Genomic DNA, 54,239 nt, shown 5'->3' with positions numbered 1-54,239 from the left:
GGGCTATCGCCCTCCAGCTCCTGAATCCATCATTCCACTGGAGCTGAAACCGGCGATGAACTAACATTCAAACCGGACCACTTGCTGGGGGCAGGTCAGTTTTCTGTTTATCGTTGTGATGTCGTATTCCGAAATTGTTTGCAATATTGAATAAGTCCTTTTCATCCTTATTGGTTAGAAGTTCTTGTACTTGTGGTTTTAGATACTCCAAGACATCTGCCAGGTCTCTAACAGCTTGGCGTCGGTCATCAATGCTAGAATCATGCCTGCGAAAATTTGTGGTCGCAGCGTTAATCCTACCTATGACATTAGTATCTTTTGATGGTACATCTGCGGTGAAAATCTGCTCAAATCCCTGCTCTGGCTGATGAAGAACCTCACCTTTTGATGAAAGTTCAAATTTATTCTTGTAGTGCGCAAGAACCGAATTAATTTTTTCTCGATAGAATTTTTTCCCTTCCTCTTTGTTGAAGGTTTCCCAGTGCATGCCACACCCACCATAGGAGTGCATTGTCCCGTCGATGGGCTTAGAGACGTAATGATATAGAAATTCGATCACATCAAGAAAGTCATCTTCGGAATAACTTGAAGCGTACTCGGATATCGGCCATAAATTCTTCTTCCGGATTCCTAGAAGCATTTCAAGCTCTATATCTTTTACATTACCTTCGATATGGTCTGCGTCTATGCACCAATAACCGAAAGCCTCATCAAAATATCCATCTGATCTAAGCTGATCGAATATTCGTGAGAACAAGTCAATGGTATCTTCTAAAGGAAGACCTTCTAAATTTGGATTAGAGCCTGTTCTTTGTGAGTAATATTTATGTGTCATACTACTTCCTCACGCCTAACTTTGACAGAGAAGGCCTATTGGTTCATGCAAAATGAACAAAGATGTCCGAAAATAACTAAAGGCAATATTTTTTGTCTAAATTAATGTCCGAGAATGATTTTTTTCGTTATTTTCATATTGATGTTTCAAACTGGATATAGGCATCCTACCCCATCACATTCTGATTTTCTTTTGGATTTTGGTGAAGTTTGAATGCCAATTACTAGCCATAAGCGGAAATTTATTGGGTATATTTCTAGGTACATTCCCTAGCTTACTACATTGCCACACAACTCTTTCCAAGTCTGCTAAATTATTGATTCAATGCATTTCATTGAGTTACGGGCACCTACAGCTAGACCAAGCCAGAAATCGTAATCGGATGAGCAATCAGTAGGTTATGAATTCCTCAAAGGCATTCAGATTAATATGGGTACATTTCTAGTTACATAAGCCTGCTAACAAAATGCCCGCATCTAATAATCTCTGTGGATACTGCCCATTCCACATACACCTTGTAGATACTCAGATATTATCTGTTTAATTACAGCTAGGACGACCTTCACTGTCAATAAACATCTCTATTCAGAAATGGAAGGTAGTGTAGGAAAGCGAATTGAACTGATAAAGGCTATCGGTGTGCCGAATGTATCTTCTGATGATAACGACAATGAATAAAACCGTGGAGAGAGCTAATAATATCGTGGCAGAAAAAACCATAGATAAGAAATGCAATCATTGAAAGAAAGCGGAAGAACCTGCGTGGGCTAGCAAACTATAATCAATATTTTGGTTTGTCAGCCTTTCAAGCAAAACTTGACCATCATCGACCTGTTCCTCAACTATTTGAAGAATCTGACCTCTGTCTAGCAAGAAATCATTGAGAGTGCATACATACCCTTCAAAGAAACTGGAAGTTTTTGATAAGTTAACTGCATATAAAGCACCGAATAATGCTGCCGACCAAGGATTAACTGGCCATAAATGCGAAATCACACACTGCGAAGGATTTGATAATGCTGGTGCAAAACTCAGACGAGGTAAGCCACCAAGATTCGAATATGTTGCTCCATCGCATACATTGAATAGAAGCAATCTACGATTATCGTGGTTTGGTACATCTAGTCTCAATATCTCGTCGAGTGAGATCGACACCCCTTGTTCGATTTCTATTGATGCGGCTCCTGGTTTCCAATGGTCAAATTCCCCATGAGACATTAACCAAATCAAGTCGTATTTATCTCCTTGATAAATTTCCTTGAACTGCTCGACAGTTGTTGAATCAGAGGGAAAATAATCAACGCCTATGCCATGTTTAGTGAATATGGAACTCACGGCATTTACTTCTATGTCTTCTGTGATTGAACCTGCACCGCACCACATACATATTCTTCCTACCTTTCTATCAGCGAATGGCTTTTCCAAACTTACTGCATAAGGCCAAGTAACTGAGAGATATTTATTTAACAGATACTGGATGGGTTGTTGATGAGACGGAATTGATATATAACCTCGAATGTTTTTAAGAGACTGTTTCTCACAGCATGCTTTGAGGTTACGAAGATCATAAAATTCAACTAGTTGTCTTTCAAATTCATCCGAAGCAGTGTCACTTGGCACCCCGAATCTTCCCTCTTCAGGCACATTTAATACAAAATCAGACACCATACCAACTGAGCATGAAATTCCAAGAAAATCATTTGCAGTAGCCATCATAGTCTGAAGCTCGTTACCCTGATTACGTTCAATAACCAGGCTTTTACCCTCAATTGAATAAATCAACGAAAAAGCATAGTTTGGATAAAAAACCAATAATTCTTCTGACTTAAGAGGATTATTTGGTTCAGTCAAATACCAAGAATGTAAAATCGTAATAGCCAATTCTGCTCTGCCATTTCTTATACATGTCCCTATAAAAGGACCTATAAGGCTAACTAATCTGTCCGTTAATTTGTATAGTAGTAATTGGTTTCCTTTCGCATGCTCGACATTTAATTTATTTATCTTTTCTATTTCTCGAATTGCAATATCAACATTAATATTAATACTTTCTGGATCGGCCCAATTAATTCCATCAAGCGATAGTTGAAGAGTTTGATGGCCTTTCAGTAGATGTGGATATGTTTCTAATGCTTCTTGTGCCCATTCCCAGCTATTGCGTGATGTGTATCTTCCAACCACTGTAGACATCGCAACTAGAAAGTTGCATCTTAGCTGTTCTGGTGCTAGTTCGTTTACAGCTATATCTTCCATTACCTTGACGATTTCCCAAATACGCGGGTCATCATAATTTGCTGACCAACACGCCATCTGAGAATAAGCATCAGAAAAATTGTCGACACAGTTCAAGTGCAATGCTCTGATGCTGATGTCTAAGGACCACTGCAGTATTTCTTTTCCAACGTCAGGAATTGCAGAAAGCGACCTAGCCATATAATAAAAGCCACTGATCCATCTCGATATGACACAGGGATTCAATATATCTACGAGCACAGGGTGCTTAATAAATGATACTAATCTAATTACCTCAAATTCCTTGACTTGAGCATCACTTAAATCATCACAAAGTGAATATGCTACCCAGTTATATGACTCCTGATGCCAACCCACGTTGACATAATAATCAAGAGGTAATATTGTTATATTGAACTGAATATAATTGAGTACAAAAACACCTTCCACATCCCCTATCTTTCTTTTAGAATCGACAATATCCAGCAATATTATTTTTGTACATTCGATTACATAATCTATATTTCCAGACATAACATTCACGTTCTGGAAGGAAAACACAGTATCAATTAACTCAGTGACATCATGAGGAATTGAAAATTCAAAATCTTTTTCCCAGTTTAATTTGATAGATCCAGACAAATGGTTGTGAGTATGAGGAAGTAATTCTCGTATCTTCAATCAATTCTCCTTATTTACAGTTATAACTATTCAATAATCCATTTAGAGGAACTTGTTACATAAGCTCAATTGCATCGTAAATACTTCCTCCATAACCAGAATACGAGGTGATAAGGCATCTGTAGGTTTCATATTAACTACGGACCTTCAGGTAATTAAAGGTACATTAGAAGTAACACAAATCATTCTAATCAGGTGAATTTGGTCCTTTAGCGATTCTCCTTCTCTCAAATACTCAATATTGAATTCATTTCCGCTAGTTGCTGTGTTTTTCAAAGACAAATTCAGGTAATACAATTTCCCATTCATCACAGCTCACATTATTTTGATATTGTGGATCAGTCATTTCTCTTGATCTCGTTAGTATGGCTGCGACTGTGGCACGGATTAATGATGTGTTTTCTGGGAATTGATAAGCCCTTGATAACCGGCCAACCACATGTCCATTTTCATCAGTCAGTTCCCATTTTCCATTATTATTTTTTACCTTCAAATTATCCCCGGTAGTTATATACGCAATAGACTTGTGAACTTTATTCGATTCGTTGAATCTCCCAGCAAAACCAATATCAATATCCCTCATAGTCAATGTTTGATAGTGTTTATTTAGACCTGAGTTGGATTCTCGATGGCCCATGTCCAAATGATGCAGTGTGGATTGGCGTCCGATTAGGGCATTGTTTAATTGCGATCCATTGGGCGCATGTATAAGGGTCAAAGTTTCTTTCGCTCGCGTCATCGCAACGTAATAGAGTCGTCTTGGTGAATCTTGATCTTCCTCTCTTCCAACTCTATCCCAGTTGCCACCTAAGACCGCCACATGATCAAACTCTAAGCCTTTTGCTCGGTGTGCGACGAGCAACAATAGGCCTTTTTGTTGTCTGCGCACTTCTCTACCCCATTCAGCTAGCCACTCAATAAGGTAGTGAGTGGGCAACTCTGACTCATCTACTTCAATTAAATATTCAGCGAGCGCTTCAGAGAGCAGTTCCCACCAATAACCTTTAGGACAGCTCTTTAACCAATTGTTGATTGCATCTTTGTCGATGAGACGTGAGTCCCTATTTCTTAGCCATTGAACAAATTCTTGTGTTTCGCGAAGCCTCCAAAATTGAGGCATATCATCATTAGCCATCTGAACGGGTATTGTATGTTTTTCACAATATGCCCGAACCGAATCGAGAGAGCGCCAATCGCGCGCAATCACTGCCGTAGTGGACCAGTCCCAGTTATCCTTGAGTGATGCTAGACGCTGTAACTCTTGCATCACCATGATTGCTTGATCTATAGGGTTAGAATTGGCCTGCAGAATATTTACACGTCCCTTTGTAACAGGATCAATTCCTTCCCATGTACCACCAGGTTTTTCACTCTCACGTACTGCATTGATGGTAATTGGATGATAGACTTTCATCCGTTCAAGTGCAGGCGCTATCATTGCATTTGAGGCATCGATAATGTGTCGAGTTGAACGATAATTTTCAGTCAAATAACTTGGCTTAGCTTTATAGTCATCTTCAAAACGGCGGATATATTCAACTGAAGCACCATTAAATGCATAAATATTCTGGTCATCATCACCGACAGCAAATAAAGTCAGTTGGCGATCCTCATCCAGTGTTCTTCCAGCTAGTGAAGCAATTAACTCGTACTGCTCTTCACCAATATCTTGATATTCATCTACAAGTATCCAGCGAAAACCTGAAAGCAGACGATCCCTCTGTACATCTGCATCTTCAGGAGGCAAATCCTCTCCTTTGAGTAACGCAATAGCTTGGTCAAGAACTTCCTTGAAAACATCGCCTTCCATATTTGCACGATTTTCAAATGACGCACCAACGAGCCGCATTGCTAGTGCGTGGCAGGTAAGCACAGTGACACCTTTTGCATCATCACCAATTAAATCAAATAGACGCCGACGTATCTCAATTGCTGCATGTCGATTATATGCAAGCGCTATGATCCCACGTGGATTTTCACGACGAACACGAATCAAATAAGCAATACGATGGACAAGAACTTTTGTCTTCCCAGACCCTGGACCAGCAAGTACTAGAACGTTCGTTTGTTCTCTAGTATCAGAAACAATTTTTTCTTGTGTTTTATTGTTCAGTGATTCGACAATTCGTTGCCAAGACTCTGGCGTTGTCTGAAGTTCCAGTTGTTTTTCATGCCCTGGCATCCACTTCTTGATGAAATCATCTTGCTTCAATAGAAAATAATCCATCGAAAGCCGCAATGCCTCGGCCATCGTTTCAAGACCATGTTCAGCATATGCAGCCATCACATGTATTTGAAGGACCTGCTCATCATAATGCCCCTGAAGTATTTGAAAGTCCGTTTTTAAGAAATTTTTCTTTCCCTCTTTAATATGTAGAGTCATTGCCGGTCTAAATACTGCAAGTCCTTTATTGAGGCGAATAACTTCCATTTCATGAAGCCAGAGCAATGATCGATCTAGCACTTTCTGCGTATTGAGCTGCATTGACTTCAATTCGATATCATTATCAAGAACTCGGACAAGTTCACCTATGGTTGTTTCAGCTAACAGGTCCTTGCCTTTATGCCCACTGGGAATCGTTGATACTAAATATTCCAATATCAACCTTGCAGCTTTTCTCCGAATTGATGCAGTTTGTTCCGTATATGGCCATGACCGCTGCAATGTGACCTGTATTCTTTCTCGATCAAGATTTTTAATCGCCAGGCTGCCCACACCACCAATTTCGTTCCTTCCATCCATAGAAAGACTTCGGATAATCCGACGCACAAATTCAGGAAATACACGCTCAACATTCATATCTTTGAGCCTCTGTGCAGCAACCCGCGTTTGGAGTACAGATGCATCACCCTGCCCTAACTCACCATGCTCTTCGCGCATAAGGTTAATTAAAGCTGTTTCTAACTGCTCAGCCTGATCAAGAAGCTTTTTAGAGTTATTCGCAACACCGACATGCACATAGGCAGTGAGTGCCGTATCGTTACTCGCAATACCCAGATTTTCAAGGTCAAAGAATGCTCGACGAAGCTCTTCTGTATTTAAGCCAGAAACAGCCATCAATTCATCCGTAGAAATACCTTCATCGGCATTGGCACCAATCAGATTTTGAATTAGAGAGATCAGCTGCTTACGGTATTTCGGTTCTTGAATTTTATCGAGCTTCTTGTTCGCCTCATCGATAGAAGAAACGCGTAGTGACGATGGAAAGATTTGAACGAAGTTTTCTTCTCTAGAGAGAAGCTCAGCCTCTTCTAACCATAAGAGCGCCGTGCGCACGCGCGTATCATCAGTTGCAGAATCTCTTGTAACGACGCCCTCATCTTCCTCTGCAAGAATCTCACCAGATGTTGCAATGATATTCCCCTGCTTGTGCTTATGGCTGTCTAGTCGCCGAACAGATCGAAGGAACGCTTTAATTTCACTCAACGTGAGACGTGAGCGTGCTGACATGCCAAACTGGCGCTCAATGTCATCTTGCGTGTACAGTAAAACACAGCGAGCTTCCTCGCGGTCACGCCCTGCACGTCCAGCTTCTTGTAAATAATTTTCAAGCGACCCTGGTATATCGGCATGAATCACTACTCGCACATCGGGCTTATCAATACCCATCCCAAATGCATTTGTCGCAGCAATGACCTTCAACTTTCCTTGGATAAATTGTCCCTGGACATCCTTTTTTGTTTGAGGAGGTAAATTTGCATGGAAATAATCGGCCCGAAGCCCTTTTTCTTTGAGAAATTTTGCGACCTCTTCAGTTTGCTTACGTGTTGCACAATAAATGATCGCCCCGCCTTCCTGACTCTCGGGTAGCTCCTTTTCTAGGATGCTATAAATATGAGCGTATTTCTTTCCAGAAGTTGTAGAGACAACTGAAAATGAAAGATTTGTACGATTAGCACCGCCGTCAAATACCTTGAGCGTCACACCGATCTTGTCTCGGAAATGACCAACTACATCCTCTATAACATCTGGTTTTGCTGTGGCAGTTAAACAAAGGATTGGAGGAATAGGACCATCATCTGCTTTTTCCTTGATGAATCGTCCAACGTAACGGTAATCCGGTCGAAAATCATGCCCCCACTTTGAAATACAATGAGCTTCATCAAGCACCCATGCCCCAATTTCACGTTGTGCGAGAACTTTTCTAAATGCCCGATTTCTCAGCTGCTCTGGCGAAACAATCAATATCCCGATATCGCCCAAGCGGACACGATCAAGGACATCTGATCGTTCAGGCATGGAAAGTAATCCATTGAGTGCCGCACAACTTGTTATTCCCTTGGCTTCTAAGCCAGCAACCTGATCAGCCATCAAAGCAACTAGAGGGGAAATTACTACTGTAAGCGCACCTGTTTTATCAAAACGCGACAGCGCTGGAATTTGATAGCACAACGACTTACCGGTACCCGTAGGAAGAATCCCGAGTACGTGCTCACCTCGCATTGCAGCAGTCACGATTAATTTTTGTAGAGAATTACCATTTTCATCAGAAGGCTCTGGCCTATAGTCATCAAAGCCAAACCAACGCTGTAACTCTTTTGTTGGGTTATGGCGTTCAGTACACCATGAACAACTGGGATCATCGCATGGCTCATCACGAAGTTTTTTCACAAGCCGGCCAGCATCTGGAAATTGATGACGTACCCATGGAGGCATAACCGAATTACCACCAGCCACGGACAACCAAGCTAATACATAGGCTAATGGCATCAGGTGTTTTTCTATTGTATTCAGCAGCTCTCCTACAGCTGTTTTGCATGACCTTGGAAGCAGGTAATCACTGATAATTTTTTTCGCGTGTGTGTCTTTTGGTCGTGTTTGCTTCCGAATTGCTGAAAAGAATAAGTTAACAGCAGATTGTTTATCATCTGCTGTCGTTAACCAGTGCCACGCTTCGATTAAATTCGGATCACTCTGGCTAATCTTTTGAAAGGCTTCGCGTTGATCAGCAAATACTTGCAGTGTTAGTCTCGCATCTAGTTCAGGATCATTCAGTTGCCCCCTGCTAAGCTGCCCGTCCTGGTAATGCTTTACAAGATGATGATATGGATTCTTAGGGAAGGCCAGCGGATTAAGTTGCAGCGTATCGACGGCTGGGAGATCAAGCAATTTGAGATCAGGTTTTGCAGCCTGTAGATGAGGGATATCAAATGCAATGATATTGTGGCCCAGGAGAAAGCTTACTCCCTCAGAAAAAGCATCGAGTGCCTCGAGCTCAGCATCAAGCTTATTTTTTCCTTTAACATAAGAATCACCTGTATCGCCACGGACACCGGCGAACTGATGAATGATTGAGTCTTTAAGACCAACCTCAAGATCAACAGACAAACAACGTGGGTGAAATTCAGCTGAAGTCTTCGTTCGCGCATCGTCAGCCTCAGCCATCCGCACTCTCCGTTTGACACCAGTTGTGTGCTACAGATGAGTAAACTTTTAAATGAAGACCTCTAGTTCTTACCCAGGCCAAAATATTCAGTGGCATTGTTATTCTTTCCCTGAGTTTTACTTGAATGCTTAGACTTCAAGCATGCACTAATCTCTAGAGATGAACATACCACAAAATCAATGAATTAAAGCAGTTTTTAGGGGGGATTCCCTGGCATATTACTTGTAGATATTTGTTAGAAAACCTTCTCAGACTTGATCAGAAAAGCGGCTTTTTATAATAGAGAACTAGAACATCGACTATCTTCTTAGGAGCTTGATCGACTAGGACAACTATAGTTCTCATTCATGCCGAGAGCAGGCATGCTTTGGGTACATTTCTAGGTACATCCCCTAGTTTATTTCATTGCTCCACAACTCTTTGCAAGTCTGCTAAGCTATTGATCCAAAGCGTTTCATTGAGTTACGTGCACCTATGATATGACCTCGCCTGGTTTCGTAATCAGTAGGTCGGCGGTTCAATTCCGCCCAGTGGCTCCATTTTATCAATTACTTATAATTTTACGCTTCCTAAATGGCTAGAGATTAATTACATATAGGCACTTATGTAGGCACTTTTTGTGTACGCTATACCCTGCCCTCTGTTGCAACCTGTGCCCCCCCTACTCACACCATCTTCAGAGTCATGCAAGGAATGACTGTTTTCGGCCAGAAGCGGGCATCTGACAAAATACAGACCGAGTGTCCGTTATTGATGACTAGCGGTCTGTTAGATATTGAGCGATTTCCGCTAACAGCAATTAGCAGTCATTGGCGAGAGTGATATTCAAGCTCGTTTCGTCTGATAGGTGTCGCTATTAGATATCAACAGTGGGACAAGAAGATTAATGCCATTGATAATTAATATATGAAATATGTTCATCTATTTGCCGCAGTTATTTTACCGTTAGCTTTAATGGCTTGTGTGCCTGCCGCTGAAACCTATTATCGCCCTTCTGTTAAAGGAGGAGAGATTTCTACTGGACATTGTGTGCCAACTGAAAGTCTGTCTCTATTTAAGGTTGGTGATTTATCAGTAAGAGTAAGGTCCTTCATTATCAGTCATATAAATACTGTGCAAGTCAGACTGGAATTAAAACCCTCAGCAGGACAGCGCATTTATTTTGTATCAGATGAGTTTTTAATTCGTAATTTAGATCAAGATATAGGTGCGCCTATAAGTCGTCTACTAGACGTGCATCGTGAAGATATGGTGGAATCTCCTACTGTGCCTTTTCCAGTAAAAGAAGTTTCTCTATCACCTTATTGGGAGTTGAATTTCAGTATACGTGTGCATTTTCCATTTGATGATATTGAGCATTTTGAGTTGGTTAGCCCACCAATAGTTATTGATGGAAAAAAATATGAATTTCCACCGATACAGTTTGAACAGAAAATTTGGGCGGGTATTGGTCCATTTAACTGTTAATAAATAAAGTCTACTTTTTCCAGTTAATTGCAGGATGCTGATAAAATTTGACTGTCGGAAAAGGTAACACAGCAGCCAGTCGCTCGTATCTCCTGACTTCCGCTATTACCACGAAGAAGACAATAACTGATGGGATTTCGCAACGCATTCAATGACCGCTTTGGGTCGGAACCGGTCGTTCACAGTAATGAAAAACGGGGCCCGAAGGCCCCGTTATTACTAGTCAAGTTAACGAAATGGTTCAGAATTTCATCTTCAAGCCAACTTGTACGATATGTGTAGAAAAATCCGTTGAAATATCTGTGTCTTCATTATCAGTCACATCAATGCTGTCCATGTTCATGTATTTATATACACCGACAAGGCTTGTGGTATCGGAAAGTGCATACTCGACACCTGCACCAACCTGCCAAGCAAAACCTGAATCGCTGTCATCAATACCATTGTTTCCACCTAGGTCAAAACTTGTATCAATGCTGGCTTTTGCATAACCCAAGCCTGCACCAACAAATGGTCTCAGGGGGCCTTCACCGAAAGAATACCAGCCATTTAACATCAGGGCAGTTACAGAAATATCACCGTTTGTATCTGCCTCATCAAAAGGAGCAGAAGCATCAGGAAAAGACAGCAATCCCGTATCACCATTCAAGTATGACAGCTCCACTTCAGCACTGAAATTCCCATACTGATTACCAATTGCCGCAGAAAAAGCAAGCCCATTATCAAGGTCAATTTTTCCTTTATAGTAATCATCTGCTGGATCAATATCCTGCGTAAAATCGACATCGTTATTAAATGATCCACCTATCAAAAGGTTTGCATACATGCCAGATGATGCGAACGCTGATCCGGAAGCAGACATCGTAATAGCAACTGTTGCAGCAATAATGTTCTTTTTCATTCTTTCCACCTATAGCAATATTGTAAGAAACAACCTGGAGACCAACAAAAAGCCCTCAATTCATCTTATAAATGTAGCCCAGAATAAATCAGCAACCCATGAAAATTCACAGTTTTCCTTCTCCTCATAAAATGAGTTTGGTTAACCTAGGCCGAATATTGTGACGATCCTGTATTGAAGTGGTTTTTAATGTCCGTTTTTGGCCGGAAGCAGGCATTGGCATGGATCCCCGATTCAGCATGGATGAATGACCACTATCATTCCAAAGCGATTATTAAAAACCCCGCTGTAGCAGGGTCTTGTAGTATGTCAGTTGAATAATAAACAGCTTGGCAAATAAATTAGTCCGCTGCAAAGCAATAAATCAAACCCGCACCACCGGTAGCTTGAAGATTTTTCAGGCTGCACCCCCGGGACTGGTGCGAGAAATTCCATGACTTTGACCAACTATCACTATTGAGACCAGTTACATCATGATGACCAACAACAGCTGAACCTTTGTCGTTACTGGTCCAGTCTTTACACGTGGTATCAGTGAAGGGGGCAAACGCTGTTCCGTCAGAGCGTGATCCAGTCAATATGTCATGCTCGTTTGGTTTATCACCACGATCCTTTACCAGATTCCCCTTTTCGCTCAGTGCTGTCTCTTTATTCATAGTGTTGTTGCTGTGCAATTGCTCAACATCACTGGCGATCAGCACCCCTTTTGCATTGTGCCAGGGGCCATTTCCGATACGATCACGAGCATGAACTGCGGCAACACTGTTTTCAGGATTTTTGAAGTCAATTTTTCCACTCGTGCTGAGGTAAGCACGCCAGGTTTTATTGCCGGCACCTGCAGTGGAAGCAAGTTTCTGGCAATGCGCATCCGCCCCATCCAGCCCACCAAAGTTTGCACCATCTCCTCCACCAACACTGGTAACGAAAAAGCTCATTGAGCTATCCATTGCAGTGGCTGTTACTGGCAATGCGACTGTTCCCAGACTGACTAATAACACCATTGTTGATTTTTTCATTTTTCCACCTACCTTTGTTTTCTTATCAGTTGTTATTAAATCTATTCGATAGCGAATTCAATCCTTTCGCTCAAATTTTCAAGGGCTTGCCTGGCACATGCGGCATCAAGTTCTCCACCAGGCGCACCACTGACGCCAACTGCACCTAGATTGTAGCCACCAGACGTGATTTTTACCCCTCCGACCATCACGATCAGCCCGTCAATGTGGTTAAGTTCAGGTCGTATATCTTGTCGTAACTCCCTGAACTCCCCACTATCAGACCATGACATCACGGTCATGTTCGCTTTACGTTCGGCTATTTCCAATGTGAAGCGAGCAGCCAGGTCATCGCGTAAGGCTGCGCGTAGAATGCCATACCGATCCACCACAACGGCACTTACGCTATAACCATCTTTACGGCAAGCCAATACAGATTCATAGGCAATATCCTGCGCCAGTTCCATGCCGATGTTCTGGCTGCTGACAACATCTGATGCATGAAGGGCCTGCGCAGCGCCCAAGCATAAAACAAACAACAGATTGTCAATATAGCGACATAATTTCATTATGAAATCCTCATGGCTGAATAGTGATGGTTTAGTTGATTTTTCGAGGTTAATCAAGTTCTCAACAATAGCTAAAGCCTATAAGGCATATCTGAATCTTTGAAATAATATATTACTACCGTCGCAATAGTGAATTTTGTTTATCGATAACCCAAAGAATTTTTCAGCTGTCTGATTAAGCTGGGAAATGCAGTTGTAATATCTACTTCCGGCTGAAAAGGTACCCCAGTCACCTGCAAGGCCAATGTAGGCATTACGGGCACCACTCCACGCATTACCATCAGCAAGGTTTCAATCATTGGCCTGCACCCTGTTTTTGGATTACTTGTTAACTTCCCATAAGGCTATTTTTCGCTCTTCTTGAAAATTCAAACAGTTTGATTGCATTCATACCATGGGGGGCCTTGGCGGTGCGATTTTTACAAACACCCAGGTTGCACTAATCGACCCTGCCAGCATCAAAATGACAATCCAGATTATGCTCAATGCCTCAGGAGCAAAAACCAGCAGCATACCCAGAACAAGCATCATGATTCCTGATAACAGCTTGAGTATCCGTCCTTCATGTTCCTGCAATTTTCGCTGCCCCAATGTGAAGACAAAAGCAGTCATGATGAGCATTAACGGCACGATATAGACAAAATTGTAGAGTAACAGGTAGAAATAATATTCCGCTGTACCTAGCTCATTGAGTGTCAGAAATCGGGTATACACCATGGGGAACCCAGCGGTGCACAGCAACTCATACAGATTCGCTGCCAATGCCAGCGACAGGGTAGCAGCAAGCATTGTCGGCATGGAGCCTTTCGCCAGCATGGTTCTCATACGCTTCATCAGCTTTCCGCGATTGCTCCCTGACATGGTCAGGGAGGCTCCGCGTTTGAACCAGAAATAGTCTTTGATATTGATCAACGATATTGTGATGGCGAGCAGGCCGGCGACCAGGGTCACAAGCGGCAAATGGCCGACTAAAGTAAACAGGTTAAGCCAGGCAGCCATGGCAGTGAAATAGACTATGCCTGAGATCAGGATAAAAAAACCACCAATAACAAGCATCCGTGCTCTTGATCCGGCATGTACAAGCAAACTGAGTAAAAACAGTAGAACGAAGAACGCACATGGGTTGAAGGAGTCCAACGCCGCAATTGCTATGGTGAATGCAGGCAGAGACCAGGCTTGCGGATCTATCTCGCCGATAAGTGGCAACACCAGTGGTTGAAGTGAACCCGATTCCGATTCCTGGCCATCGTCATGACATGACACAAGCCCTTCCCGCAGGCTCTGCTCAACCACACCGTTATCATCCCAACCGACCAGCATCCGGTTACAAAAAATAAATGCCGGTACACTTCTGGCCTCGTGTCCAATTTCTTGCGCCAGTCTCTGATAAACCAGGATATTTTCAGGCTGCCCGTCAATTCTCAAAGAGTGCAACTTTAGCCAGGGCATCTCGTTTGCGATCGACTCCACACGAGGATGGGCATCCTTGCAGTGCGGACACTTCGCAGACCAGAAGAACCACAAATCAACCATTTCATTACTGGCAGTGTGTTTATCCAACTGGGGCGATTCTGCTGCACCAACAGCATGAATTTGCGTACTGAATAGCAGTGTAAATAAAACCAGCAGCAGCTTGATATTCATCTCAACTCATTTCAATGTCGTGATCGGTTCAATAAACTCACTTACTAGTATATCGCTTGTTTTCCATCCGGTAATTTCATTGGAGCGGAGATTGACTGATCACGGAACAATCGACCTGATTACCAATCTAATACTAGACTGGGTATAGCAAATTATACGAGGATGTCATGAACAATAGACGCAGGGAATTCCTGAAAAACCTGGGCACTAAAAGCGCCAGTGTGGCAGTTGCAGTTGCTACACCCACAGCAGCTTATGCAAAAGATTTTTCAAGTGAAGTTAAGGTACTATCAGATAAACTTAAATCAGAAATGACTCAAAAAACTGCCATTCTTGGCGAGCAGGTCAGCAGGATTGGTCAGCGCGTGGAAACGATTGATATGCGAATGAGCTACCAGCAATTCCAACTGCACCTGATCTTTCTTCTACTGCTTATTTCATTCCTGATTGACGGTGGTTTCTCGGTAATCTGGCTGGCACACTGACACCCTCCCCCGACGTGCCTGTCACAATCCAGCTCGCCAACATTCTCGATCTGAATGTGGATGTGATCGTCAACTCTGCCCATCCGACACTGATGGCGGGCGGCGGAGTCTGCGGAGCGATTCATGCCGCTGCTGGCCCTGAACTTGAGCATGCCGCAATGTCTCTTGGCCCACTACAACCGGGACAAGCGATAGTTACACCAGGTTTCAATCTCAAGGCGCGTTATGTTATTCATGCTGTCGCTCCGGTTTACCGTAACGGTGATGCGGCCGAGGTGGCCAAATTGGCCGAAACCTATCGCTCCGCCCTTTCTCACCACGATCAACTCACTGACGTCAACAGCATCGCTTTTCCCTCAATCGGAACCGGCATCTATAACTGGCCAATTGAAATCGCCTCGGAAATCGCCATCAGGGAACTGTCCAAGAGCCAATTTGAACTGACTATCATGTGCGTCATGGACAAGAAGCTGCAACAGGCCTACCAGCAAGCACTCGACAAGGCATCGCAGTAAAACAGGTCTGGCGCCCTTCCTTTATGGATCAGTCAGAAGACTCTTCAGTAATTGAAATGTGTGCCTGTAGATTTCCGGGCACTTGCTCCCTCGCGGCCCTGCAACATTGAGGACAGCTATCCCTCTCTCTTGTAACCAGCTCAGTACGACATCCCTGTTTTCAAGAGCATCATCTTCAACCTGTATTACCAGGTACGGCTTATCAAGCGCCTCGGCGAATTCGTGTGTGGCCCGGGTTCCACCTCTCAACTCTCCCTGGTTGATGATCAGGGTACCGTCGCTATCGACAACGTTCTGCCTGGTACGCTGCCTGTAGTTGGCACTTGGCATCTCTACAAGAAGATACTTCGAATCCAGCTCCCCATCTTCTGCCAGGCGGCCTTTAGGGCACCAGCCACCATGTGGTATTCCATGCTCTATTGCATAATCGAGAGCTGCCCTGTCCGCACCGGTTTGACCACCAGAGACAATCCTTGTTATGTCTGTGCCCTGAATCAATCGTCTCTTTGCCATATGAATATCTCCTGCGGGGATAATGCCATCAATTCAGACTAAACTGCTAATAGGAGAACCAACAATCATGAGGCCAATAGGATGAATAGATATTATTTGGCTTTAGCGAGTAGTTTTCTGCTCACCCTGGCCGAATCAAATGCATTTGGTGGTGGGCTGAGCGACCTGAGACCGCATCAGGACAAAAATATCGACAAGCCAACAGTCAAACAGGAAAAAGCGGCCCAATGGAAGCATCCGGACATCCCGAGAGGTCAAGCGCTAATCTATATTGTGCGCCCTTCCAGATATAGTGGCAGTGCCAATACCTACAGAATCAGCATTAACGGCACACCGATCGCAGACCTGAAAACAGGCTTCTATTTTACCCATTTCATTCAACCTGGTGTTATCCGGATATCTGCCATGACCCGGGCAAACATCCTAATTTTTGGTCTCTCCCTGGCCATGATGGGTAAACCCGCAATGGAACTAAATACATCCAAAGGAGAAATCCACTTCATCGAGGTCGGAGTCGATTTTGCCGGTGGTCCATCACTCCAAGTGGTCGATGCCTCAACGGGTGAGTCATTCCTGTTAAAAGCCAAGAGAACCGAAACCTTTGAAGAAGCCGGAATCAAACCTGCGCCTGAGAACAGCACGAATGATGGCAAACCAAAAACGGGGCATGGAGGTGTTCCCTATCTACGCCATTGATCATCAGGCACGGGTGATCACGATCCTGCTGATCTCGCTCGGAGCCAGCACACGTAGCGGCGGTCCCCAGTAGCCCGTGCCCCGGCTGACAAATATCTGCTTGCCGGGCAGGTGTTCATATAACCCTGCCAGGTAAGGCTGATCGATCTTCACCAACCAGCCAAACGGAAAGATCTGGCCGCCATGAGTATGGCCGCTCAACATGAGATCACAACGCCTCTCTTCGACCAATGAGATTGATTTCGGCTGGTGTGACAACACGATGGTAGATATTGATTCATCGATTTGACTGTATGCCTCTTCAACATTCGGTGGCCTGATGCCAAAACGCCCACCTGTCAGGTCATTGAGACCAACCAGGTTAAAATGCTTTTCCCCGTCACCGAATTGTACAGCCTTGTTCGTCAACGCTTTAATACCGAGCGACTCTACAGTTTTCAGTACCGGTTCCACGCCATGAAAATACTCGTGATTACCGGTCACAAAATAGGTCGGTGCATCAAGTTTCGCCAGCGGCTGCAACTCGTCGATTATTTCGCCCGGTGGCAAGTCAAAGAGATCGCCGGTGATAACGACAATGTCAGGTTGCATTTCATTCGTCCGCCTGACAATCTCTTCGAGAAAATCTCGCTTGATAGTCCGTCCAATATGCACATCCGTAAGCTGCACAATACTCAGGCCGTTAAACGGAAAGTCTTTAATCCTGACGACAACGTCATTCACTACCGGCTGTTTAGTTCCCTGAATGAATCCGCGCCACAGGTATGAAGCTGCAGCAATGAGCATTGCAGTGTCAAAAATCACCTTGATCGTGCGACGCCTTTCCTGGTCAAAAGGGACACGCCGTGAAACTGACACCGCCAGGTCGTAGACAAGCGCAATCACGAACAACATGAAAGAGGCACCGATGAATGTACTCAAGAGCAAGTAGACCGCAAGTGACTCAGGAAATATTCCGACAACCATGTCGATGACGAAGACCAACTCGCCAAGCATGATGACACTCATCAAAACAGCGCCGGCCAGATGCAAGCGTGGAGAAAGCCGCAGGAAAAAGCGGCGATAAACGTAAAGATTCGTCAGCGCAAGAACACTGAGAAAAATAGTGACAAAGAGAAGCTGCCTGTTAATACTCATTTCGTTAGGGCTGACAAGCCTGTCCTATTGTTTTATTTCATAAGTTGATAGAAACATCCCTATGGCAGAATTGATTATTTCAGCCTGATCCTTCTTTGCTGGTATAGGTTTGATACCGTAGAGTTGCGGCCAGAAAGCAAACTCCTTGATCAGCGCAATAAACTGTTTGCCAGCAACCACGGGGTCAGCAACTGACAACCTGCCATCCATTACCGCATTATTGATCCATTTGACGACACCAATTTCACTATCCTGGATGTTTGAAAAGCTCTCCAGCGTCAGCTTGGGAGAAGAGAATGACTCTGCAGTAATCATTCTCACAGTATCGAGAATCTCTTCCGATGTAATCATGGCCATCTCCTGCTCACCAATATGACGCAGTTGCTCATCCAGAGGCAGATTTGAGTCATAGGGATAAACAGAGACCTCCATGACGGACTGACACAGATTCTGGGTGATTGACTGAAACAGCTCTTCCTTGCTTGTAAAATGATTATAGACAGTACGCTTGGATACCCCGGCCGTGCTCGCAATACGGTCCATACTGGTCGCTGCAAAACCGTTAGCCCTGAACTCGGTAGACGCTGCTGCGAGGACAGACTCGCGTTTTATCTCTGTCAGTTTTTTGACTGCACTCATCTTGTTTCCATCGAAATATGGCAAAAATTGAATATCTGCAATAAAAGTAAACTAATCGGTTTACTTTTTCAACAGGCAAGCCTAAACTAACCTCACAAGTATACATTTTGTGCAGCGTAACAAAGCGAAAGCCGACACACTGACGACTCAATGGACACAAAACCATGATTAAGCGCTCTTTCATTTTTGTATTCGTACTCCTGCTGATACTCGCAGGAATGGGATTTATCAAATACCAGCAAATCCAGGAAGGCATGGCGGCAATGGCTTCAAGCGCCCCGCCACCCGCCGCAGTCGAGACGACTGTCGCTCAAACACTGCAATGGCAGCCTCGTATCTCTGCAGTCGGAACCCTGACCGCAAGAGAAGGCATCGACATTCGCAACGAAGTTGAAGGCGTCGTCGAGAAAATCCACATCGAATCAGGTCAGTCAGTCAACAAGGGTGACATGCTGGCCTCACTCAATGATGACGTCGAGTTAGCGGATCTTGCCAGCTTCATGGCGCAGGAAGAGCTCGCCATATCCGTGTTTGAACGCAACCAGCGTATGTGGGCGAAAAAAACCATCTCTGAAACCGATTACGACAATGCCAGCTCCAATCTCAAAATAGCCAAGGCCAACGTCAAGCAAACCGAGGCACGCATTGCCAAGAAAGCACTACGCGCACCGTTCGACGGAGTTCTGGGCATCAAGCATGTGAACACAGGACAATATGTCGCGCCGGGCACTATGCTCGTCAGCCTGCAGGATTACTCTCTGCTTTATATTGATTTTTCGGTTCCGGAAAAATATCTTCCTGACATCAAAAGCGGTCAACAGGTAGAAGTCAGGGTAAGCGCCTATCCGGAAAGCATGTTCACAGGTTCCGTACAGGCGATTGATGTAGTCGTCGATGAAACAACTCGCAACATCAATGTCCGTGCACAGCTTCCCAATGATGAAAACCTGCTGCGCCCGGGTATGTATGCAGAAATCTCCCTGATACTGGACAAGCCGACAGACCGGATTGTTGTACCTGCCACCTCGATTGTCTTCAGCTCCTTTGGAGATGCGCTCTTTGTAGTACAAAAGAATGATGAAGGTGCTGATATTGCTCAGCGTGTCCAGGTGACTACCGGGGAACAGCGAGGTGACCTGGTAGTTATTGCAGAAGGACTAAAAGGTGGTGAACAGGTGGTACAGGCGGGCGTAAACAAGCTGCGTAACCAGATGCCTGTCACCGTATCAGAACAGCAAAGACTCATGCAGGCAGAATAATGAAATTCACAGACATTTTTATTCGTCGCCCGGTTTTTGCGATAGTCATCAGCCTGTTGCTGCTAGTTTTCGGTGTTCGGGCCCTGACTGATCTGCAAGTACGCCAGTACCCGGAAATGGAGATTGGCCAGCTCAACATCACCACTGTTTACCCCGGCGCCAACGCCGAACTCGTACAGGGTTTTGTCACCACACCGATACAGGAGAGCATCAGTAGCGTAGAAGGCATCGACTACATGAAAGCCAGTTCACGGGCTGGCGTATCAATGATCGAGGTGGTACTCAACCTGGGCTATGACGTTAATACAGCAATGGCAGAAATGCTTAGCAAGATTAACGAGGTGCAGGGTCGCTTGCCAGTAGATATCAGTGATCCAGTCATTTCGAAAGCGTCTGCCGGTAACGACGCCATCATGTATATCGCTTATCAAAGCACCAGCATGAGTGAACCGCAGATTACCGACTACCTGCGGCGCGTGGTGCAACCGAAGCTGACCGAAATCCCTGGTTTGTCGCGTGCAGCCCTTTTCGGCGGTAAAGAGTACGCCATGCGTATTCACCTCGATCCAGTCAGGATGCGTGCTTTGAACGTTACGTCAGCGCAGGTCAACAATGCCCTGGTTAGCAATAACTTCCAGTCTGCTGCCGGTGAATTGAGAAACAGCTATACGGTCACTTCGATCAGGGCCAGTACTTCTCTGCAGGATCATGAGGCATTCTCGGACATCACCGTACACAGTGACGGACAGCGTGTCGTCAAACTGGGTGACATCGCCCGTGTCGAGCTGGCAACAAACACCGAACGTGAAATTGTCAGTTATGACAGTAAGCCGGCTGTCTATATCGGTATCCAGACAACACCAAGTGCAAATCCGCTCGATGTTGCAGCTGGCGTACGCGAGATGCTGCCTGAAATAGAGACCGACCTCCCCTCCGGTCTGTTCCAGTATCTCGCCTACGACACAACCATGTTTATCGAGGAGTCGATCTCGGAAGTGCTGACAACCCTGTTGGAAGCGACTGTGATCGTGGTACTGGTGGTGTTTCTGTTCCTCGGCTCACCACGCTCTGTGCTCGTGCCCATCGTGACCATCCCCCTCTCCCTGGTTGGTGTTGCGCTCTTCATGCTGATGATGGGGTACAGCATCAACCTGCTAACCTTGCTCGCTATGGTGATGGCAATCTCCCTGGTCGTCGATGATGCTATCGTCGTCGTGGAGAATGTTTACCGTCACATCGAGGAAGGGGTTCAGCCAATGCGGGCTGCAGTCATCGGTGCGCGTGAAATTGCCATGCCGATTATTGCGATGACCATCACACTGGCAGCTGTGTATGCTCCAATCGGTTTCATGGGTGGACTCACCGGAACTCTCTTCAGTGAATTTGCCTTTACCTTGGCGGGAGCTGTCTTGATCTCCGGCATCATCGCCTTGACCCTGTCGCCGTTAATGAGCGGCAGTCTACTCAACAAAAAGTCTCTTGAAGGCCGTTTTGTACGCTTCATTAATAGTCTATTCGACAAGCTTAAAGTCGGCTATTCATCACTTCTGGACAGGGCACTGTCTGACTATCGCCCCGGCATCGTGATTAGCGCCTTCATTCTCTTGGCGGCTATTGGCGCCATGTTTACCATGACACAATCTGAATTGGCACCGGTTGAAGATCAGGGCTTCATACTCACCATGGGGATAGCACCAGACAACGCCAACGTTCAGTATGTGCAGACCTATGCTGAACAGGTTGAAGAGATTTTAGCTACCTATCCTGAATATGATCAGACCTTTGTCATATCGGGCATGCCGGTTGAAAACAATGTCATGGCAGGCATGGTTTTAACTCCATGGAGTCAACGTGAACGCAGCCAGATGGATCTGCAACCACAACTCCAGGGAGAGTTGATGAGCGTTGCCGGCATGGAAGTCTATGCGATCAACCCACCATCACTTCCAGGCACACCGATGGGTATGCCGGTTAGTTTTGTGATTACAACAACCCAGGATTACAACGCCCTCTTCGACATTGCCGATGAACTGAAAAACAAGGCGATGCAAAGTGGCCTGTTCATGATTGCGAATAACACCCTGCGCATGAACAAACCCCAGGTACATGTTCTGATTGACCGTGCGAAAGCTGGACAGCTGGGAATCAGCATGAGTGATATCGGTAGTGTCCTGGCAACCCAGCTTGGCGATTTTCGCACTAACTATTTCGACATCCAGGGACGCAGCTACGAGGTCGTCCCGCAAGCCGACACACAATTTCAGAAAACCAGTGAGGCGATCGATAATCTCTATGTCAGTACGCAAAGTGGAAAGCAGGTACCTTTATCTACGATTGTGGAAATCTCACGTGAAGTTGTACCCAACGACCTGACGCAATTTCAGCAACTCAACTCAGCTGTAATTGAAGCGATGCCGATGCCTGGTGTCGCCACTCTCGCTGATGCACATGAGTTCCTGAGCAAAACACTTGAAGAGATTGCACCACAGGGATTCATGCACGATTATGCTGGACAGAGTCGTCAGTTTGAACAGGAAGGCACTGCCTTGATGATGACTTTTGTACTCGCCCTGATCGTCATTTACCTTGTACTGTCAGCACAGTTCGAAAGCTTCCGTGACCCCTTTGTTGTCCTTATCACGGTACCGTTATCGATCTTTGGTGCCATGATCCCGCTCTTTTTCGGCATGGCCACGATGAATATCTACACCCAGGTCGGATTGATTACACTGATTGGACTGATTTCCAAGCACGGCATCCTGATCGTTGAATTTTCCAACCAGCTTCAGAAGCAGGGCAAGGACAGGATTGCTGCCGTCAAGGAGGCTGCAGCACTGCGTTTACGCCCCATCCTGATGACAACGGCGGCAATGGTGCTGGGTGTCATGCCACTGGTGATGGCATCAGGTGCAGGCGCTGTATCAAGAAACAACATAGGGCTCGTCATTACAGTTGGCCTTAGCATCGGCACCCTCTTCACCCTGTTTGTTGTACCTGTGATGTATTCACTGCTGGCAAAGCCTTTTGACCAGGAAGTCGAAATGGAGAGAATATCCCTGACTGAATAACAATTCAGGCGAGCAGGTTAAACAACCATCCGACAAGAATAAATGAAGTGGCAAGCACTCCCGCAAATTGTGCAAGTGCCTGCCACTTGATTACCTTGCGCAGGATCAGCATCTCGGGAAGGGAGAGTGCCGCGATACTCATCATCAATGCGATTGTTGTTCCGATGGCAACCCCCTTGCCAAGCATCGCTTCTGCAACAGGAATCACACCTGTAGCATTTGAATAGAGCGGGATACCCATGACGACAGCTGCCGGTACGTCATACCAGTTGCCGGCAGCAAGATAAGTTGAAACCCACTCCTCCGGAACAAACCCGTGAAACAAGGCACCAACACCAATACCTAAAACAACCCACAACCAGATTCGACCGACAATCTCTTTCACTTCGGAAACTGCATACAAGTGACGACTTCTGAAGGAGCTGTCCTGTTGCGGTAAATTCCCCTCGACCATTCTGATTTGCCAGACATACTCCTCTACCCAGCGTTCCGGCTTCAGCTTCTGCATCACGAGACCTCCAATCCACGCAACACTGAGACCGGCAATGACATAGAGCACTGCCAACTTCCATCCGAGAATACTCGCCAGGATCACAACCGCGACCTCGTTAATCATCGGGGATGCAATCAAGAAAGAAAAAGTGACACCAAGCGGAATTCCGGCTTCTACAAAACCGATAAACAGGGGTACCGAAGAGCAGGAGCAGAATGGCGTCACAGCGCCTAGGCTGACTGCCATACCACGCGCCTGCCAATCAGGCCTGTTGCGTATAAAATGGCGCACGCGCTCGGGTGAAAACAGAAGGCGAATCAGGCCCATCAAATAGATGATGACAATCAAAAGCACGAAAATCTTCGTAATATCCATTACGAAAAAATGGAGTGCAGCGCCGATACGGCTATCGGGATCGAGACCTGCTAATTGGTAAATTAGCAATGTGGCGAATGAATCAAACATCCTGAAGGTAAACTATTGTCGTCTTACCCGGTGACCCATTGCCTGACCATATCCGGGGCGGGCAGGCCTCCTGCATGAACCAGTTGCTCATCAATGACAATACCGGGCGTCGACATAACACCATAGCTCATGATGTCCGCAATATCTGTCACCTTTTCTATCTCGACTTCAACACCAGCTTCCTGTGCAGCAATTCTGAGCAGGTTCGCCGTGGTCTCGCAGTTCTTGCATCCGGAACCAAGCACCTTGATGTGCTTCATATCAACCCCCTGTTACAACTCTTACACTAAAAGCATACATGGGTAATATGAAACTGCAATGAGGAATACAGAGGAGTGATTTCGCCTGTAAAAAAATAAAGAACAGTGGGAATAGCCACAACTGTTCTTACAATACAAAAATCGACTATGACTTAACTTCTACAAACCGACCAGTTCTGCATGCAGGCCATGGTTTTTCACCGTGTTCAGCAACTCGTTCGCCCGAATATCATCCGGGTCAAACTCAACCAGCATCAGGTGTCGCGCATTCTCGTGTACGCAGGCACTGTAAACACCGTCCTTGCAGGAAATCTCCCTTTCGAGACCGTGAATATAATCATCACTGATCTCTTCATCGATATGTATCAACACATCTGAACAATTTTGATTCATGGTGGTTACCTCCTCAAATTGGCAAGGGTACTCCGCCTTTTTTTCCGGCGTTTACCTGAGGTTAGTAAAGCTCTTGGAAAATACAAGTAAGAATCACTTATCAAACTGGCGGCTAACTGAAAACAAATCATGATTGTCAATGTGATTCATCAATACTAATAAGCGTTCTAGTGCCTATAGTTATATTAGAGCATTAGAGGAAGCTAATGTTCGTATACACAGTAACAAAGGAGTTATAGCCATGAAAACCTTGAAGACAATCCTGATTGTCACTCTCACTACTCTCATCCTCAGCGCCTGCGACATGGGCTCCATGATGATTCATGAGGAAGAGAGCCATTACGACTATGGCAAGACAGTTGAAACCATCAAGGCCAACGCCAAGGCTACTGGCTGGCTGGTTCCAAAAGTGTACAACTTCCAGGCATCAATGCTGAAACACAATCAGCCAGACCCTGGAAAGATCAGTGTTCTCAAGCTGTGCAAGCCTGAAATCGCCGCACAAATGCTCGCCAGTGACAACAACAAATATGTTTCTGTCATGATGCCTTGCTCAGTTTCCGTGTATGAAAAGAGTGATGGCAAGACCTATGTCGCATCCATGAATATGGGACTGATGAGCAAAGTCATGGGCAGTGAAGTAGGACCAATCCTCAAGCGTGTTTCCGAAGAAGATGCTGAAATTCTCAGCTTTCTGAAAGAGAAATAATCAGAATATAAATGGGAGGCTGTCTGAAAAGGCAGCCTTCTTTTATATTAATTAAATACATTAGATAATATTCTTTATATATTGTTTTTATTATTTATATTTTCTATTTCATTACAGACTGCATGTCTTTGATTGCAAGAAAAGGCCCGAAAAGCATGTCTAATTTGCAAGAGGATAAAGGAGATTCCCATGCAGGGCTTATTGGTCATTCTGACTATTGTGATCGCTACCATCACTACCGTGGCGATGATCCCCGTATTGCGCATCAAGTGGTTCACAGCCCCTCTTCATGCACGCTTCAAGAGAGTTCTGCCACGACTGTCAGAGACTGAACAACAGGCATTGAATGCCGGCACAATCGGCTGGGACGGTCAACTCTTCTCCGGCAACCCTGACTGGCAACAGTTGCATTCCACACCATCATCCAGACTGAGCAGAGAGGAGCAGGCGTTCATTGATGGACCGGTTAACCATCTGTGCCATATGATTGACGACTGGCAGGTGACGCACAAGGATCATGATCTTCCGCCCGAGGCGTGGAGCTATATCAGGAAAGAGGGTTTTTTCGGCATGATCTTACCGCGCGAATGGGGAGGACTTGAGTTCTCCAACCTCGCACACTCCGAGGTCGTGATGAAACTGGCGACTCACAGTATCACTGCAGCAGTCACCGTCATGGTGCCCAATTCTCTTGGGCCTGGGAAACTCCTGCTGCATTATGGAACCGATGCGCAAAAGAAAAAATGGCTGCCGAAACTGGCCAACGGAACCGACATCCCCTGCTTTGCCCTGACAGGCCCCCAGGCCGGATCGGACGCAGGTTCGCTTCCTGACACCGGCGTGGTCTGTGTTGAAAAACACCAGGGAAAAGAAACCCTGGGGCTAAGGCTTAACTGGGAAAAACGCTATATTACGCTGGGGCCGGTTGCGACCCTCATCGGCCTCGCCTTTCGTTGCCTCGATCCGGATCACCTGCTGGGGGAGAAAGAAGATCTGGGTATCACTGTTGCCCTGATTCCCCGTAACACAAATGGTGTGGAGATCGGTGAACGCCACATACCGCTCAATATCCCGTTCATGAATGGCCCCAACCGGGGTAGAGATGTTTTCATACCCCTGGACAACATTATCGGTGGCAGAGAGGGAATCGGCATGGGCTGGACCATGCTGGTCGAAAGTCTTTCAGAAGGTCGCGGTATTTCATTACCGGCTCTCTCTACCGGTGCCGGCAAGGCTGCATGTTGTTTCACAGGTGCCTATGCGGCAATCCGCAGGCAGTTTAACCAGCCAATCGGGCGCTTTGAGGGAATTGAAGAGCCGCTTGCACGTATTGCCGGACTAACTTACCAGATGGATGCAGCACGTCGCCTGACTCTTGATTACCTTGACCAGGGCGAAAAACCCTCAGTCGTATCGGCCATCATCAAGTATCACCTGACAGAGAAGTACCGCACAGTTATCAATGACGCCATGGATATACAGGGTGGCAGTGGCATCTGTCTCGGCCCTTCGAACCTGATCGGCAGGGTTTACCAGGCGATACCAATTGCCATCACTGTAGAGGGCGCCAACATATTAACGCGTTCAATGATCATTTTTGGCCAAGGTGCGATTCGCTGCCATCCGTGGGTACTGAAGGAATTCAGTGCAGTTCACAATAGCAATCAAAACCAGGGCATTATCGATTTTGACAAGGCGCTGCTCGGTCATGCGTCATTCCTGCTTGGCAATAGCGCCAGGGTATTTGTGCGTGGTATGACTAGTGGCCGTTCAGCCCGGGTACCGGCAAGCAGGGTTGAACGTTATTACCAGACACTCTCGTGGATGAGCACGGCCCTGGCGCTCAGCGCCGATGTCGCCATGATGACGCTGGGCGGTTCACTGAAACGACGCGAGCGTCTCTCGGCACGCCTTGGTGACGTGTTGTCTGAACTCTATCTTTCATCATCAGTCCTCAGGCAATACCGCGAACAGGGTGAAACCACTGAGGAGTACCCGCTGGTACGCTGGACGCTGCAGGAAAGTCTCTATCGCATGCAGGAGAGTTTCCGTTCACTCTACCGCAACATGCCGAACAGGTCGCTTGCATGGTTATTACGACTCCTCACTTTTCCGCGCGGATACCTGTTTTCAGAACCATCTGACAAGGCAGCACACGAAGCAGCTGCCGTGCTTCTGAAACCCTCCCGTATTCGTGAGCAACTCATCAAGGGTGTATTCATTCACCCTGATACCAGCCACAAGACTGCCCTGCTGGAACGCACCTTTCGCCTCGCCGATGATGTCAGTCGAATCGAGAGACGACTCAAACAACTACGGCGTGAAGGCAAGCTTGATTCCAGGCAGCTTGACGAACAGATCAGTGAAGCTGCTGCGAATGGCATGCTCTCCTCACAGGAGCAGCAACTCTACCGTGACTATCTTGAACTAAGTGCTGCAGTTGTTCGTGTCGATGCTTTCAGGGACTACACACAGAGCGGTCAGGATCACAATCATTCACACCAATTAGCAGGCGGTGCAGCATGAATATAAAAACTTCTCTGCAGCGTCCCGTCTACCTGGTGGATGGCCTGCGCACACCGCAACTCAAGGCCAGGGGCGTACCCGGAGCTTTCCGGGCATCTGACCTCGCGGTTACAGCAGGACGCAGCCTGCTCCTCGGGCAGCCGTTCAAACCGGACGATCTTGATGAAGTGATATTCGGCTGCGTCTCATCAGGTCCGGATGAAGCGAACATTGCCCGTGTGATTGCATTGCGTCTCGCTTGCGGTGACAAGGTACCGGCATGGAGCGTACAGCGGAACTGCGCATCCGGGATGCAGGCTGTTGATTCGGCAGCCAAGGATATTGCGCTTGGCCGCGCCAACCTGGTGCTTGCTGGCGGCACCGAGGCGATGAGTCATCACCCGGTGTTACTCAACCTGAAGATGGTGACCTGGCTGGCTGGTTTTAAGCGAGCACGCTCTCTGCCGAAAAAACTGCAGCAGCTTGGACGCCTGCGCAGACATCACTTGGTTCCCGTTATCGCACTGCTGCGCGGACTCACGGATCCGATCGCAGGGCTCTCGATGGGACAGACCACCGAGGAGCTTGCCAGCCGATTTAATATCAGTCGTGAAGAGATGGATGCCTTCGCTGTGACCAGTCATCAACGTCTTGCCGCTGCACGCGACCTCCTCAGAAACGAGATCGTTCCATTGTTTAGCGAAGCCGGCCTGATCGAAGATGACGATGGACTCAGGCTCGACAGCTCTATCGACAACCTGGCAAAGCTGAAACCTGTTTTCGACCGTAAATATGGACGTGTTACGGCTGGTAACTCGGCACAGGTAACAGATGGTGCAAGCTGCCTGCTGCTTGCCTCCGAAGAAGCCCTCGAGAAGCATGGCCTGACGCCATCTGCTGAAATCCTCGACATCAGCTGGGCCGGTCTCGATCCAAGGCAGATGGGACTAGGTCCTGTCTATGCCATTGCCCAGTTGTTGAAACGTCACCGGTTGGATACAGATGCCATCGACTGGTGGGAAATCAACGAGGCCTTTGCAGGACAAGTTATCGCTTGCTTGCGCGCAATTCAGGATCCTGCGTTTTGTCGCGATGAACTGGATACCGATACACCTTTTCGGGCTATCCCCTCTGAACGTCTCAATCCTGACGGAGGCGGTATCAGCCTTGGACATCCGGTCGGCACCAGTGGCGCCCGAATAACCATGCACCTGGCGCGCGTGCTTGAGCGGGAACAGGGCGATCTTGGCATCGCCAGTCTCTGTATTGGTGGCGGACAAGGCGGCGCCCTGCTGATGAGGAGGGTGGCACCATGAAACACTGGCATCTGACACATGAAGCATCCGGCATCTGTTGGCTCACCTTCGACCAGTTGGATTCAAAAGTAAACACGCTGAGCGCAGAGACCATGGATGAATTCTCACATTGTCTCGATATGCTGGAGAGTGACACACCGAAGCTGCTCATCATTCATTCTGGCAAGCGTGCCGGTTTTATGGCTGGCGCCAATATCAGGCAGTTTGCCGGCATGAATGAGATTGCCGAGGCCGAGGCCGTGATAACCAACGCGCATCAGCTTCTCTTCAGGCTTGAACAACTCTCCTGCATCAGTGTTGCAGCGATTGATGGCCACTGCCTTGGAGGCGGTCTTGAACTTGCACTCGCTTGTGATTACCGCATCGCAACCGATGAGTTGCATACGCGCCTCGGATTCCCGGAAGTGAGGCTTGGTATCTTTCCCGGATTCGGGGGCAGTGTCAGGTCAATTGAACGCATCGGCCACCTTGCAGCCATGCAACTCATGCTGTCAGGTCGCACACTCTCGGCAACAGCTGCAAAACGTATTGGACTGGTCGATGATGCGGTTCCACTGAGACAGCTCGAATCAGCTGCCCTGTATGTGCAGAAGCAATTACCGACTCGCAACAGGGTACGCCTGATAGAGAAACTGGCAGGGCTTCCGCTGGTTCGAAACCTTGTAGCGATACGCATGAGAAAAGCAGCAACCGAACATGCAAATGAGGCCCACTACCCCGCCCCCTACGCTCTCATAGAGCATTGGAGACAACATGCGTGCAACAAGGCTGCCATGTATCGCAGCGAGGTAACCCGGGTTTCCCGCCTGCTGTGTGGCAAAACGGCGCAGAGTCTCGTACGCGTATTTTTACTTCAGGAAACATTACGTGCAAAGGCAGCCATGGATGTTGAGAAGCATGAACATCTGCATGTCATCGGTGCAGGCATTATGGGAGGTGATATTGCAGCCTGGGCAGTTCTCCATGGCATGCAAGTCAGCCTGCAAGATACCAGTAAGCAACAGCTTGCACGTGCTCTTAAAAGAGCAAACAAACTGTTCGAAAAGCGGCTTAAAAATCCTCGCCTTGTAACTCAGGCGATGGATCGGCTGATTCCCGACCCTGCAGGCAATGGCGTGAATAAAGCTGATCTTGTCATCGAGGCGATTATCGAGGATGTCGATGCCAAGCAGGCGCTCTTTGCATCCGTTGTACCTCGCATGAAAGCCGATGCAATTCTTGCAACAAACACCTCGAGTATTCCGCTGGAATCCCTGGGTGAATCACTACCTGACCCACAGCGACTCGTTGGACTGCACTTTTTCAACCCGGTTGCAAAAATGCCGCTTCTGGAGATTATCCATACCGGAAAAACCGACAGCAGCGTGATTAACAAGGCTATGGCATTTGCACTGCAGCTGAAAAAATTGCCATTGCGGGTCACCAGCTGTTCTGGATTCCTGGTCAACCGGGTTCTCATGCCCTACCTGCTTGAAGCTGTGATGATGATCGATGAAGGTGAAGATCCTGCAGCAATCGACCAGGCTGCGAAGGCATTTGGCATGCCTATGGGGCCAGTCGAACTTGCTGACACGGTCGGCCTGGATATCGCACTCTCTGTCGCTCGAAAAATGAGCCAGTTTCAACACTGTGAAGTACCCGGGTCACTTGCAGAGAAGGTTGGCAATGGCGAGCTCGGACGCAAAAGCGGCAGCGGGTACTACAGCTGGAAAAACGGAAAAATAACCAACAGAAAGAATTCGGAATTCACACCCGAATTGCAGCAAAGACTCATTCTCAACTTGCTCAACGAAGCAGTCTCCTGTCGTCACGACGGGATTGTCGGCAGCGATGATGAGCTCAATGCAGGGATTATATTTGGCGCCGGTTTTGCTCCATTCACCGGCGGCCCAATTAACTACATACACACACACGGAGCACGAGAGATCGTCGACCAATTGAAGTCACTCGAAAAAAAACATGGTAAACGCTTCTCTCCCGGACCTGGCTGGAAACAGCTGGAAGGAGGTTAATATGGCTACCACTACACCACTTCACTTTTCACCGTCAGACCATGGTGTTGTTAATCATTCAGGCGAACTCGCAACCAGGTCGCAAGTGCTGCAAATGACAACACATACAACACTCGACGAAGTATTCAGACGACGTGTACGCCTCAATCCTGACTCACTTGCCTACATGCAATACGACGACAAAAAACAAGCCTGGCAAAATTACACATGGAAAGAGACGGCAGACGAAGTTTGCCTTTGGCAATCAATGCTGAGAAGCCTGCACCTGGTTCAGGGTGACCGTGTCGCAATCATGATGAATAACAGTCGTGAGTGGGTGATCTTTGATCAAGCAGCTCTCGGACTGGGATTGGTCAGCGTACCCATCTACACCAGTGACAGGGCAGACAATATCGACTGGATCCTGAAAGATGCCGGATGCAAGGCCTTGCTGATCAAGGGACAGGAACAGTGGGATACCCTGGTTGATATCAGGAGTCGCATTCAAACACTGGATGCACTCTTCTCCTTTGAAGTGCTTTATGATGCACCCTCCAATTACAGACTCGTGAAAAAGTCGCTTCCCGGATTTGCAGGCATCCTTGCCAATGGATTGACCAACGCAGATGACCTGGCGACAATCGTCTATACATCAGGCACAACCGGACGACCCAAGGGCGTCATGCTGACGCACCGTAATATTCTGTTTAATACCGAGGCAGGTCTCAGTGCCGTGGAAGTCAGGGAAGATGACCTGATGCTTTCGTTCCTGCCGCTCTCTCACGCCCTGGAGAGAACAATCGGATACTACCTGCCGATTGTCGCAGGAAGCAGTGTTGCCTTTGCACGCTCTATCGAGCTGCTTGGTGAAGACCTGCAATACGTCAAACCAACCCTGCTTATCTCGGTGCCGAGAATTTATGAACGGGTCCATGCGCGTATCGAGGAGACACTCGCATCGTCTTCCGCTGTCAAACAGAGACTGTTTTCCATGGCTGTTAATGTCGGTTGGCACCATTTCCTCCACCGTCAGCATCGTGCCGGATGGTCACCAAAACTGTTATTCCACCCTCTTCTGGACCGACTGGTTGGTGCCAAAATACGGTCCAAGCTGGGTGGAAGACTACGATTCGCAATCAGTGGTGGAGCTCCTCTGGCTCCACCGATCAGCCGATTCTTTATCTCGCTTGGCATTGAGATACTGCAGGGTTACGGTCTCACGGAGACAAGCCCCGTGATATCAGTCAACCGTCTTGAAGACAATGAGCCTGAAAGCGTCGGCACTCCCCTGCCGGGTATCGAGGTATGTGTCGGAGAGAATGATGAATTACTCACACGCAGTCCTTGTATCATGGCGGGATACTGGAACCAGCCACAGGCCTCTGCTGAGATCATGACTGATGATGGTTGGCTGCATACAGGTGACCAGGTCGAGATCGGTCCTCGCGGACACATCAGGATCACCGGTCGTATCAAGGACATCCTGGTGCTTTCTACAGGCGAGAAAATCGGCCCGTCAGAAATCGAGCAAGCACTCTCCAGTTCTCAACTTGTTGAGCAAGTTCTCGTAATCGGTGAAGGACACCCCTTCCTGACGGCTCTCGTTGTTGCCAACAAGTCACTTCTGAACGAAAGAATGAATCAAGATGCTGCTCCCGGTAGTAAGGCTGAAAGCGTACTTTTGGAAGCCTTGCTACCCACACTGCATGAAATTCCCGGTTATGTTCACCTGGGTGGTGTTGCTATTGTCGATGAGCCATTCACTATTGAAAACGGCATGATGACACCGACAATGAAACTGAAACGCAAAAAGATTCTTGCGAATTACCATGGCATGGTCGAGGTGCTTTATGAGGGACATTAGCCTGATATCTGCGAGCGCTTGAAAGAGTGGGGACAGACAAGATGAACAGACCGTTTCAATGGCTTGGCCGGAACCTGGCGGAGTACCTGAATACTCCGATCACAACGCATCGGCCGCATTACCTGGTCAGACCGCAGGAGTTCATGACAATCCTGCGGCCAGGTGATGTTTTACTTGTCGAGGGAAACACACGTATCAGCACGGCAATCAAGTACCTGACCCAATCACTTGGTCACACTCAGCTCTCTTTATCGGCAATACCATGGGACAGGGACTTGATGCAGAGAGTTCACCCACCCTGGTTGAGGCTGATATCACGAAAGGCGTGATTACACTCCCCCTGTCAAGGTACGAACATTTCAGCACACGAATCTGTCGACCGATTAATCTATCCAAAACGGATTGTGAGCGTGTGATAAATTATGCTGTGAGCCGCATCGGGCACTCCTACGACCTGAAGAATGTATTTGATCTGGCGCGCTACCTTTTACCGACACCACCTGTACCGTCGTTCATGCGCAGGCGTATGCTTGCTCTCGGCAGTGGCGATCCGACACGGGCTATCTGCAGCACCCTGATAGCACAGGCATTTCAAAGTGTGCACTACCCGATTCTGCCAATCATAGAGAAACCATCTCTGAAAGAGCAGATTGAATCCGATACGCGTGTCAACGAGATTCATCACATCAGGCATCACTCGCTGTTCACGCCCTGTGATTTTGACCTGTCACCCTATTTTCAGGTCATCAAACCAACGCAGGAACTGGGATTCGATTACAAGGCCCTGACATGGAATGATCAACTCAAAAAAAAGATTCAGCTATTGTCCTGATTTCATAAACATCAGGAGACAAGATAGACATCATAAAAGTAGTAAACCGTTACCAGGTTGCCTATCAGTACAACAAAACCCCTGACGAGTTGCTGAGGTAACTTGCGCGAGAAATGTGCTGCGATATAGCCTCCGCACAAGGTACCAACCAGGACAAGAACCCCTTCGTACCAGGCGATGACTCCATCAGCTATGAAAAGCGCAATTGCGACAAGAGAGACCGTCGAGGAGATCAGCAACTTGATACCGTTCATCGTGTTGATGTTGGTATAGCCTGCCAATGCAAGATAACTAAGTGCAATGATTCCAAGCCCGGCATTGAAAAAGCCACCGTAAATAGTGATACCAAGCAGCACGAGGATAAGCATCAGGTGCCCAAAGGATGATGCATACTTGTGTGCCCCTGCATATTGTCGAAGCGACTGGTTTAATTTCTCACCAAAAACAAACAACAGGATTGCAAACAGAAGCAACCATGGAATCGCCTCTCGGAACAGGGATTCCGGCATCTGCAGGAGTAGCCATGCACCTGTAACACCACCAAGCAGGCTAATCAGCATGATCAGCGGTAACGCTTTTTTATGTTCCCGCAACTCCTTGCGAAAGGCATAGGCACCACTGAGATATCCAGAACAGGAAGCGAAGGTATTTGTTGCGTTAGCGCTGATTGGTGGCACACCAACAAAAAGCAAGGCGGGAAAAGTGATAAAACTCCCCCCGCCTGCAATCGAGTTAAGCATCCCACCGAAGAACCCTGCTGCAAGCAACAGAACCGGCTCAAACAATAGTCTTCATCGCAAACTACCCTTCATAGACCGGGTAATCGGTATAGCCCTCGGCACCTCCGCCGTAAAAAGTATCCATATCAGGCTGATTTAACGGCCAACCATTTTGCAGACGTGCCGGAAGATCGGGATTTGCAAGATAGGAGGTACCGAAAGCAACCAGGTCTGCTAATCCGCTCGCAAGTGCATCCTGTGCTCGTTGTGCATCATAGCCTCCACACAAAATCACCGGCCCACTGAAAGCGGCGCGTATTTTCTGTATCAACTCCACGGGGATCGGTGGCATTCCAAATGACCCCTGGTCGTTGATATGAAGAAAAGCAATATTCCTTTTCTCAAGCTCGTTGGCAAGATGGATGAAAGTCTCCTCCATCAGTGGATCTTCCGGCATCGAATTGAACTTACCATTAGGTGAAATACGCACACCGGTTCGCTCAGCGCCAATCGCTTCACTGACGGCATCAACAGTCTCAAGCAACAGGCGGCAGCGATTCTCGACCGAACCGCCATACTTATCATCGCGGGTATTAACGACAGAGTTGAGAAACTGGTCGAACAGGTAGCCGTTGGCGCCGTGGATTTCGACACCATCCATACCTGCCTCGCGTGCATTCAGCGCGGCCTGTACAAACTCGTTGCGTATTCTCTCAATCCCTTTTGCTTCCAGTGGTACAGGTGTACTGATTGGAACGTTAGCCGGGTTGCCATCCTCGTCATAGGCAAAGCAGACGGCATCTCCGGGCGCCTCGTCTGTTGCGCCCTCCGGTTGCTCATTATTCGGCTGAAGACTGGTATGAGAGACACGTCCGGTATGCCATATCTGTGCATAAATCTGGCATGACTTCTCATGCACTGCTGCAGTCACCTGCTTCCATCCGTCCGTTTGCTCACGTGTATAGATACCGGGTGTCCAAAGGTAGCCGCGTGCTTTGTTTGAAACCGGGATCCCCTCAGTAATAATAAGGCCCGCCGTTGCTCGCTGTGCATAATACTCGGCCATCAATGGAGTCGGTATATCCCCCTCGGCTGCACGACAACGGGTCATGGGCGCCATCACCATGCGATTTTTCAGAGATAACGTACGCTCTTCGTATGGAAGAAATAGTTGTAATGACATGTCTTCTCCTTGTGCCGATCCACCACTATTGAATCAGTCGAGTGCGTGATGAATTCGCCAGTTATTTGTAGTAGGTTTTACCGGTCTTTTTACCCTGCGCCCAGGTATAGTGCCAGCCATCTTTTTTAGTGCCTGTCCAGGCGCCTGACAGGCCATCCTTCTTGCCGTTATCAAATGTCTCGATTGACCAGTAATCACCACTGACATAGGTCTGCACACCATCTTTCTTCTTATTCTCGTTATAAGTATAGAACCAACCATCCGGCTGACCATCCTTGTAGTGGTAAGCGGCGACTTTTTTACCGTTAACGAACTCCTCAACTGACTGATAATCGCCAGAGAAGTAGTGCTGCAGGCCATGCTTCTTCCTGTTTTCATCATAGTTATAGAACCAGCCATTCGGTTCACCGCCCTTGTAGGACGCTGTGGAGCGTTTCTTGCCGTCCACGTAATACTCAACTGACAGCCTCTCCTTGTCGAGGTAGAGTTGCAGACCGTGCTTTTTTCGGTCTACCTTGCTGTAGTTCCAGCCATCCTCAAGACCCTCTGTCGAGACAGGTACTGCAAACTCGTATTCCCTCGCTTTCATTCCATGCGGGCCTGTCACCTCGGTTTCCGACGAGAGAACAAATATGCCGGCACCTGCATCAACAGTTTCAGTTTCTGTCGCATTTGCGCTCTGTATCAGAATGAAAATAGAAAGGATTGATAAAAAATGTTTCATGAAATGTTCCCGGTAACTAAATAATCAGAAGCACTCAAGATTACATTCAAGGAACTGGCAGGTCTACAGTAGATATCCATGTCGACCTATAATATTAGATGAGAGCATCTTTGCTAAAGGAGAATCCGTATAGTGTCGACTCTCAAGAACATTTTTGGATTATTTCTTCTGTTGACCTGTTCGGTCGCCGTGGCAGAAGAGCCCTTGGTGTGCCCGAATGCAAATGCAACTGTCTCGGGTATGGATACGGCGGATTTCGTCATGGTGTGTGAGGCAGTCGCTGATACAGCCAAGTTGATGAGCAGTCTCGGTTTCAATACATCGGCGCATCTTGAGATTGAAATTCTGGATGACGCTTCCAGGTCACTGCATCCAATACCCATTATCGGCCTATTCAATGCCAAGGTCAGGCGTGTAGAAATAGTCGACTATGCCACACATCTAGCTGGAACCAGGCTGGGACGTCCATTTGGACTCCCTCCCAGCAGGGAACTCCATTATAGTTTCATAGTGCATGAAGTCAGTCACGCATATACACATGAAAATACCAGGTTCACCAGGCTGTCGACTGTTGCCCACGAATATATTGCCTATGTTGTTCAGTTTTCGATGATGCCTGCAGAACTAAGAGAATCCATTCTTGACCGGATCGATGTACCAGCCTTTACTTGCGATGAGGAGATCAGCGAAGTTTATCTCAACCTGAATCCGAGTTACTTTGCGGTGAAAAGCTGGCGGCACTTTATCAAGCTGGAAAATGGCAAGGCATACATCAATGCGATACTAAACGGTGAGCATTTGTGTGACGAATAAGAGCGGGTACAAGGTATTTCTTCAATCCATTCTGAATATACTGTACAGCTACAAGCGCCTGAGACCGATATTCCCGAGGCGAGGCCTTGTAACAATGACTTCACCCTTCTCCTCGTCCTTCTGAATACAGATGGTTGCCCCGTCTGATGGGCGCTTGCCGGCAAACTCACAATAGGTTCTCTCTCCATTGACATCCATGAAGCCAGCACCACCGACATAGCCATTCTCCTTGAGAATCTTGATCACCTGTGACTGACTCATAATCTCATCCTCATTGAGGGAAGATTTGAATTCTGCACGTCTATCGGTATCTGCACTGGATGCTTGCTCCGCGGAAGAGTCAAATGGATTGCTCTGGCAGGCAGCCAGCAGCAAAAAAGAAATCAGCAACAGCAAACGCATCTGGTCATCTCCAGGTAAATAGAAGCATGTTCCGGAAACTCAAATCACCCCTGAACGGTCCCCTGCATATCATTTGATTCTATTCTGCACGCAGTGCTTCAACAGGATCAAGGCTTGCGGCCCTGCGAGCAGGTGCAACACCTGCAATCACTCCGATTACCACCGCCATCAGTTCGGCGAGCAGAACAAAATACCAGGGCGTGTGCACAGGCAATGCCGGTATCGCCAAGCCCAGCAGTGCAGCACCACCGGCACCGATGACAAGACCGGCAAATCCACCTGTTGCAGAAAGCAGTACCGCCTCGCCCAGGAACAGGCCAAGCACCTGCCTGCGACGTGTACCTAGTGCACGCAGCAGGCCGATTTCATGCGTTCTTTCATTCACGGCGATCGACATAATGGTAAGAATACCAACACCCCCGACAAGCAGGGAGATGCCGCCAAGCGCGCCCACCGCGAGTGTCAGGATATCTAGAATTGAACCGAGTGTTTCGAGCATCTCCTCCTGCGTGATAATGGTGAAATCCTCGTAACCATGTCGCGCCTGCATGAGACGTGATATTTGCTCTTCGAGCTGCTCCACGTTCGCCGTCGAGCGATATAGCAAATCAATCTCCATGACACCTTCCCGGTTGAACATCTCGAGTGCTCTGCCGGCAGGTATAAAGAGGGTGTCATCTAGATCAAATCCAAGCATAGTGCCTTTCGATTCCATCACGCCGATCACACGAAATCGTTCACTGGCGATACGCACGATCTCGCCGAGGGGACTGCGACTGCCAAACAGCTCATCAGCCATCTTGCTTCCGAGCACCGCGAAAGCACGCGCATTTCTTGGATCATCATCCGGCAGAAAGCGGCCAATCTTGACATCCATCTGCCATACAGCGGGAACCGCGTGTCCCGCACCAATAATCATGGTGCGCCGACTACGCTTGCCGAACTCGACCTCAGCATTACCTTGCACCACCGAAACTACCGCCTCAACATCGGCAATACGTTTGAGAGCCTCGGCATCCTCCATGGTCAGCGGACGCACCGTGTTGATAACAGCCCCCGACATGCCAAAAGTTGTATTCTTTCCCGGTGTCACTGCAAGGATATTGGTACCGAACTGGCTGAACTCGGCAAGCACGAAGCGATGCACTCCCTCGCCGATTGATGTCAGCAGCACCACGGCAGCAACACCAACAGCAATTCCCAGGGCAGTAAGAAAACTGCGCAGGTGCTGTGAAAAAACAGAACCGAGCGTAAGGCGAATGAAATCTGTTGCCTGCATATCAGTGCCTCATCAACGCATCAACCGGGTCCAGCCGCGCAGCACGCCGTGCCGGCATAATGCCGAACACCAGGCCGGTAACGATGGCAACAATCAGTGCACTCACATAGGCCCACAATGGCGTTGTCAGCGGAAATGTCGGAAACAATCCATCCAGTGCCGAGACACCTGCAAAAGAGATCAGAATTCCACTGACTGCACCTATAACTGACAGTAGCGCTGCCTCGGAGAGGAACAGGATGAGTATTTGCCGTTTTGAGCCACCCAGTGCCTTTAGCAAACCGATCTCGGATGTGCGCTGTGACACGGAGACAAGCATTACATTCATAATCAATACGCCGGCAACAGCAAGACTGATAGCTGCGATGCCAACCACTGTGTAGGTCAACGCCTTGAGGATGCGATCGAATGTACCGAGAATTGCATCCTGCGTAATCACAGTAACATCATCCTCACCATCGTGACGCTCACGCAAAATACGAATGACATCCTCTTTTGCTGATGGAATGGTCTCACGCTGGGTGGCCTGCACCATGATTCGAAACAGTGACTCGGTATTAAACAGTGCCTGCGCGGAAGCGACCGGAATAAAAACAGCGTCACCCATCTCCATACCGAGTGATTGACCTTCATCGCCAAGTATACCAATCACCCTGTAGCGGTAGCTGTTGATACGGACGGATTGCCCCAGTGCGCGCTCACCGCCAAATAGTTCCTGCCTGATTGTTTCACCAATGACGCAAACAGCATCACCCCGCTTGATATCAGCGCTTGGCAGGAATCGCCCCTGGCTGATGGCAATTTCGCGAATCTCGCCATAATCCACGGTCGTCCCGATGATAGTCGCCTCGCGTTCGAGACTTCGAAATGATATCGGCGCTGATCCGACGACAATGGGAGCCACCCTGCTGACCGATGGGCCGCGCAACAATGCATTTGAGTCATCAAGAGTCAGGTCACGTGGCACAGCACCCAGAAGCGGAGGTGCTCCTCCGGTTGTTTCGGAGCGTCCGGGCAAGACAATGAGGAGATGCGTACCAAGTGCCGAGAACTGGTTGACTACATAGAGACGTGCTGCTTCTCCGAGCGTGCTGAGCATGACAACCGAGGCAACACCGATCGACATCGCCAGCAACAGCAAAAATGCACGTACAGGTGAACCGCTGACGTTACTGAAACCGTAGCGGACTGTATCCCCGACGCGCATCTCAACTGATATCCTTGCTGATACTGCCGTCAACCATGCGAATCCTGCGCGTAGCACGCTCGCCGATTTCCATATCGTGAGTGACGACAATAAGAATAATTCCCTGCTTGTTGAGCGCTTCCAGCACCTCGATGACAGATTCACCCGATACATGGTCGAGGTTGCCGGTTGGCTCGTCTGCCAGCAGTATCGTCGGCTGCATGATGGTCGCACGCGCAATAGCAACACGCTGGCGCTGTCCGCCAGAGAGCTGGTCAGGTCGGTGATCGGCACGGTCGAGCAGGTCGACGTTATCCAGTGCCTTTTCAACAATCACCTGGCGCTCTTTTGGCGCCATGCCCGAAAGCATCAGCGGCAAAGCGACATTCTCGGCCGCGGTGAGGCGTGGTACCAGGTGATAGGACTGGAACACGAAACCGATCCTGTGACGCCTGGTGTCAGCCTGCTCATTGTCACCCATGCTGGTGGTATCGATACTGTCAAGCCTGTAAGTACCGGACGTTGGCCGGTCCAGCAGACCGAGAATATTCAGCAGCGTTGACTTGCCGGAGCCGGATGGCCCCATAATTGAGAGGTACTCACCCTTTTTAATTGTCAGGGTGACATGCTTCAGCGCATGAACCTCTTCATCGCCAACCTGGAAGACACGCTCAATTGAATCGAGTTCTATCATTTGCCTGTTTCGCGCACTGCCTCGGCGCCATCCTCGACACCTTCCTTGCCAACGGAAGTCACAACCAGGTCACCCTCTTCGAGGCCTGACAACACCTCTGTGTAATCCCAGTTTTCCATGCCGGTTTCTATGTCACGCTGCTCGATCAGGCCTGAGGACTCATTCAGCAGGTAAACCCGCTTGCCCTCGATGACGGCCTCTGTAGGAATTCGCAGCACATTCTCATGTACATCGAGGATGATCTCGACATCTGCACTGTAGCCGGCAAGTACACACTTGAGTACTTTCGGGTTATCAAACTCAACCTCGACATCAACAGTGCGTGCCTGCTTTTCGAGATCAATAACATAGGAGCCAACCCGCCTGACTTTGGCCGCAAACTCACGTTGACCGTAGGCATCCAGCATCACCCTTGCCGGCAGGCCAGGACGCACGCGCGCAACATCCACCTCATCGATGGGAGCCGAGATATAGAAGCAGCTGTTATCAACCAGGTCGATAACAGGCGGTGTTGCGATACCTGGAGGTGAAGGTGTCACATACTCGTTGAGTTCACCATTAAGTTCAGCAACAGTGCCGTTGAATGGTGCATAGAGACGAGTTTTTTCGAGCTGCGCCTCGGCAAGTTCGATACTGGTCTCGCTCACATCGAGCTGTAACTGTGAAGCAGAGCATTCAGCCGCCATTGCACTGGCCTGTGTTCGAACCTTATCGAGTTGCTCATCCGAGGCAGCACCGGAGTCTTTGAGACGATGCAGGCGATCCGACTCCCGTTGGGCCACGTCCGCATTCAGACAGCTCGCCTCGGCACGTGCCTTTGCGGCCTGCAGCTCGCGTTTGCTGAAATCAACCTGTGCAACCAGGTCACGGTTCCACAGCTCCAGCAGAAGTGCACCTTTTTCAACCTCATCACCCTCCCTGACGTTAAGCACAGCGATCTGGCCGCCGATGCTTGGAGAGAGATGGGCACGCAGACAAGCCTTGACTGTGCCGGCGCGGGTATTGGCAACGGTCGACTCCACCATTCCTGTCTCTGTCTGTACGACTGTGACAACTACCGGCTCGCTCTTGCCGAGAAAGAAAAACAGCAGCACGGCCAGCACGACGGCGGCGGCAATAACCTGGTAACGAAAACGCATAGATTCCCTCCACGTAGGTTCTATACTCATTATTCTCCAAATAACCACCTGATTCCAGAAATAACTACCTGATTCCAGAGCCGATTCGCTGTATTATATGCGCCCTGTTCAGCAAACCATGACGACAGCCAGATGACAGCACAAATTCTAGATGGAAAAGCGATTGCAGCCGATATCAAGGCACAACTGAAAACAGAGGTCGACCAGCTTCTGGAAGCCGGCAAACGGCGCCCGGGCCTGGCTGTAATCCTGGTCGGTGAAAACCCCGCCTCGCAGGTGTATGTACGTAATAAACGTAACTCCTGCGAACAGGCCGGTTTTCTCTCCGAACTGATCGAATTGCCAGCCTCAACCACCCAGCAGGAACTGCTTGAGCGCATCGACATTCTCAACAAGGATGACGCCATTGACGGCATCCTGGTACAGCTGCCGCTGCCCGATCATATCGACGAAAATGCAATCATCGAAAAGATCGATATCAGTAAGGATGTCGATGGCTTTCATCCCTACAACGTCGGTCGCCTGACCCTGCGCATGCCGAACTTACGCCCCTGTACCCCCAAGGGTGTCATGACGCTGCTCGAGCGCACCGGACACAAGCTCTCAGGCCTCGATGCCGTCATTATCGGACAATCGAATATCGTCGGCCGCCCGATGGCGCTGGAACTGCTTGCCGCACGCTGCACCATCACCGTGTGCCATAGCCGCACCAAGGATCTGGAAGAAAAAATCAGGAATGCTGATGTCATCGTCGCAGCTGTAGGCATTGCCAATTTCGTCAAGGGCGAATGGATCAAGGAAGGCGCACTGGTCATCGATGTCGGCATCAACCGTCTCGATAACGGTTCCCTGTGTGGTGACGTCGATTTTGAATCGGCAAAAGAGAAGGCCTCCTGGATCACTCCGGTACCCGGCGGCGTCGGCCCGATGACAGTGGCTACACTGCTGGAAAATACCTTTCAGGCATATCTGAACAGAGTTTGACAAGAGAATCGCCCCGAGGCGGGCCTCCCACATTAATGACTAAAGACTAAAGACCAATATGGCTCAATATATTTATACGATGAACCGGGTCAGCAAGATTGTCCCGCCCAAGCGGGTCATCCTCCGTGACATCTCACTCTCATTCTTCCCTGGCGCTAAAATTGGCGTTCTCGGCCTGAACGGCTCGGGTAAATCAACCCTGCTGCGCATCATGGCGGGACTCGATACTGAAATTGAAGGTGAAGCACGACCCCAGGCTGGCATCAATGTTGGTTACCTGCCACAGGAGCCGCAACTCGATCCCGACAAGGACGTGCGCGGTAATATCGAGATGGCACTCGGCAACGTCAAGGATGCGATGGACGAGCTCGAAAAAGTCTATGCCGCCTACGCCGAGCCGGATGCAGATTTCGATGCCCTCGCCAAGAAACAGGCTGAGCTGGAAAACATCGTACAGGCCGCCGACGGACACGGCATGGACAGGCAGATGGAGATCGCTGCCGATGCACTGCGCCTGCCGCCATGGGATGCAGATGTCACAAAGCTCTCAGGTGGTGAGAAGCGTCGCGTGGCACTCTGCAAGCTGCTCCTCTCCAAGCCGGACATGCTGCTGCTCGACGAACCAACCAACCATCTCGACGCCGAATCTGTCGCATGGCTTGAACGTTTCCTGCATGACTACCAGGGTACAGTCGTGGCCGTAACCCATGACCGTTACTTCCTTGATAATGTTGCCGGCTGGATCCTCGAACTCGATCGTGGCCACGGTATTCCGTGGGAAGGCAACTACTCCTCGTGGTTGGAGCAGAAAGAGGCTCGACTCGAACAGGAAGAGAAAACCGAGGCTGCTCGCGCCAAGGCGATGAAAAAAGAGCTCGAATGGGTACGCACTAACCCCAAGGGCCGCCATGCCAAGAGCAAGGCCCGTCTGCAGCGTTTCGATGAACTGCAATCGCAGGAGTTTCAGTCACGCAACGAGACCAACGAAATCTATATCCCGCCGGGTGAACGTCTCGGCGAACTCGTTATCGAAGCCAAGGGAATCAGCAAGAGCTACGGTGACAAGCTGCTCTACGAGGACCTGAGTTTCAACCTGCCACAGGGCGGCATCGTCGGCATCATCGGTCCTAACGGTGCAGGTAAAACCACCCTCTTCCGCATCATGACTGGTGAAGAACAGACCGACGGTGGTGAACTGCGTATCGGCGATACTGTTCAGATTGCAGCAGTTGACCAGAGCCGCGAAGCACTCAACGATTCGAAAACCGTGTGGGAAGAGATTTCCGACGGTTCAGACATGATCACTGTCGGCAGATTCCAGATGCCGTCACGCGCCTACGCCAGCCGCTTCAACTTCCGTGGTAACGATCAGCAGAAACGCATTGGTGATCTCTCCGGTGGTGAACGCAACCGCGTACACCTGGCAAAGCTGCTCAAAGAGGGCGGCAACCTGCTGCTGCTTGACGAACCAACCAACGATCTCGACGTTGAGACCTTACGTGCACTCGAGGAGGCGATACTCGCTTTTCCCGGCAGTGCCGTCATCATCTCGCATGACCGCTGGTTTCTGGACCGCGTGGCGACCCATATTCTCGCCTTCGAGGGTGACAGCAAGGTGGTCTGGTTCGAGGGCAACTATGCCGACTACGAGGCCGATCGCAAGCGCCGCCTCGGTGATGAAGCCGACCAGCCACACCGCCTAAAGTACAAGCCGCTCGAACGCTAAGCAATGAGTGACAAGCTCGATCAATTCCTGAAACGCGCCGAGGGCATGCTGGAACGCCTTGAACAGGTGTTGCCTGAAGCGCAGCAGGAGATCGACTGGTCAGCACCTGCACAGCGCTGGCAGCATGATGGAAACCGGGGCAGGCTCGAGGCGATACATTCACCACGTACACTGCGTCTCGACGACCTGCTATGTATTGATCATCAGAAAAGCGAACTGCTGCGCAATACGCAGAATTTCGTCACTGGCAAGGCAGCCAATAACGCCCTGCTGTGGGGCTCACGCGGTACGGGTAAATCATCACTGGTGAAAGCGCTGCTGCCTGAGTTCAAGGAACAGGGTCTGCGCCTGCTAGAGATCGACAAGGAACACCTGGTTGAACTGTCGCGCATACTGGAACTGATCGATGATCGCGATGAACACTTCATCATCTTCAGTGACGATCTCTCCTTTGAAGCGCAGGAGTCGAGTTACAAACCACTCAAGGCAGCCCTGGACGGCTCACTCGCCGGTTTACCCGAAAATATTCTCATCTATGCAACCTCCAACCGTCGCCACCTGCTGCCGGAGTACCAGTCGGAGAATCAGCAGAGCAAGATCGTCGATGAAGAGCTGCATCTTGCCGAGAGTCTCGAGGAGAAAATCTCCCTGTCAGAACGCTTTGGCTTATGGCTCTCGTTTCACCCTTTCAGCCAGGATAACTATCTTGACGCAGTCGCCCACTGGTTGCAGGCCTATGGATCTGAATTGAATGATGAATCACGTCCTGAAGCATTGCGCTTTGCGCTGCAACGCGGTTCACGCAGTGGTCGCGTCGCACGCCAGTTCGCAATCGATTTTAGCAACCGCTGATTCGGTTCTGTAAAGCTCATGAGCCAGGATTCAGGTATAACTCTCGACCAACTGACGCTGCCGCAACGGCCAGGCGAGCGTATCTTGCTGGGTGCTGTTCGCGGATGTATGACGGCAATGCTACTGGCTTCTGCAGCCCGCGATCATGATGGACTTGTCATAGCAGTCACTGATGATATCCAGCAGGCCATTCGCCTTGAGCAGGACATCCGTTTTTTTTGCGATGCAGGAGTGACGGTTACTCTTTTTCCAGACCGCGAGACTCTCCCCTACGATGTTTTCTCGCCGCTTCCCGAGCTGATTTCGCAGCGCCTCAAGAGCCTGCATGCAATGCCAGGCATGCAACGGGGCATTATCATCCTGCCGATCAACACCCTGATGCAGCGACTGCCGCCGCCATCCTATGTGCAGCAAAATACGCTGTTTCTGAAGAATGGTCAGCAGGTCGATTTTGAAGCCTTGCGCAGAAACCTCGAGCAGAGTGGTTATCGCTATGTCTCACAGGTAATGGAACATGGCGAGTTCTCCGTACGCGGCTCCCTGATTGATCTCTTTCCGATGGGCTCCAGTGATCCATATCGTATCGACCTGTTTGATGACGAAATCGATTCGATTCGGACTTTCGATCCCGAAACACAAAGAACGCGTGACAAGGTCGATGCAATCAGCATGCTTCCGGCACGTGAGTTCCCGACTGATGAGAAAGCAATCGAGGGATTCAGGCAACGCTACCGAGAAACCATTGAACAGGATTTCAATTCCAGCCTGATCTACCGCGAGGTAAGTGAGGGGCGCTTCCCCGGTGGCATCGATTACTACATGCCGCTATTTTTTGAAGAGACCGCAACCCTGTTTGACTATTTTCCGGACAACAGCCTGATGCTGTTGCAATCGGACTTTCGTGATGCGGCTGCCAATTTCGATGCGACCGTCAGCGACCGCTACGAACAGCGTCGCCATGATATTGAACGCCCCATCCTGCCACCACGCAGCCTGTTTCTCGATGATGATGAACTCGCCAATCGATTAAAGCAGTATGCCTCTGTGCTGTGGCAGTCACGCAAGGCAGACAGCGTCGGTAAAGGCATCGGTAGCTTCGACAATTTCACCAGTCGCACCCTGCCACCACTTGGCCTCAATGCGCGCGCCTCACGACCTGCAGGCCTGCTGCAGGATTTTCTCGACGGCTTCAGCGGACGTGTTCTCTTTACCGCCGAGTCAGCCGGACGCCGTGAACAGCTCTCGGAGACACTGGCATCATTTTCGATCCACCCGCAGCGTGTGGATAACTGGGATGACTTTACTACTACCGAAACCAATCCAGCGTTGACGATTGCTCCGCTCGAGCAAGGCATTGTCGTCAATGACCTTGCCATTGTTCCCGAGACAGCGCTGCTCGGTGAACGTGTTCGTCAGCCGGGGCGTAAAAAGAGCAAGAGCGACTCTGACCAGATCATTCGCAATCTCACAGAGCTGCACGAAGGTGCACCTGTGGTACACGAGGACCACGGTATCGGACGCTTCATGGGCTTGCAGACAATCGATGTCGGCGGTGAACAGCAAGAGTTTCTCGCACTCCAGTACTCCGGCAAGGACAAGCTGTATGTGCCGGTTTCAGCGCTGCACCTGATCAGTCGCTACAGCGGCGCATCACCCGAGAATGCACCGCTGCATAAATTGGGTACCGACACCTGGGAGAAGGCGAAACGCAAGGCTGCGCAGAAGGCACATGATGTTGCTGCAGAACTGCTCGATATCTACGCACGGCGCGAGGCGAGCCGCGGGGTCAAGTATCCTCAGCCCGGTGATGAGTATGCCGCCTTTGCAGCAGCTTTCGAATTCGAGACAACACCTGACCAGCAATCGGCAATCGATTCCATTCTGGACGACATGGAATCACCGCGGCCGATGGACCGCGTGGTGTGCGGTGACGTCGGTTTCGGCAAAACAGAGGTTGCCATGCGCGCGGCCTTCCATGCTGCTATTAACGGCAAGCAGGTTGCAGTACTAGTGCCCACTACCCTGCTTGCACAGCAGCATTTCACCAACTTTATTGACCGTTTTGCCGACTGGCCAATCGAGGTCGAGGGGCTCTCGCGTTTCCGTACTGCCAAGGAGCAGAAAGCGGTACTTGCAGGGCTCGAAGACGGCTCTGTCGATATCGTTGTCGGTACACATGCCATCCTTAAAACCGGCATCAAGTTCAAAAACCTGGGTCTCGTCATTATCGATGAGGAGCATCGCTTCGGCGTACGCCACAAGGAGCGGCTCAAGTCGCTGCGTGCCGAGGTCGATATGCTGACGCTGACGGCAACACCGATTCCACGAACACTCAACATGGCGATGTCGAGCCTGCGTGATCTTTCGATCATTGCCACTCCGCCGGTTGAACGCCATCCGATCAAGACCTTTATCAGCCAATGGAATGACAACCTGATACAGGAAGCAATCCGGCGAGAAATCGGCCGTGGCGGTCAGCTCTATTTTCTGCACAACGAGGTCAGCACCATCGACAATATGGCGCAGAAGATTGAAGCACTGGTTCCCGAGGTGAAAGTCGAGGTCGCACATGGGCAAATGCGCGAACGTGACCTCGAGCGTGTCATGCGCGATTTCTACCACCAGCGTTTCCAAATACTCGTGTGCACAACAATTGTTGAATCCGGTATCGATGTGCACACGGCTAATACCATTATTATCAACCGTGCCGACAAACTCGGCCTGGCGCAACTGCACCAGCTGCGTGGTCGTGTCGGGCGCTCTCACCACCGTGCTTATGCCTACATGCTGGCACCGCCGCAAAAGTCGATAACAGCTGACGCAAAAAAACGTCTTGAAGCGATTGAGTCCCTGGAAGACCTGGGCGCCGGTTTCACCCTCGCCACCCATGACCTTGAGATTCGCGGTGCCGGTGAATTGCTTGGTGACGAACAGAGCGGACAAATTGCAGAGGTCGGATACGCCCTCTACACCGAACTGCTCGAACGTGCCGTCAAGGCGATCCGCAAGGGCGAGCAGCCTGAACTGGACCGACCGCTCGATCACGGTGCAGAAATTGACCTCGGCCTGCCGGCATTGATCCCTGCCGACTATCTGCCGGACGTTCACATGCGCCTGGTGCAATACAAGCGTATTGCCAGTGCCGAAACTACCGAAGAGCTGCGTGAACTCCAGGTTGAAATGATTGATCGTTTCGGACTCCTGCCCGATCCATTAAAAAATCTCTTCGCCGCTACACGCCTCAAATTGCGCATTCAGACAATGGGAATCAGAAAACTGGACGCCAGTGCATCAGGGGCACGCATCCAGTTTGATGAGGACCCGAAGATCGATTTCGCCCATATCATCAGGCTGATCCAGACAGAACCCGACAGGTTCAAACTGGAGGGGCAGGACAAACTGCGTTTCACTGCCGACTTCGACGATCCGCTGACCCGTGTCGACAAGCTGGAATCCCTGCTGGCCCGGCTTCAAAACAAGTAAATATATTGCTCGCTGTATATGTCTGAGACGGGAAAAAATATATACTATGCAGTTATATTTATAGATAGGTTTTTTGTCTTGAGAAATTTCATACTTCCACTCCTTCTCGTTGCGGGTATTACGCTCTCTGGTTGCAGCGATGATCCCTCTGAAGAGATGACGTCATACACTGGCGAGGTCAGGGTCGCCCTGACAGGCGGAAAACAGTCAAACGGAAGAATCAGGCTACGCAATATCTTCCCGAACCAGGGAACCCAGGTTATCGCCATCGTACAACTGGAAAATGCCAAACCTGGCATGAAAGTGACCGGCGAATGGGCGCGACTTGGCACACTCCAGCCAAATGCACCCGGCCAGACACCAGATGGCATTCTTATCGGAAATGCTGACTTTACCCTGACGGAAGAGTCGATCAACCTGGAAACATCCGTCGGCTCAGGCAAACTTCAACTGGCCTCCAGCAACAAACTGCCGCCAGACTCTTACCTGTTGCGGGTTTATGTCGACGGTACATTGGTCAGGACATCCGGGTTTGTGCTGATTCCAGTGCCAAAACAGAAGGCCACTGGCACACCACCCCAAGTCGGTAACTGACGGAGTTTCCTCTGTACGCATAAGGAATACTCCAGTGATAAACTGTATCCGTCCGGCTTCTCTATACTCTACAGAGTCGCCCTGAATACACCCGTGATGAGTACTAATAGAAGAGAGCCCTGATGCGCGACAAACTGATATGGACCATTGCCGCAACGCTGACGCTTTTTATTACTCTTCAGCTCGTTCATATTTACGAACTCGATCTTCGATACATCGCCTCCTCTGTTGACAAGGGCGTCCTGTGGCGGCTTTTTTCAGGCCATCTCATCCACGGCAACTGGTGGCACCTGGCACTCAATGCAGCCGGTCTTGTTGCCTGCCTGTTACTATTTCGTGATCTTGAGAACCCACTCCTGCTACTGGTACTTTCGCTGATACTCGCTTTTCTTATCAGTGCAGGACTCTACTATTTTTACCCCCATATCACCTGGTACCTGGGATTCTCCGGGGTACTGCATGGCCTCTTCGTCATTGGAGCCATACTGGAACTTGGCCTGCTGGGCTGGGCGGTACTGCTGATCATGACAGTAAAAGTCGGATGGGAGATGACTGTCGGACCAATTCCCGGTACCGAGTCAATCATCGGCACACGCACCGTTGATGAAGTTCATCTGCTTGGCGCTGTATCCGGTCTTGTCGTTGGCTGGATTACCAGGGCCATCAAGAAGACCTGAAGGCAGCTGGTTGGGCCACAGCTGATAAAACGGCCACCAGGATCTTATCCTGGCGGCCTCTTATAACAGCTTGTCTCTTTACTCGTTCGACTCTTCTAGCTCAATGATTGCAGCTTTCCTGGCCAGGCCGACAAGTTCGGAGCGGTAACCATACGGGTCTTCACCGAGATTCTTCTTGGCCATCTCGATAACATCTTTATAATCCCAATCAACATAACTTCTGCCTTTTAGAATTTGGGCAAATCCGGCCACTGCTGTCGCAAAATTGAATTCCCGGGCAAGCGAATCACTCATCTCTTGCCCTGCCATCAATGGCTTCGAAATCAGCAACGATGTGTTACTCTCTGGCTGCTTGTAACGGATCTTCAGTTGACCATACTCATCCGAATACGCTTGCGGCTTATGAGTGCGCCTGTTTGCATCATAGTGCGGCGCATCAAGCAGTCCGCTGTTCGAGCCTACAGGCGTGATTTCATAGATTGCTGTTACCGTATGACCGGAACCGACATCACCGGCATCGACCTTGTCATTTTTGAAATCCTCCCTGTTGAGCGCCCTTGTCTCGTAGCCGATCAATCGATATTCGCTGACAGTTGCCGGATTGAACTCAACCTGGATCTTGACGTCCTTGGCAACTGTAAAGAGGGATGAAGAGGCCTCTTCAACCAGCACCTTGTATGCTTCGCTGAAGGTATCGATATAGGCAGCGACTCCGTTCCCATTCTGTGCAAGTGACTGCATGATGTCATCACGGTAGTTGCCGTCGCCAAAACCAAGCACTGACAGGAACACACCACTCTCACGCTTTTTCTCAACCAGCTCCTTGAGCTTGTCAGGGTCAGAGATACCCACGTTGAAATCACCATCGGTGGCCAGGATGATGCGGTTCACAGCATCTTTTTTAAAGCCTGCTTCGGCAAGATTGTAGGCAAGCTGAATTGCGCTTTCACCCGCCGTCGAACCACCGGCTGCGAGTGTCTCAAGTGCTGCCACGATCTTCTGTTTCTCAGCAACCGGTGTTGCTTCAAGTACAACTCCGGTTCCACCCGCATAAGTCACAATTGAAACCGTATCCGTTGGCTTGAGTTGTCCAAGCAGCAAGTGCAGTGACTTCTTCACCAGTGGAAGTTTATCTTCGGCTGACATTGAACCCGAAATATCGAGTAGGAAAACCAGGTTGGAATCAGGCTGTTTCTCCGCAGGTGCCTCAAACGCCTTGATGCCAATATGCACCAGTTTGTTTCCCTGTTTCCAGGGTGCATCACTGATGCCGACAGATGCCAGGAATGGCTCTTCGCGATCACCGGTAACCGGGTAGTTATAATCAAAATAGTTAATCATCTCCTCGGTTCTGACGGCATCATCAGCAGGTAAATTTCCACGATTCAGCATTTTACGGACATAGCTGTAGGAACTGGTATCCACATCTATAGAAAAAGTGGAGAAAGGTTCATCCGAAACGGATTTCACACGATTCTCATCAAATTGCTGAAACCGGTCATCGCGCTCTATGACGTTGAATGCATCATTTGCAATACCTGTCATTTGAGGTGCTGCAATGCGTTGTTTTTTCGATGCTATGGCAAAATCACGTCGTTCAAGTGCTTCCGACTCGGCAACTGCCAGTTCCCTCTCCTTGTGAACACGCGCTACTTCCTGTGGTGCCTTTGGTTTTGCCAGTTCCTCGACTGGTTGGATGCCAACATTCGTCTCCTGATCAAAGCGTGAAGCGACCAGTGGCGCATCGACTTGTGTTTGCCTGGCTTGCCACGTCGTGACGAAAACCAGGCCAATCAGACCCGCAGTTGCGAATCCCCCCATTAACCATCGATTACTTAAATGCATCATGATTCTTCCTATCAGGTTGTTGTTCTCACTGATAGGACGATTGCCGGATCGGTTTCCTTGGGCATCTTCTGATGTTTTTTGCTCTTCCTGTGCATTCTCAAATGCCTGCATTGCCGCATGCTTTGCACGCATTCGGGCTTCATCAGATGCAGATGCCTTGCCAGCCTGTTCGAACAGTTTCTTCAAATCCTGCTCTTTCATGATTTTTGCCCTCCCGATTCCAGAAGATGGAGCCGTTTTCTCACCTCATGAATACGCCAGGAAACTGTCGATTCAGTCACATCAAGTACCCTGGCGGCAGCCTGGTGGGTGAGTCCTTCTCCAATGACAAGAACCACGGCGTCAAGGTATCCCTTGCCCCATGTATTGATCTGTTCCAGCACCTGTTTCAGGTAGAGTTGCTGCTCAGCAACATCTGAATTGTGACTGACAGGATTCTGAGCCACATCATTGTCGGACTGATGATGCCTGCCCTCCTTGCGATGCCAGTCATTGGCACAATTGACGACAACCCGGTAAAGCCAGGTCGAGAAACTTGAATCAAAACGATATTGAGCAATGCTGCGAGCCAGCTTGATACAGACTTGCTGCGTGACATCCTCTGCATCCTGCCTGTTCATGACATACTTCATAGCCACGCTGAAAATCAGCTCATAAGAAGAATCAAGCACGTCAGAAAATGCATTCGCATCCCCCTGCTGAGCTTTTCTGATGATTTCTTCACTGAGTTCCATTCATTTCAGGCCGTAAATAGAGATTAGACGTAAGCCACAAGGGAATCCTTGGGAAGATGCTAACAGATATAAAAACTGCATGCCCAGCCTGCCAGATGATGCAGGCGATAGATTTATTTCACTCAAAAAAAACCGCGCACCTGCCTGTCAGGCAATGATGCACGGTTCGGTAGAGTTCAGAAATGTACTCTGAAAATAACAAAGACCCTAAATTGCCAGATACTCGTGACGCAGATCTTCGTTATCAAGCACTTCCTGCGCGGTGCCATCATAGACCAGCTTACCCATATCAAGGATCAGTGCGCGGTCAGCCAGCTTCAATGCAGCAACTGCGTTCTGCTCAACGATGATGGTTGTAATACCCTGTTTCTTGATGCCTTCCACGATACTGGCGATTTCATGCACGATCACCGGTGCGAGACCTTCATAGGGCTCATCCAGTAACAGCAATTTTATATCACGGGCAAGTGCACGGGCAACGGCCAGCATCTGCTGCTCACCACCCGATAGCGTGGTGCCCATCTGATTGCGGCGTTCAGCCAGGCGAGGAAAATGCTCATAAATACGCTCAATCGACCAGCCAACCGGTGGCTCTATCTGTGACAGCTCCAGGTTTTCCTGAACGGTAAGGCCGGCAATGATACGGCGGTCCTCAGGAACCAGTGCAATACCATTCTGGGCAGCACCGTATGATTTATCATCGTGTAATGGGTGGTGATCGAGCCAGATTTCACCACTATGCATCTGCGGATCGTCCATACGCGCTATTGATCGCAAAGTGGTGGTTTTTCCGGCACCATTGCGGCCCAGAAGGGCTACGATTTCACCTTCTCGGACGTCAAAACTGATACCGTGAATAATATAGCTTTCCCCATAGTACGAGTGCATGTTCCATACAGAGAAATAAGCAGGATCTGCACCTTGCGATCTTACCGGCTCTGGTATGGAATCATGAATTGGCTTCTTTTTGGCTATACTTCACTCATTAGTCCTGCTCCTCTCCGAGATAGGCCTCTTTCACCTTGGGATCATTCTTGATATCTTCCGGTGTGCCAGTCGCAATGATACGCCCCTGAGCCAATACACTGATCGTGTCTGCGAGACTGAAAACAACGTGCATGTCATGCTCGATGATCACTTTCGTCATGCCTTGTTCTTTGATCTTCTGCAACAGCTCAATGGTTTTATTCGTGTCATGGCGTGCCATACCAGCCGTTGGTTCATCCAGAAGCAACAATTTCGGGTGCTGAATTGACCTGCCCCCAACAAGTGGTCCAGTTTGAATGTTAGTTCATCGCCGGTTTCAGCTCCAGTGGAATGATGGATTCAGGAGCTGGAGGGCGATAGCCCA

The 54,239-nt window shown here is 48.9% G+C and carries 44 protein-coding genes and 1 pseudogene; 20 read left to right on the top strand and 25 right to left on the bottom strand.

The genetic code is table 11. The features are described 5' to 3' along the window. Positions 1-67: 67 nt before the first annotated feature. The 3 genes from BOW06_RS11150 to BOW06_RS11140 form a co-directional block, all read right to left on the bottom strand. Entirely contained in the window at positions 68-835 is a 768-nt protein-coding gene (locus BOW06_RS11150; RefSeq protein WP_052132180.1) for a hypothetical protein, read from the bottom strand. A gap of 735 nt (positions 836-1,570) precedes the next feature. Beyond that, positions 1,571-3,748, bottom strand: coding sequence for a CHAT domain-containing protein (locus BOW06_RS11145; protein WP_078462857.1), 2,178 nt, complete (start codon positions 3,746-3,748; stop codon positions 1,571-1,573). A gap of 256 nt (positions 3,749-4,004) precedes the next feature. Next, a complete protein-coding gene (locus tag BOW06_RS11140) occupies positions 4,005-9,134 on the bottom strand; it encodes a RecQ family ATP-dependent DNA helicase (protein ID WP_078455052.1) in 5,130 nt (1,709 codons plus the stop codon). A gap of 907 nt (positions 9,135-10,041) precedes the next feature. Between BOW06_RS11140 and BOW06_RS12970 the strand changes: the two genes are divergently transcribed. Next, entirely contained in the window at positions 10,042-10,602 is a 561-nt protein-coding gene (locus tag BOW06_RS12970) for a hypothetical protein (protein WP_143556089.1), read from the top strand. Between the two features lie 241 nt (positions 10,603-10,843). On the opposite strand, the gene BOW06_RS11135 is transcribed toward BOW06_RS12970, so the two are convergent. The 4 genes from BOW06_RS11135 to BOW06_RS11120 all read right to left on the bottom strand — a co-directional run bounded on the left by BOW06_RS11135 (position 10,844) and on the right by BOW06_RS11120 (position 14,711). After that, positions 10,844-11,503 carry an outer membrane protein gene (locus tag BOW06_RS11135; protein WP_078454760.1) on the bottom strand — a complete coding sequence of 220 codons (660 nt, stop codon included), beginning with the start codon at positions 11,501-11,503 and terminating at the stop codon, positions 10,844-10,846. 341 nt (positions 11,504-11,844) lie between these two features. Continuing rightward, positions 11,845-12,519 carry a hypothetical protein gene (locus tag BOW06_RS11130; protein ID WP_043117224.1) on the bottom strand — a complete coding sequence of 225 codons (675 nt, stop codon included), beginning with the start codon at positions 12,517-12,519 and terminating at the stop codon, positions 11,845-11,847. A gap of 41 nt (positions 12,520-12,560) precedes the next feature. Beyond that, positions 12,561-13,067 (bottom strand): GlcG/HbpS family heme-binding protein, encoded by a 507-nt coding sequence (locus tag BOW06_RS11125; RefSeq protein ID WP_043117225.1) that lies wholly within the window; start codon positions 13,065-13,067, stop codon positions 12,561-12,563. Positions 13,068-13,454: 387 nt separating this feature from the next. Continuing rightward, positions 13,455-14,711: a thioredoxin family protein gene (locus BOW06_RS11120; RefSeq protein WP_052132182.1), complete on the bottom strand. Its 1,257-nt coding sequence runs from the start codon at positions 14,709-14,711 to the stop codon at positions 13,455-13,457. A gap of 167 nt (positions 14,712-14,878) precedes the next feature. Between BOW06_RS11120 and BOW06_RS11115 the strand changes: the two genes are divergently transcribed. Together BOW06_RS11115 and BOW06_RS11110 are read left to right on the top strand one after the other, a co-directional pair. Next, positions 14,879-15,196 (top strand): hypothetical protein, encoded by a 318-nt coding sequence (locus BOW06_RS11115; protein ID WP_043117226.1) that lies wholly within the window; start codon positions 14,879-14,881, stop codon positions 15,194-15,196. A gap of 14 nt (positions 15,197-15,210) precedes the next feature. Then, positions 15,211-15,711, top strand: coding sequence for a macro domain-containing protein (locus tag BOW06_RS11110; RefSeq protein WP_078453379.1), 501 nt, complete (start codon positions 15,211-15,213; stop codon positions 15,709-15,711). Between the two features lie 21 nt (positions 15,712-15,732). Here BOW06_RS11110 and BOW06_RS11105 read toward each other — a convergent pair whose 3' ends face one another. Continuing rightward, positions 15,733-16,224: a putative molybdenum carrier protein gene (locus tag BOW06_RS11105; RefSeq protein WP_043117228.1), complete on the bottom strand. Its 492-nt coding sequence runs from the start codon at positions 16,222-16,224 to the stop codon at positions 15,733-15,735. An 81-nt stretch (positions 16,225-16,305) separates the two neighbouring features. Here BOW06_RS11105 and BOW06_RS11100 point away from each other — a divergent pair, with 81 nt between their 5' ends. Beyond that, positions 16,306-16,920 carry a DUF2846 domain-containing protein gene (locus BOW06_RS11100; RefSeq protein ID WP_078462856.1) on the top strand — a complete coding sequence of 205 codons (615 nt, stop codon included), beginning with the start codon at positions 16,306-16,308 and terminating at the stop codon, positions 16,918-16,920. A 3-nt stretch (positions 16,921-16,923) separates the two neighbouring features. Here the strand turns inward: BOW06_RS11100 and BOW06_RS11095 are convergent, their stop codons facing one another. After that, on the bottom strand, positions 16,924-18,057 hold the full coding sequence (locus BOW06_RS11095) for a metallophosphoesterase (RefSeq protein ID WP_078453378.1): 1,134 nt from the start codon (positions 18,055-18,057) through the stop codon (positions 16,924-16,926). A 24-nt stretch (positions 18,058-18,081) separates the two neighbouring features. Next, positions 18,082-18,696 (bottom strand): TetR/AcrR family transcriptional regulator, encoded by a 615-nt coding sequence (locus BOW06_RS11090; protein WP_043117233.1) that lies wholly within the window; start codon positions 18,694-18,696, stop codon positions 18,082-18,084. A 164-nt stretch (positions 18,697-18,860) separates the two neighbouring features. Between BOW06_RS11090 and BOW06_RS11085 the strand changes: the two genes are divergently transcribed. Then, on the top strand, positions 18,861-19,955 hold the full coding sequence (locus tag BOW06_RS11085; RefSeq protein WP_043117235.1) for an efflux RND transporter periplasmic adaptor subunit: 1,095 nt from the start codon (positions 18,861-18,863) through the stop codon (positions 19,953-19,955). Next, positions 19,955-23,023, top strand: coding sequence for an efflux RND transporter permease subunit (locus tag BOW06_RS11080; protein ID WP_078454758.1), 3,069 nt, complete (start codon positions 19,955-19,957; stop codon positions 23,021-23,023). Before BOW06_RS11085 ends, BOW06_RS11080 begins: the two co-directional genes overlap by 1 nt. Positions 23,024-23,027: 4 nt before the next feature. On the opposite strand, the gene BOW06_RS11075 is transcribed toward BOW06_RS11080, so the two are convergent. The 3 genes from BOW06_RS11075 to BOW06_RS11065 form a co-directional block, all read right to left on the bottom strand. Continuing rightward, entirely contained in the window at positions 23,028-23,981 is a 954-nt protein-coding gene (locus tag BOW06_RS11075) for a permease (protein WP_078454757.1), read from the bottom strand. A 23-nt stretch (positions 23,982-24,004) separates the two neighbouring features. Further along, entirely contained in the window at positions 24,005-24,241 is a 237-nt protein-coding gene (locus BOW06_RS11070) for a thioredoxin family protein (RefSeq protein WP_043117239.1), read from the bottom strand. A 159-nt stretch (positions 24,242-24,400) separates the two neighbouring features. Then, positions 24,401-24,634 carry a hypothetical protein gene (locus BOW06_RS11065; protein WP_043117241.1) on the bottom strand — a complete coding sequence of 78 codons (234 nt, stop codon included), beginning with the start codon at positions 24,632-24,634 and terminating at the stop codon, positions 24,401-24,403. A gap of 241 nt (positions 24,635-24,875) precedes the next feature. On the opposite strand from BOW06_RS11065, the gene BOW06_RS11060 reads away from it, so the two are divergent. From BOW06_RS11060 to BOW06_RS13345, 7 genes are all read left to right on the top strand, one after another. After that, entirely contained in the window at positions 24,876-25,343 is a 468-nt protein-coding gene (locus tag BOW06_RS11060; protein ID WP_078454756.1) for a DUF302 domain-containing protein, read from the top strand. A gap of 189 nt (positions 25,344-25,532) precedes the next feature. After that, the gene (locus BOW06_RS11055; RefSeq protein ID WP_078454755.1) at positions 25,533-27,869 is read left to right on the top strand and encodes an acyl-CoA dehydrogenase; all 2,337 of its coding nucleotides are present in this window, start codon (positions 25,533-25,535) and stop codon (positions 27,867-27,869) included. Continuing rightward, entirely contained in the window at positions 27,866-29,164 is a 1,299-nt protein-coding gene (locus tag BOW06_RS11050; protein WP_078454754.1) for an acetyl-CoA C-acetyltransferase, read from the top strand. Before BOW06_RS11055 ends, BOW06_RS11050 begins: the two co-directional genes overlap by 4 nt. Next, positions 29,161-31,176, top strand: coding sequence for a 3-hydroxyacyl-CoA dehydrogenase NAD-binding domain-containing protein (locus BOW06_RS11045; protein WP_043117246.1), 2,016 nt, complete (start codon positions 29,161-29,163; stop codon positions 31,174-31,176). Before BOW06_RS11050 ends, BOW06_RS11045 begins: the two co-directional genes overlap by 4 nt. Position 31,177: 1 nt before the next feature. Beyond that, positions 31,178-33,019, top strand: a complete 1,842-nt coding sequence (locus BOW06_RS11040; protein ID WP_230209616.1) for an AMP-dependent synthetase/ligase — start codon at positions 31,178-31,180, stop codon at positions 33,017-33,019. A gap of 41 nt (positions 33,020-33,060) precedes the next feature. Further along, a complete protein-coding gene (locus BOW06_RS13350) occupies positions 33,061-33,348 on the top strand; it encodes a hypothetical protein (protein WP_305953087.1) in 288 nt (95 codons plus the stop codon). Positions 33,349-33,431: 83 nt separating this feature from the next. Next, on the top strand, positions 33,432-33,851 hold the full coding sequence (locus tag BOW06_RS13345) for a hypothetical protein (RefSeq protein ID WP_305953067.1): 420 nt from the start codon (positions 33,432-33,434) through the stop codon (positions 33,849-33,851). Between the two features lie 11 nt (positions 33,852-33,862). On the opposite strand, the gene BOW06_RS11030 is transcribed toward BOW06_RS13345, so the two are convergent. The 3 genes from BOW06_RS11030 to BOW06_RS11020 form a co-directional block, all read right to left on the bottom strand. Then, entirely contained in the window at positions 33,863-34,591 is a 729-nt protein-coding gene (locus BOW06_RS11030) for a sulfite exporter TauE/SafE family protein (protein WP_078455053.1), read from the bottom strand. A gap of 61 nt (positions 34,592-34,652) precedes the next feature. Further along, entirely contained in the window at positions 34,653-35,753 is a 1,101-nt protein-coding gene (locus BOW06_RS11025) for an alkene reductase (protein WP_078453371.1), read from the bottom strand. 61 nt (positions 35,754-35,814) lie between these two features. Further along, positions 35,815-36,477 (bottom strand): toxin-antitoxin system YwqK family antitoxin, encoded by a 663-nt coding sequence (locus tag BOW06_RS11020; RefSeq protein ID WP_043117249.1) that lies wholly within the window; start codon positions 36,475-36,477, stop codon positions 35,815-35,817. A 132-nt stretch (positions 36,478-36,609) separates the two neighbouring features. Between BOW06_RS11020 and BOW06_RS11015 the strand changes: the two genes are divergently transcribed. Beyond that, entirely contained in the window at positions 36,610-37,290 is a 681-nt protein-coding gene (locus tag BOW06_RS11015) for a DUF6639 family protein (RefSeq protein ID WP_043117251.1), read from the top strand. 48 nt (positions 37,291-37,338) lie between these two features. Here BOW06_RS11015 and BOW06_RS11010 read toward each other — a convergent pair whose 3' ends face one another. The 5 genes from BOW06_RS11010 to BOW06_RS10990 all read right to left on the bottom strand — a co-directional run bounded on the left by BOW06_RS11010 (position 37,339) and on the right by BOW06_RS10990 (position 41,990). Next, positions 37,339-37,692 carry a hypothetical protein gene (locus tag BOW06_RS11010; RefSeq protein ID WP_043117253.1) on the bottom strand — a complete coding sequence of 118 codons (354 nt, stop codon included), beginning with the start codon at positions 37,690-37,692 and terminating at the stop codon, positions 37,339-37,341. Positions 37,693-37,771: 79 nt separating this feature from the next. Continuing rightward, on the bottom strand, positions 37,772-38,971 hold the full coding sequence (locus tag BOW06_RS11005) for an ABC transporter permease (RefSeq protein ID WP_078453370.1): 1,200 nt from the start codon (positions 38,969-38,971) through the stop codon (positions 37,772-37,774). A 1-nt stretch (position 38,972) separates the two neighbouring features. Further along, the gene (locus BOW06_RS11000) at positions 38,973-40,178 is read right to left on the bottom strand and encodes an ABC transporter permease (RefSeq protein ID WP_043117257.1); all 1,206 of its coding nucleotides are present in this window, start codon (positions 40,176-40,178) and stop codon (positions 38,973-38,975) included. Between the two features lies 1 nt (position 40,179). Beyond that, positions 40,180-40,851 (bottom strand): ABC transporter ATP-binding protein, encoded by a 672-nt coding sequence (locus BOW06_RS10995; protein WP_043117258.1) that lies wholly within the window; start codon positions 40,849-40,851, stop codon positions 40,180-40,182. Continuing rightward, entirely contained in the window at positions 40,848-41,990 is a 1,143-nt protein-coding gene (locus tag BOW06_RS10990) for an efflux RND transporter periplasmic adaptor subunit (protein ID WP_043117259.1), read from the bottom strand. Before BOW06_RS10990 ends, BOW06_RS10995 begins: the two co-directional genes overlap by 4 nt. Before the next feature lie 132 nt (positions 41,991-42,122). Between BOW06_RS10990 and folD the strand changes: the two genes are divergently transcribed. The 6 genes from folD to rrtA all read left to right on the top strand — a co-directional run bounded on the left by folD (position 42,123) and on the right by rrtA (position 50,306). Next, positions 42,123-42,974, top strand: a complete 852-nt coding sequence (gene folD, locus BOW06_RS10985; protein WP_043117260.1) for a bifunctional methylenetetrahydrofolate dehydrogenase/methenyltetrahydrofolate cyclohydrolase FolD — start codon at positions 42,123-42,125, stop codon at positions 42,972-42,974. Between the two features lie 58 nt (positions 42,975-43,032). Then, entirely contained in the window at positions 43,033-44,700 is a 1,668-nt protein-coding gene (gene ettA / locus BOW06_RS10980) for an energy-dependent translational throttle protein EttA (RefSeq protein WP_043117261.1), read from the top strand. Between the two features lie 3 nt (positions 44,701-44,703). After that, a complete protein-coding gene (locus BOW06_RS10975; RefSeq protein WP_078454753.1) occupies positions 44,704-45,552 on the top strand; it encodes an ATP-binding protein in 849 nt (282 codons plus the stop codon). A gap of 18 nt (positions 45,553-45,570) precedes the next feature. Continuing rightward, complete coding sequence (gene mfd / locus BOW06_RS10970; protein ID WP_078453368.1) at positions 45,571-49,035, top strand: transcription-repair coupling factor; 3,465 nt, start codon at positions 45,571-45,573, stop codon at positions 49,033-49,035. A 156-nt stretch (positions 49,036-49,191) separates the two neighbouring features. Further along, entirely contained in the window at positions 49,192-49,629 is a 438-nt protein-coding gene (locus BOW06_RS10965; RefSeq protein ID WP_143556132.1) for a hypothetical protein, read from the top strand. A gap of 122 nt (positions 49,630-49,751) precedes the next feature. Then, on the top strand, positions 49,752-50,306 hold the full coding sequence (gene rrtA, locus BOW06_RS10960; protein ID WP_052132187.1) for a rhombosortase: 555 nt from the start codon (positions 49,752-49,754) through the stop codon (positions 50,304-50,306). Positions 50,307-50,384: 78 nt separating this feature from the next. On the opposite strand, the gene BOW06_RS10955 is transcribed toward rrtA, so the two are convergent. The 4 genes and pseudogenes from BOW06_RS10955 to BOW06_RS10940 all read right to left on the bottom strand — a co-directional run. Then, positions 50,385-52,355, bottom strand: coding sequence for a vWA domain-containing protein (locus BOW06_RS10955; protein ID WP_052132188.1), 1,971 nt, complete (start codon positions 52,353-52,355; stop codon positions 50,385-50,387). After that, positions 52,352-52,888 carry an RNA polymerase sigma factor gene (locus BOW06_RS10950; protein ID WP_078453366.1) on the bottom strand — a complete coding sequence of 179 codons (537 nt, stop codon included), beginning with the start codon at positions 52,886-52,888 and terminating at the stop codon, positions 52,352-52,354. The genes BOW06_RS10955 and BOW06_RS10950 overlap by 4 nt, the downstream gene beginning before the upstream one ends. Before the next feature lie 207 nt (positions 52,889-53,095). After that, a complete protein-coding gene (locus BOW06_RS10945; RefSeq protein WP_230209680.1) occupies positions 53,096-53,845 on the bottom strand; it encodes an ABC transporter ATP-binding protein in 750 nt (249 codons plus the stop codon). Between the two features lie 28 nt (positions 53,846-53,873). Further along, positions 53,874-54,140, bottom strand: a pseudogene (locus tag BOW06_RS10940) (ABC transporter ATP-binding protein C-terminal domain-containing protein); the annotation flags it as partial. Positions 54,141-54,239 lie beyond the last annotated feature (99 nt).

The organism is Solemya velum gill symbiont (assembly GCF_002020255.1).
Classification (GTDB): Bacteria; Pseudomonadota; Gammaproteobacteria; order Chromatiales; family Chromatiaceae.
The sequence above is the reverse complement of the archived record's forward strand: the minus strand, read 5'-3'. Positions and strand labels throughout refer to the sequence as shown.

Excerpts from the sequence above, each read along its gene's own strand:
- BOW06_RS12970 (WP_143556089.1), top strand. The coding sequence starts at position 10,042 with ATGAAATATGTTCATCTATTTGCCGCAGTTATTTTACCGTTAGCTTTA.
- BOW06_RS10950 (WP_078453366.1), bottom strand. The coding sequence starts at position 52,888 with ATGGAACTCAGTGAAGAAATCATCAGAAAAGCTCAGCAGGGGGATGCG.
- BOW06_RS10955 (WP_052132188.1), bottom strand. The coding sequence starts at position 52,355 with ATGAAAGAGCAGGATTTGAAGAAACTGTTCGAACAGGCTGGCAAGGCA.
- BOW06_RS11085 (WP_043117235.1), top strand. The coding sequence starts at position 18,861 with ATGATTAAGCGCTCTTTCATTTTTGTATTCGTACTCCTGCTGATACTC.
- BOW06_RS11140 (WP_078455052.1), bottom strand. The coding sequence starts at position 9,134 with ATGGCTGAGGCTGACGATGCGCGAACGAAGACTTCAGCTGAATTTCAC.
- BOW06_RS11040 (WP_230209616.1), top strand. The coding sequence starts at position 31,178 with ATGGCTACCACTACACCACTTCACTTTTCACCGTCAGACCATGGTGTT.
- BOW06_RS11095 (WP_078453378.1), bottom strand. The coding sequence starts at position 18,057 with ATGAGTATTAACAGGCAGCTTCTCTTTGTCACTATTTTTCTCAGTGTT.
- BOW06_RS11125 (WP_043117225.1), bottom strand. The coding sequence starts at position 13,067 with ATGAAATTATGTCGCTATATTGACAATCTGTTGTTTGTTTTATGCTTG.
- BOW06_RS11000 (WP_043117257.1), bottom strand. The coding sequence starts at position 40,178 with ATGCGCGTCGGGGATACAGTCCGCTACGGTTTCAGTAACGTCAGCGGT.
- BOW06_RS11115 (WP_043117226.1), top strand. The coding sequence starts at position 14,879 with ATGAACAATAGACGCAGGGAATTCCTGAAAAACCTGGGCACTAAAAGC.
- BOW06_RS10995 (WP_043117258.1), bottom strand. The coding sequence starts at position 40,851 with ATGATAGAACTCGATTCAATTGAGCGTGTCTTCCAGGTTGGCGATGAA.
- BOW06_RS11030 (WP_078455053.1), bottom strand. The coding sequence starts at position 34,591 with ATGCTTAACTCGATTGCAGGCGGGGGGAGTTTTATCACTTTTCCCGCC.
- BOW06_RS10990 (WP_043117259.1), bottom strand. The coding sequence starts at position 41,990 with ATGCGTTTTCGTTACCAGGTTATTGCCGCCGCCGTCGTGCTGGCCGTG.
- BOW06_RS11045 (WP_043117246.1), top strand. The coding sequence starts at position 29,161 with ATGAAACACTGGCATCTGACACATGAAGCATCCGGCATCTGTTGGCTC.
- folD (WP_043117260.1), top strand. The coding sequence starts at position 42,123 with ATGACAGCACAAATTCTAGATGGAAAAGCGATTGCAGCCGATATCAAG.
- BOW06_RS11020 (WP_043117249.1), bottom strand. The coding sequence starts at position 36,477 with ATGAAACATTTTTTATCAATCCTTTCTATTTTCATTCTGATACAGAGC.
- rrtA (WP_052132187.1), top strand. The coding sequence starts at position 49,752 with ATGCGCGACAAACTGATATGGACCATTGCCGCAACGCTGACGCTTTTT.
- ettA (WP_043117261.1), top strand. The coding sequence starts at position 43,033 with ATGGCTCAATATATTTATACGATGAACCGGGTCAGCAAGATTGTCCCG.
- BOW06_RS11120 (WP_052132182.1), bottom strand. The coding sequence starts at position 14,711 with ATGAATATCAAGCTGCTGCTGGTTTTATTTACACTGCTATTCAGTACG.
- mfd (WP_078453368.1), top strand. The coding sequence starts at position 45,571 with ATGAGCCAGGATTCAGGTATAACTCTCGACCAACTGACGCTGCCGCAA.
- BOW06_RS11050 (WP_078454754.1), top strand. The coding sequence starts at position 27,866 with ATGAATATAAAAACTTCTCTGCAGCGTCCCGTCTACCTGGTGGATGGC.
- BOW06_RS11150 (WP_052132180.1), bottom strand. The coding sequence starts at position 835 with ATGACACATAAATATTACTCACAAAGAACAGGCTCTAATCCAAATTTA.
- BOW06_RS10965 (WP_143556132.1), top strand. The coding sequence starts at position 49,192 with ATGACGTCATACACTGGCGAGGTCAGGGTCGCCCTGACAGGCGGAAAA.
- BOW06_RS11005 (WP_078453370.1), bottom strand. The coding sequence starts at position 38,971 with ATGCAGGCAACAGATTTCATTCGCCTTACGCTCGGTTCTGTTTTTTCA.
- BOW06_RS11055 (WP_078454755.1), top strand. The coding sequence starts at position 25,533 with ATGCAGGGCTTATTGGTCATTCTGACTATTGTGATCGCTACCATCACT.
- BOW06_RS11075 (WP_078454757.1), bottom strand. The coding sequence starts at position 23,981 with ATGTTTGATTCATTCGCCACATTGCTAATTTACCAATTAGCAGGTCTC.
- BOW06_RS11105 (WP_043117228.1), bottom strand. The coding sequence starts at position 16,224 with ATGGCAAAGAGACGATTGATTCAGGGCACAGACATAACAAGGATTGTC.
- BOW06_RS11070 (WP_043117239.1), bottom strand. The coding sequence starts at position 24,241 with ATGAAGCACATCAAGGTGCTTGGTTCCGGATGCAAGAACTGCGAGACC.
- BOW06_RS13350 (WP_305953087.1), top strand. The coding sequence starts at position 33,061 with ATGAACAGACCGTTTCAATGGCTTGGCCGGAACCTGGCGGAGTACCTG.
- BOW06_RS11025 (WP_078453371.1), bottom strand. The coding sequence starts at position 35,753 with ATGTCATTACAACTATTTCTTCCATACGAAGAGCGTACGTTATCTCTG.
- BOW06_RS11100 (WP_078462856.1), top strand. The coding sequence starts at position 16,306 with ATGAATAGATATTATTTGGCTTTAGCGAGTAGTTTTCTGCTCACCCTG.
- BOW06_RS11090 (WP_043117233.1), bottom strand. The coding sequence starts at position 18,696 with ATGAGTGCAGTCAAAAAACTGACAGAGATAAAACGCGAGTCTGTCCTC.
- BOW06_RS10975 (WP_078454753.1), top strand. The coding sequence starts at position 44,704 with ATGAGTGACAAGCTCGATCAATTCCTGAAACGCGCCGAGGGCATGCTG.
- BOW06_RS11010 (WP_043117253.1), bottom strand. The coding sequence starts at position 37,692 with ATGCGTTTGCTGTTGCTGATTTCTTTTTTGCTGCTGGCTGCCTGCCAG.
- BOW06_RS11080 (WP_078454758.1), top strand. The coding sequence starts at position 19,955 with ATGAAATTCACAGACATTTTTATTCGTCGCCCGGTTTTTGCGATAGTC.
- BOW06_RS11060 (WP_078454756.1), top strand. The coding sequence starts at position 24,876 with ATGAAAACCTTGAAGACAATCCTGATTGTCACTCTCACTACTCTCATC.
- BOW06_RS11130 (WP_043117224.1), bottom strand. The coding sequence starts at position 12,519 with ATGAAAAAATCAACAATGGTGTTATTAGTCAGTCTGGGAACAGTCGCA.
- BOW06_RS11135 (WP_078454760.1), bottom strand. The coding sequence starts at position 11,503 with ATGAAAAAGAACATTATTGCTGCAACAGTTGCTATTACGATGTCTGCT.
- BOW06_RS11065 (WP_043117241.1), bottom strand. The coding sequence starts at position 24,634 with ATGAATCAAAATTGTTCAGATGTGTTGATACATATCGATGAAGAGATC.